At 72.0% G+C, this 57,671-nt stretch carries 52 protein-coding genes and 1 pseudogene; 16 read left to right on the top strand and 37 right to left on the bottom strand.

Features of this window, described 5'->3' with window-relative positions; genetic code table 11:
• Positions 1–299: 299 nt before the first annotated feature.
• On the top strand, positions 300–1,286 hold the full coding sequence (locus ABZS51_RS26300; RefSeq protein ID WP_355446066.1) for a COX15/CtaA family protein: 987 nt from the start codon (positions 300–302) through the stop codon (positions 1,284–1,286).
• Positions 1,287–1,348: 62 nt separating this feature from the next.
• Positions 1,349–2,074: an ElyC/SanA/YdcF family protein gene (locus ABZS51_RS26305; RefSeq protein WP_355446069.1), complete on the top strand. Its 726-nt coding sequence runs from the start codon at positions 1,349–1,351 to the stop codon at positions 2,072–2,074.
• Here ABZS51_RS26305 and ABZS51_RS26310 read toward each other — a convergent pair.
• Both ABZS51_RS26310 and ABZS51_RS26315 read right to left on the bottom strand, forming a co-directional pair.
• Complete coding sequence (locus ABZS51_RS26310) at positions 2,046–3,197, bottom strand: PrsW family intramembrane metalloprotease (RefSeq protein ID WP_310708932.1); 1,152 nt, start codon at positions 3,195–3,197, stop codon at positions 2,046–2,048. The two genes, ABZS51_RS26305 and ABZS51_RS26310, sit on opposite strands and share 29 nt — an antisense overlap.
• A 76-nt stretch (positions 3,198–3,273) precedes the next feature.
• Complete coding sequence (locus ABZS51_RS26315) at positions 3,274–4,230, bottom strand: heme o synthase (RefSeq protein ID WP_355446072.1); 957 nt, start codon at positions 4,228–4,230, stop codon at positions 3,274–3,276.
• Positions 4,231–4,611: 381 nt separating this feature from the next.
• Here ABZS51_RS26315 and tkt point away from each other — a divergent pair, with 381 nt between their 5' ends.
• The 5 genes from tkt to pgl all read left to right on the top strand — a co-directional run bounded on the left by tkt (position 4,612) and on the right by pgl (position 11,383).
• Positions 4,612–6,642, top strand: coding sequence for a transketolase (tkt, locus tag ABZS51_RS26320; protein ID WP_355446172.1), 2,031 nt, complete (start codon positions 4,612–4,614; stop codon positions 6,640–6,642).
• A 2-nt stretch (positions 6,643–6,644) separates the two neighbouring features.
• Entirely contained in the window at positions 6,645–7,736 is a 1,092-nt protein-coding gene (gene tal, locus ABZS51_RS26325; protein ID WP_310708930.1) for a transaldolase, read from the top strand.
• Positions 7,737–7,836: 100 nt separating this feature from the next.
• On the top strand, positions 7,837–9,516 hold the full coding sequence (zwf, locus tag ABZS51_RS26330; RefSeq protein ID WP_355446075.1) for a glucose-6-phosphate dehydrogenase: 1,680 nt from the start codon (positions 7,837–7,839) through the stop codon (positions 9,514–9,516).
• Positions 9,516–10,430, top strand: a complete 915-nt coding sequence (locus tag ABZS51_RS26335; RefSeq protein ID WP_355446077.1) for a glucose-6-phosphate dehydrogenase assembly protein OpcA — start codon at positions 9,516–9,518, stop codon at positions 10,428–10,430. The genes zwf and ABZS51_RS26335 overlap by 1 nt, the downstream gene beginning before the upstream one ends.
• 179 nt (positions 10,431–10,609) lie before the next feature.
• Complete coding sequence (gene pgl, locus ABZS51_RS26340; RefSeq protein ID WP_310708927.1) at positions 10,610–11,383, top strand: 6-phosphogluconolactonase; 774 nt, start codon at positions 10,610–10,612, stop codon at positions 11,381–11,383.
• A 15-nt stretch (positions 11,384–11,398) separates the two neighbouring features.
• Here the strand turns inward: pgl and add are convergent, their stop codons facing one another.
• The 4 genes from add to ABZS51_RS26360 form a co-directional block, all read right to left on the bottom strand.
• Positions 11,399–12,523, bottom strand: coding sequence for an adenosine deaminase (gene add, locus ABZS51_RS26345; protein ID WP_355446080.1), 1,125 nt, complete (start codon positions 12,521–12,523; stop codon positions 11,399–11,401).
• A gap of 66 nt (positions 12,524–12,589) precedes the next feature.
• On the bottom strand, positions 12,590–13,228 hold the full coding sequence (locus tag ABZS51_RS26350; protein ID WP_355446083.1) for a TetR/AcrR family transcriptional regulator: 639 nt from the start codon (positions 13,226–13,228) through the stop codon (positions 12,590–12,592).
• A 65-nt stretch (positions 13,229–13,293) separates the two neighbouring features.
• Complete coding sequence (locus ABZS51_RS26355) at positions 13,294–14,163, bottom strand: oxidoreductase (protein ID WP_355446086.1); 870 nt, start codon at positions 14,161–14,163, stop codon at positions 13,294–13,296.
• 97 nt (positions 14,164–14,260) lie between these two features.
• Positions 14,261–15,133: a hypothetical protein gene (locus tag ABZS51_RS26360; RefSeq protein WP_355446089.1), complete on the bottom strand. Its 873-nt coding sequence runs from the start codon at positions 15,131–15,133 to the stop codon at positions 14,261–14,263.
• A 73-nt stretch (positions 15,134–15,206) separates the two neighbouring features.
• Here ABZS51_RS26360 and ABZS51_RS26365 point away from each other — a divergent pair.
• Positions 15,207–15,632: pseudogene (locus ABZS51_RS26365) on the top strand (Clp protease N-terminal domain-containing protein); the annotation flags it as partial.
• A 213-nt stretch (positions 15,633–15,845) separates the two neighbouring features.
• Here the strand turns inward: ABZS51_RS26365 and ABZS51_RS26370 are convergent.
• Positions 15,846–16,868, bottom strand: a complete 1,023-nt coding sequence (locus tag ABZS51_RS26370; RefSeq protein ID WP_310708922.1) for a GNAT family N-acetyltransferase — start codon at positions 16,866–16,868, stop codon at positions 15,846–15,848.
• A gap of 171 nt (positions 16,869–17,039) precedes the next feature.
• On the opposite strand from ABZS51_RS26370, the gene ABZS51_RS26375 reads away from it, so the two are divergent.
• Entirely contained in the window at positions 17,040–18,653 is a 1,614-nt protein-coding gene (locus ABZS51_RS26375) for an amidohydrolase (RefSeq protein WP_355446092.1), read from the top strand.
• 117 nt (positions 18,654–18,770) lie between these two features.
• On the opposite strand, the gene ABZS51_RS26380 is transcribed toward ABZS51_RS26375, so the two are convergent.
• The 5 genes from ABZS51_RS26380 to gap form a co-directional block, all read right to left on the bottom strand.
• Positions 18,771–19,115 (bottom strand): RNA polymerase-binding protein RbpA, encoded by a 345-nt coding sequence (locus ABZS51_RS26380; protein ID WP_310708920.1) that lies wholly within the window; start codon positions 19,113–19,115, stop codon positions 18,771–18,773.
• 66 nt (positions 19,116–19,181) lie between these two features.
• Positions 19,182–19,412 (bottom strand): preprotein translocase subunit SecG, encoded by a 231-nt coding sequence (secG, locus tag ABZS51_RS26385; protein ID WP_310708919.1) that lies wholly within the window; start codon positions 19,410–19,412, stop codon positions 19,182–19,184.
• A gap of 99 nt (positions 19,413–19,511) precedes the next feature.
• Positions 19,512–20,321, bottom strand: a complete 810-nt coding sequence (gene tpiA, locus ABZS51_RS26390; RefSeq protein WP_310708918.1) for a triose-phosphate isomerase — start codon at positions 20,319–20,321, stop codon at positions 19,512–19,514.
• On the bottom strand, positions 20,318–21,511 hold the full coding sequence (locus ABZS51_RS26395; protein WP_355446096.1) for a phosphoglycerate kinase: 1,194 nt from the start codon (positions 21,509–21,511) through the stop codon (positions 20,318–20,320). Before ABZS51_RS26395 ends, tpiA begins: the two co-directional genes overlap by 4 nt.
• Positions 21,512–21,580: 69 nt before the next feature.
• Positions 21,581–22,585, bottom strand: coding sequence for a type I glyceraldehyde-3-phosphate dehydrogenase (gene gap / locus ABZS51_RS26400; protein WP_310708916.1), 1,005 nt, complete (start codon positions 22,583–22,585; stop codon positions 21,581–21,583).
• Positions 22,586–22,769: 184 nt separating this feature from the next.
• Between gap and ABZS51_RS26405 the strand changes: the two genes are divergently transcribed.
• Positions 22,770–23,420 carry a hypothetical protein gene (locus ABZS51_RS26405; protein WP_355446100.1) on the top strand — a complete coding sequence of 217 codons (651 nt, stop codon included), beginning with the start codon at positions 22,770–22,772 and terminating at the stop codon, positions 23,418–23,420.
• 283 nt (positions 23,421–23,703) lie between these two features.
• On the opposite strand, the gene whiA is transcribed toward ABZS51_RS26405, so the two are convergent.
• From whiA to ABZS51_RS26440, 7 genes are all read right to left on the bottom strand, one after another.
• Complete coding sequence (gene whiA / locus ABZS51_RS26410) at positions 23,704–24,684, bottom strand: DNA-binding protein WhiA (RefSeq protein ID WP_310708914.1); 981 nt, start codon at positions 24,682–24,684, stop codon at positions 23,704–23,706.
• A 71-nt stretch (positions 24,685–24,755) separates the two neighbouring features.
• Positions 24,756–25,670: a uridine diphosphate-N-acetylglucosamine-binding protein YvcK gene (yvcK, locus tag ABZS51_RS26415; protein WP_355446103.1), complete on the bottom strand. Its 915-nt coding sequence runs from the start codon at positions 25,668–25,670 to the stop codon at positions 24,756–24,758.
• A gap of 290 nt (positions 25,671–25,960) precedes the next feature.
• Positions 25,961–26,959 (bottom strand): RNase adapter RapZ, encoded by a 999-nt coding sequence (gene rapZ / locus ABZS51_RS26420; protein ID WP_355446106.1) that lies wholly within the window; start codon positions 26,957–26,959, stop codon positions 25,961–25,963.
• 4 nt (positions 26,960–26,963) lie between these two features.
• Positions 26,964–29,048 (bottom strand): excinuclease ABC subunit UvrC, encoded by a 2,085-nt coding sequence (gene uvrC, locus ABZS51_RS26425; protein ID WP_355446175.1) that lies wholly within the window; start codon positions 29,046–29,048, stop codon positions 26,964–26,966.
• Positions 29,049–29,226: 178 nt separating this feature from the next.
• Positions 29,227–29,691 (bottom strand): Rieske 2Fe-2S domain-containing protein, encoded by a 465-nt coding sequence (locus ABZS51_RS26430; protein ID WP_355446109.1) that lies wholly within the window; start codon positions 29,689–29,691, stop codon positions 29,227–29,229.
• A gap of 46 nt (positions 29,692–29,737) precedes the next feature.
• Entirely contained in the window at positions 29,738–30,226 is a 489-nt protein-coding gene (locus tag ABZS51_RS26435) for a Rieske (2Fe-2S) protein (RefSeq protein WP_355446112.1), read from the bottom strand.
• A 130-nt stretch (positions 30,227–30,356) separates the two neighbouring features.
• Positions 30,357–30,812, bottom strand: a complete 456-nt coding sequence (locus ABZS51_RS26440) for a Rieske (2Fe-2S) protein (RefSeq protein WP_355446115.1) — start codon at positions 30,810–30,812, stop codon at positions 30,357–30,359.
• A gap of 154 nt (positions 30,813–30,966) precedes the next feature.
• Between ABZS51_RS26440 and ABZS51_RS26445 the strand changes: the two genes are divergently transcribed.
• Entirely contained in the window at positions 30,967–31,752 is a 786-nt protein-coding gene (locus tag ABZS51_RS26445; RefSeq protein WP_355446118.1) for a DUF2306 domain-containing protein, read from the top strand.
• A 42-nt stretch (positions 31,753–31,794) separates the two neighbouring features.
• On the opposite strand, the gene uvrA is transcribed toward ABZS51_RS26445, so the two are convergent.
• On the bottom strand, positions 31,795–34,635 hold the full coding sequence (gene uvrA, locus ABZS51_RS26450; RefSeq protein ID WP_355446121.1) for an excinuclease ABC subunit UvrA: 2,841 nt from the start codon (positions 34,633–34,635) through the stop codon (positions 31,795–31,797).
• A 215-nt stretch (positions 34,636–34,850) separates the two neighbouring features.
• Here uvrA and ABZS51_RS26455 point away from each other — a divergent pair, with 215 nt between their 5' ends.
• Entirely contained in the window at positions 34,851–35,666 is an 816-nt protein-coding gene (locus ABZS51_RS26455) for a maleylpyruvate isomerase family mycothiol-dependent enzyme (protein ID WP_355446124.1), read from the top strand.
• Positions 35,663–36,331, top strand: coding sequence for an MBL fold metallo-hydrolase (locus tag ABZS51_RS26460; RefSeq protein ID WP_355446127.1), 669 nt, complete (start codon positions 35,663–35,665; stop codon positions 36,329–36,331). The genes ABZS51_RS26455 and ABZS51_RS26460 overlap by 4 nt, the downstream gene beginning before the upstream one ends.
• 31 nt (positions 36,332–36,362) lie before the next feature.
• On the opposite strand, the gene ABZS51_RS26465 is transcribed toward ABZS51_RS26460, so the two are convergent.
• From ABZS51_RS26465 to ABZS51_RS26525, 13 genes are all read right to left on the bottom strand, one after another.
• Positions 36,363–36,635: a hypothetical protein gene (locus tag ABZS51_RS26465; protein WP_355446130.1), complete on the bottom strand. Its 273-nt coding sequence runs from the start codon at positions 36,633–36,635 to the stop codon at positions 36,363–36,365.
• Positions 36,636–36,678: 43 nt separating this feature from the next.
• The gene (gene pssA / locus ABZS51_RS26470) at positions 36,679–37,497 is read right to left on the bottom strand and encodes a CDP-diacylglycerol--serine O-phosphatidyltransferase (RefSeq protein ID WP_310708903.1); all 819 of its coding nucleotides are present in this window, start codon (positions 37,495–37,497) and stop codon (positions 36,679–36,681) included.
• Entirely contained in the window at positions 37,484–38,125 is a 642-nt protein-coding gene (locus ABZS51_RS26475) for a phosphatidylserine decarboxylase (RefSeq protein ID WP_310708902.1), read from the bottom strand. The genes pssA and ABZS51_RS26475 overlap by 14 nt, the downstream gene beginning before the upstream one ends.
• Before the next feature lie 105 nt (positions 38,126–38,230).
• Positions 38,231–39,217, bottom strand: a complete 987-nt coding sequence (locus ABZS51_RS26480; protein WP_310709216.1) for a TerC family protein — start codon at positions 39,215–39,217, stop codon at positions 38,231–38,233.
• A 181-nt stretch (positions 39,218–39,398) separates the two neighbouring features.
• On the bottom strand, positions 39,399–40,649 hold the full coding sequence (locus tag ABZS51_RS26485) for a glycosyltransferase family 4 protein (RefSeq protein ID WP_355446178.1): 1,251 nt from the start codon (positions 40,647–40,649) through the stop codon (positions 39,399–39,401).
• A gap of 66 nt (positions 40,650–40,715) precedes the next feature.
• Complete coding sequence (locus ABZS51_RS26490) at positions 40,716–42,359, bottom strand: lipid II flippase MurJ (RefSeq protein ID WP_355446134.1); 1,644 nt, start codon at positions 42,357–42,359, stop codon at positions 40,716–40,718.
• Positions 42,360–42,495: 136 nt separating this feature from the next.
• The gene (locus tag ABZS51_RS26495; protein ID WP_355446137.1) at positions 42,496–43,347 is read right to left on the bottom strand and encodes a hypothetical protein; all 852 of its coding nucleotides are present in this window, start codon (positions 43,345–43,347) and stop codon (positions 42,496–42,498) included.
• An 18-nt stretch (positions 43,348–43,365) separates the two neighbouring features.
• Entirely contained in the window at positions 43,366–44,340 is a 975-nt protein-coding gene (locus ABZS51_RS26500; RefSeq protein WP_310708898.1) for a copper transporter, read from the bottom strand.
• Positions 44,337–45,533, bottom strand: coding sequence for a putative cytokinetic ring protein SteA (steA, locus tag ABZS51_RS26505; protein WP_310709214.1), 1,197 nt, complete (start codon positions 45,531–45,533; stop codon positions 44,337–44,339). Before steA ends, ABZS51_RS26500 begins: the two co-directional genes overlap by 4 nt.
• Before the next feature lie 73 nt (positions 45,534–45,606).
• Complete coding sequence (gene recN, locus ABZS51_RS26510) at positions 45,607–47,358, bottom strand: DNA repair protein RecN (RefSeq protein WP_355446140.1); 1,752 nt, start codon at positions 47,356–47,358, stop codon at positions 45,607–45,609.
• 30 nt (positions 47,359–47,388) lie between these two features.
• The gene (locus ABZS51_RS26515) at positions 47,389–48,288 is read right to left on the bottom strand and encodes an NAD kinase (protein WP_310708896.1); all 900 of its coding nucleotides are present in this window, start codon (positions 48,286–48,288) and stop codon (positions 47,389–47,391) included.
• A complete protein-coding gene (locus ABZS51_RS26520; protein WP_355446143.1) occupies positions 48,285–49,097 on the bottom strand; it encodes a TlyA family RNA methyltransferase in 813 nt (270 codons plus the stop codon). Before ABZS51_RS26520 ends, ABZS51_RS26515 begins: the two co-directional genes overlap by 4 nt.
• Complete coding sequence (locus ABZS51_RS26525; protein WP_355446146.1) at positions 49,094–49,252, bottom strand: hypothetical protein; 159 nt, start codon at positions 49,250–49,252, stop codon at positions 49,094–49,096. The genes ABZS51_RS26520 and ABZS51_RS26525 overlap by 4 nt, the downstream gene beginning before the upstream one ends.
• Before the next feature lie 145 nt (positions 49,253–49,397).
• On the opposite strand from ABZS51_RS26525, the gene ABZS51_RS26530 reads away from it, so the two are divergent.
• Positions 49,398–49,745: an SCP2 sterol-binding domain-containing protein gene (locus tag ABZS51_RS26530; RefSeq protein ID WP_355446149.1), complete on the top strand. Its 348-nt coding sequence runs from the start codon at positions 49,398–49,400 to the stop codon at positions 49,743–49,745.
• 33 nt (positions 49,746–49,778) lie between these two features.
• Here the strand turns inward: ABZS51_RS26530 and ABZS51_RS26535 are convergent, their stop codons facing one another.
• Together ABZS51_RS26535 and ABZS51_RS26540 are read right to left on the bottom strand one after the other, a co-directional pair.
• Positions 49,779–50,750 (bottom strand): HAD-IIA family hydrolase, encoded by a 972-nt coding sequence (locus ABZS51_RS26535; protein ID WP_355446152.1) that lies wholly within the window; start codon positions 50,748–50,750, stop codon positions 49,779–49,781.
• Between the two features lie 357 nt (positions 50,751–51,107).
• On the bottom strand, positions 51,108–51,452 hold the full coding sequence (locus tag ABZS51_RS26540; RefSeq protein WP_355446154.1) for a tetratricopeptide repeat protein: 345 nt from the start codon (positions 51,450–51,452) through the stop codon (positions 51,108–51,110).
• Positions 51,453–51,650: 198 nt separating this feature from the next.
• Here ABZS51_RS26540 and ABZS51_RS26545 point away from each other — a divergent pair, with 198 nt between their 5' ends.
• A complete protein-coding gene (locus ABZS51_RS26545; protein WP_355446157.1) occupies positions 51,651–53,393 on the top strand; it encodes a DUF1015 domain-containing protein in 1,743 nt (580 codons plus the stop codon).
• 45 nt (positions 53,394–53,438) lie between these two features.
• Here ABZS51_RS26545 and ABZS51_RS26550 read toward each other — a convergent pair whose 3' ends face one another.
• Positions 53,439–53,984, bottom strand: coding sequence for a single-stranded DNA-binding protein (locus ABZS51_RS26550; RefSeq protein WP_355446160.1), 546 nt, complete (start codon positions 53,982–53,984; stop codon positions 53,439–53,441).
• A gap of 76 nt (positions 53,985–54,060) precedes the next feature.
• Between ABZS51_RS26550 and ABZS51_RS26555 the strand changes: the two genes are divergently transcribed.
• Positions 54,061–55,002 carry an MBL fold metallo-hydrolase gene (locus tag ABZS51_RS26555; protein WP_355446163.1) on the top strand — a complete coding sequence of 314 codons (942 nt, stop codon included), beginning with the start codon at positions 54,061–54,063 and terminating at the stop codon, positions 55,000–55,002.
• A gap of 105 nt (positions 55,003–55,107) precedes the next feature.
• Here ABZS51_RS26555 and ABZS51_RS26560 read toward each other — a convergent pair whose 3' ends face one another.
• Complete coding sequence (locus tag ABZS51_RS26560) at positions 55,108–56,514, bottom strand: hypothetical protein (RefSeq protein ID WP_355446166.1); 1,407 nt, start codon at positions 56,512–56,514, stop codon at positions 55,108–55,110.
• Positions 56,515–57,671 lie beyond the last annotated feature (1,157 nt).

Consider the following 57,671-nt stretch of genomic DNA (forward strand, 5'->3'; position numbering starts at 1 on the left):
TTTTTTTTGGTGTTTTTTTTTTGCTATGGGTCTCGCCACCCCCCGGCGGGGCCCCCCCCCCCCCCCCCGCCGGTGACGACGCGGAACGGCTCGCCGCCGGTGTGGTAGTCGACCGTGGTGACCACGCCGTTCTCGCCCTGCCCTGGCCGGCGATGGGTCATGACCAGTCCTCCAGACCGGGGCTCGGGGCGCTCCTGCGCGGGCTGCTGCGTCGTCAGTAATGTGTCACATACCGCCCGGCTTGAGAAGGGCGTTCCCCGGTGACGGGACCGGCCGGTACGGCCCATACCATCGATGACGTGAAGGTACCCACGGACCACCCGAACCCCCTCGTCCGGAGCCTGCTGTCGCCCTGGGCGCCCACGGCGGCGTCGTTCCGGGCGTGGGCGCTGGCGTCCGTGGCGGCCAACGCCGGCATCACCGTGAGCGGCGCCGCGGTGCGCGTCACCGGCTCCGGCCTCGGCTGCCCGACCTGGCCGAGGTGCACACCGGACAGCTTCGTGCCGGTGCCGCATCCCGAGGTCGCGATGGCCAACATGCTCGTCGAGTTCGGCAACCGGCTGGTCACGTTCCTCGTGCTGGCCGTGGGGGTGGCCTGCGTGCTGTCGGCGCTGCGGCTGGCGCCGCGCCGCCGCTCGCTGCTCGGGCTGGCCCTGCTCCAGCCGCTGGGCGTGCTGGCGCAGGCCCTGTGGGGCGGCCTGGTGGTCAGGTCCATGCTCAACCCGTTCACGGTGGCCGTGCACTTCCTCATCTCGATCGCGCTGGTCGCCGCGTGCTGGATGCTCTACCAGCGCACCCGCGAGGGCGACGGCCCGATACGGCGGGTGGTCCACCGCGACATCCGCCGGCTCGGCCACGTCCTGATCGCCGCGGTGTCCGTCCTCCTGCTGGCCGGGGTGGTCGTGACCGGCACGGGCCCGCACTCGGGCGACGTCCTGGCCTCGCGCTTCGACCTCGACATCGAGAGCGTGGTGCGGCTGCACGCGGACATCGCGTACCTGGTGGTGGGGCTTTCCTTCGCGCTGGCGTTCGCCTTGCACGTCACCGACGCGCCTCGCACGGCCCGCCGGGCGGCGCTGGCCCTGCTCGGCATCGAGCTGCTCCAGGGCGTGATCGGCTACGTCCAGTACTTCCTCGCCGTGCCCGCGTTCCTGGTGGGACTGCACGTCCTCGGCGCGACCCTGGTGTGGATCTTCGCGCTGCGTGCCGTGACCGCCCTGCGCGTGCGCGGCCCGGTCGAGGAGGCGCCCGCCCCCTCCCCCACCGAAGTGGCCGCCGTCCGCTGATCGGTTATGCCAGGGTATGGGGTGAGAAGTCGGCCACTCCCCCACCGATGTGAGGTGCCGTTTTGCGGCAGTTCGTCCGCTCCTTCTGGAAGTCCTCGCGGCTGCGCCGCCCCTCCCGGAAGACGCTGCGGCGGGCCTACCAGGGGTCGGTGCTGGTCAGCGTGCTCGCGCTGGCCCCGATGACCTGGGCCTGGCTCGGCAGCGCCCCGCACCGCGCGGTGGCCGGCGCCCCGGGCTGGGAGGCGCGGGTGCCCGCCGCCGAGACCGCGCTCGTGCTCGGCGCCGGCCTGTACCAGGGCAGGCCCACCGGCATGCTGGCCGGCCGGCTCGACATCGCCGCCCGGCTGTACCGCACGGGCAAGGTCAAGGCCGTGCTGCTGTCGGGCGACAACAGCAGGAAGGACTACGACGAGCCGTCGGCGATGGCCGCCTACCTGCGCGCCCACGGGGTGCCGGACGACGTCATGGTCCTGGACTACGCCGGCTTCGACACCTGGGACTCCTGCGTACGGGCCCGCCGCGTGTTCGGCGCCGCCCGGGTGACCGTGGTGACCCAGGCCTTCCACCTGCCCCGCGCGGTCTCGCTGTGCCGGGCGGCGGGTCTGGAGACGTTCGGCGTGGGCGAGGACTCGACCCGCCAGTGGGCCGCCACCACCTACGTCTACGCCACCCGGGAGCTCGCGGCGACCGCCAAGGGGCTCGCCGACGCCCTGCTGCTCCACTCCGACCCGGTCTTCCCCGGGCCGCGGGAGACGTCGCTCACCACGATCCTGGCGCGCTCCCGCTGACCGACGGGAACCGCGCGCGGGACATGCTCATGATCTCCAGCAGGGCCCGCTGCTCCTCGTGGAAGGCCTGCTCGTCCACGACGTGGCGGGCGGCCCGCTCGTGCAGCAGGCCCAGCTCGGTGGCGGCGAGCTGGTAGTCGCGCATGGCGCGCAGCCCCCGCTTGCCGCCGTAGGCCCTGGCCCACTGCCGGGCCTTGCGCCGGCGGGGCAGCGCGGACAGCATGCGGATGTCGGCCGCGTCGACCAGCCGCGTCGGCTCGTACGGCGGCAGGTAGCGCTGCAGGAGCGCGACGATGCGCCGCCGGTCGCGGAAGACCACCGCGATCAGCACGGCCAGCACCACCAGCAGCGTCGCGTACGCGACGACCAGGCCGGCCAGCCCGCCGTAGGACACCATCCCGTTCCACAGGCCGTGCAGGACCATGGCCCCGGTCCAGCCGGCCAGGATGTAGAACACCCGCTCGGGCCCGTGCCGCTGGGCGGCGTAGGCGACCGCGACCCCGATCATCGAGGTGAACAGGGGATGCGCGAACGGCGACAGCACCCCGCGCAGCACCACGGTGACGGCCAGGCCGACGCCGCCGGCCTCGGAGTTGAGCGCCTGGACGTAGTAGCTGACGTTCTCGCTCATCGCGAAGCCGAGGCCCACCATGCTGGCGTAGATGACGCCGTCGGTGGGCCCGTCGAGCTCGGCCCGCCGGAACCTGAGCAGCCCGAGCAGCACCAGGCCCTTCATGGTCTCCTCGACCACGGGGGCGCCGAAGGTGGCGGTGAGGTTGCGGGCGCTGGCCGCGGACAGGTTGGCCGTGTCGATGATGTAGTGCAGGTTGAGCGAGTTGATCAGGCCGGCGACCAGCACGGCGACGCCGGCGCCCCAGGCGAAGGCGAAGACCAGGTTGCTGCGCGGCTCGGGCTCCATCCGGTCGAGCGCCAGCACGGCGGCCAGCAGCAGCGGCACGGGCGCGAGGGCCAGCACGAGCGCGATGAAGAACTGCACGGGCGCCCCGTTGATCACGTCGAAGGAGAACGAGACGAGGGCGCAGATGCCGGTGACGACCAGCCCGGTGATCAACGCGAACGACGGGCGGTCCTTCAACACCCAGCGTGGATCACGGGACGTCATAGGGTGACTTTAACGGATCACAGGGCAGGTGTCCCGCGCGGGGACCTGCCCCGGGACGGCCCCGCACGACCGCCGCTCAGGACAGCAGCGGGTCGATCGCGACGGCGAGGAAGAGCAGCGCCAGGTAGGCGTTGGACCAGTGGAAGAAGCGCATGGGCCGCAGCGCCACCCCGGTCTTGCCGGCGTTGAGCCGGGCCAGCAGGCGGTGCACCTCCCACAGGCACATGACGCCCAGGACGGCGGCCACGACGGGGTAGAACAGCGTGGTGCCGGCCACCGGCCACAGCGCCAGCGAGCACAGCACGGTCGCCCAGGTGTAGGCGATCGACTCCAGGATCACCCGGCGCTCGGTGGCCACGACGGGCAGCATGGGCACCTCGGCGGCCGCGTAGTCCTCCTTGTAGCGCATGGCCAGCGTCCAGGTGTGCGGCGGCGTCCAGAAGAACACCACGCCGAACAGCACCAGCGGCGCCCAGTCGAGCCGGTCGGTGATGCCGGCCCAGCCGATCAGCACGGGCATGCAGCCGGCGATGCCGCCCCACACGATGTTCTGGGCGGTGCGCCGCTTGAGGATCATCGAGTAGACGAGCACGTAGAACAGGATCGCGCCCGTGTTCAGGGCGGCGGCCAGCAAGTTCGTCGACAGCCCCAGCCCCAGCGTGGACAGGACGCCGAGCACGATGCCGAAGATCAGGGCGCCGCGCGGGGAGACCTGGTGACGGGCCAGCGGGCGGCGCCGGGTGCGGCGCATCTTCTGGTCGATGTCACGGTCGACGTAGCAGTTCAGGGCGTTGGCGCTGCCCGCCGACAGGGTGCCGAACACCATCACCGCGACCGACGTCCACAGCGGCGGCAGCCCTCCGGCGGCCAGGAACATCACCGGCAGCGTGGTGATGAGCAGCAGCTCGATGATCCGCGGCTTGGTCAAGGCGATGTAGGCCTTGACGATCATGCCGATCGAGCGGCCGCTCGGGCGCGGCGCATCCTCCGCCGGAGCGGGGGCCGTCGCCTGCCTGTTCGTCAGCACCGTCAAGGCGCTTCCAGCACGTGCGGAGTCAACGCGTAACCTCTGATTAGAGCGGATCCGTGGACGGGGCGCCGTGGCGGCCCTGCGGACAACAACCAAAACTGTAGTCGCAGGGTCGGCCGGTCCGGCCAATGGGGGGCTCGGGCCACGCGCCGCCGGCGCACGGATCACTGACGGAACATGTACGGAGCATGCATGGGAGGGAGTGGGGAAGCTTCGCCTCCCCCACTCGGTTAGGGTCCGGTGTGGGCGGGATATGCCAGACCGGCACCATCCACCAATGACAACTAGATTCCGGAGATCGAGCACTTGAGCACCGAACTCGTGCCAGCCCTCGAATGGACCGACCTCGACAAGAAGGCGGTCGACGTCGTTCGAGCCCTGGCCATGGACGCAGTGGAGAAGGCGGGCTCGGGACACCCCGGCACCGCCATGAGCCTGGCACCCGCCGCATACCTGCTTTTCCAGCGTACGATGCGCCACGACCCGACGGACCCGACCTGGATCGGTCGTGACCGATTCGTGCTGTCCTGCGGTCATTCGAGCCTGACGCTGTACATCCAGCTCTACCTGTCGGGTTACGGCCTCTCGCTGGGCGACCTGGAGCGGCTGCGCCAGTGGGACAGCCTCACCCCCGGCCACCCGGAGCACGGCCACACGCTCGGCGTGGAGACCACGACGGGCCCGCTGGGCCAGGGCCTCGGCAACGCCGTGGGCATGGCCATGGCCGCCCGCCGCGAGCGCGGCCTGTTCGACCCGGACGCCGCCCCCGGCGCCTCGCCGTTCGACCACCACATCTGGTGCTTCGTCAGCGACGGCGACATCGAGGAGGGCATCAGCCACGAGGTCAGCGCGCTCGCCGGCCACCAGAAGCTGGGCAACCTGACGGTCGTCTACGACGACAACCACATCTCGATCGAGGACGACACCCTCATCGCCAAGTCCGAGGACGTCGTCAAGCGCTACGAGGCGTACGGCTGGCAGACGCTGAGCGTCGACTGGACCGAGACCGGCGACTACGTCGAGGACGTGCAGGCGCTGCACGCGGCGCTGGAGGCCTCCCGCGCCGAGACGGACCGGCCGACGTTCATCCGGCTGCGCACGATCATCGGCTGGCCCGCGCCCAACAAGCAGAACACCGGCAAGATCCACGGCTCCGCGCTCGGCGCCGAGGAGGTCGCCGCCACCAAGCGTGTGCTGGGCATGGACCCCGACAAGAGCTTCGACGTGCCCGCCGAGGTGCTGGAGCACGCCCGCGGGGTGGCCCGGCGCGGTCACGAGGCGCGCGCCGCCTGGCAGAAGTCCTACGACGCCTGGCGCGAGGCCAACCCGGAGCGCGCGGGGGAGCTCGACCGCATCTCCGCCCGCGAGCTGCCCGCCGGCTGGACGCAGGCGCTGCCGCAGTTCGAGAAGGGCGCCTCGATGGCCACCCGCAAGGCGTCCGGCGAGGTGCTGAGCTCGCTGGCGCCGGTGCTGCCGGAGCTGTGGGGCGGCTCGGCCGACCTGGCCGAGTCCAACCTCACCACGATGAAGGGCGAGCCGTCGTTCATCCCGGAGGAGTACCAGACCAAGGACTTCCCCGGTAACCGCTACGGCCGCACGCTGCACTTCGGCATCCGCGAGCACGGCATGGGCGCCATCCTCAACGGCATCGCCCTGCACGGCGGCACCCGCCCCTACGGCGGCACGTTCCTCGTCTTCTCCGACTACATGCGCCCGTCGGTGCGGCTCGCCGCGCTGATGAAGCTGCCGGTCACGTACGTGTGGACGCACGACTCGATCGGTCTCGGCGAGGACGGCCCGACGCACCAGCCGATCGAGCACCTGTGGGCGCTGCGCGCGATCCCCGGCCTCGACGTGGTCCGTCCCGGCGACGCCAACGAGACGGCCTACGCCTGGAAGGCGGTGCTGGAGCACACCGACCGGCCGGCCGCGCTGGCGCTGACCCGGCAGAACCTTCCCGTCTTCGAGGGCACCAGCGCCGACGGCGTCGCCCGCGGCGGCTACGTCCTTCGTGAGGCGTCCGACGGGCAGCCGAGGGTGATCCTCATCGCCACCGGCAGCGAGGTCGAGGTGGCCATGGGCGGCCGCGACCTGCTGGAGTCCCAGGGCATCCCGACGCGGGTCGTGTCGATGCCGTGTGTCGAATGGTTCCACGGGCAGGACTCCGCGTACAGGCAGAGTGTGCTGCCGTCGGACGTCAAGGCCCGCGTCGCGGTCGAGGCGGGGGTCGCCCTGGGCTGGCGCGAGTTCGTCGGCGAGGCGGGGGAAGTGGTGAGCCTCGAACACTTCGGCGCCTCCGCGCCGTACAGGACGCTGTACGAGCAGTTCGGGCTGACGGCCGAGCGTGTGGCGGCGGCGGCCAAGTCCAGCCTGGCCAAGCTGGGCCAGGACAAGGGTGAGACGACGGGAAACTGAAGATGAGCGAGATCCTCAACAAGCTGTCGGGCCAGGGCGTGTCCATCTGGCTCGACGACATCAGCCGCGAGCGGCTGCGCACGGGCAACCTCGAGCAGGTGATCCGCGAGAAGAACGTGGTCGGCGTGACCTCCAACCCCACGATCTTCGCCAGCGCCCTCAGCAAGGGCGACGCCTATGACACGCAGATGCACGACCTGGCCGTGCGCGGCGTCGACGTGGGCGAGGCCGTCCGCGCCATCACCACGTACGACATCCGCTGGGCGGCCGACGTGCTGCGCCCCGTCTACGACGCCACGGGCGGCTCCGACGGGCGCGTCTCGCTGGAGGTGGACCCGCGCCTGGCGCGTGACACCGACAAGACCATCGCCGAGGCGCGCGCGCTGTGGTGGCTGGTGGACCGGCCCAACCTGTTCATCAAGATCCCGGCGACGCTGGAGGGCCTGCCCGCGATCACGCAGGCCATCGGCGAGGGCATCAGCGTCAACGTCACGCTGATCTTCTCGCTGGAGCGCTACCGCGCCGTCATGGATGCCTGGCTGGCCGGCCTGGAGGCCGCGCAGGCCAAGGGCCTCAACCTGGCCACGATCGAGTCGGTGGCGTCGTTCTTCGTCAGCCGCGTCGACACCGAGATCGACAAGCGGCTCGACCAGCTCGGCAAGCCGGAGCTCAAGGGCAAGGCCGGCATCGCCAACGCGCGTCTGGCGTACGCGGCGTTCGAGGACGTCATGGCCTCGGAGCGCTGGCAGCGGCTGCGCGCGGCCGGCGCGCGCCCGCAGCGTCCGCTGTGGGCCTCGACCGGCGTCAAGAACCCCGAGTACTCCGACACCATGTACGTCGACCAGCTCGTCGCGCCGGGCACGGTCAACACGATGCCGGAGAAGACGCTCGACGCGACCGCCGACCACGGCCAGGTCTCCGGCGACACCGTCCGCCCGTACTACGAGCAGTCGTGGAACACCATGGCCGCGCTCAAGGAGGCCGGGGTCGACTACGACGACGTCGTCCGGGTGCTCGAGGAGGAGGGCGTCGAGAAGTTCGAGGCGTCCTGGAACGAGCTGCTCGAGAGCGTCACCAAGAACCTGGTCCCCTGATGCCCGGTCCTTCGATGGACGTCAACGACCGCGAGGAGGCGGCCGCGGTGCGCCGCCTCCTGCGGCGGCGCACCGCCCGCGGTAGCACAGGAGGCTTGAGATGACAGATCCGCAGGCGCCCGCGGAGGAGGCGCAGGCTGTGGAGAGCACGGTCGACGGCGTGATCCAGGGATCCGCCCGGCCGGCGGCCGGCTCGGTCCGGGCCTCGGCCTCGGCCGCGGCGACCTCGGCCGCGGGCACGTCCACCACGATCGAGGCGGCGGCGGCCAACCCGCTGCGCGACCCGCATGACAAGCGGCTGCCGCGGGTGGCGGGGCCGTGCGTCATGGTGCTGTTCGGCGTGACGGGAGACCTGGCCAAGCGCAAGCTGCTGCCGGCGATCTACGACCTGGGCAACCGGGGGCTGCTGCCGCCCGGCTTCTCCCTGGTCGGCTTCGCCCGGCGCGACTGGAAGAACCAGGACTTCGCCCAGCTCACCCACGACGCCGTCAAGGAGCACGCGCGGACTCCGTTCCGCGAGGAGGTCTGGAAGCAGATCCGCGAGGGCATCCACTTCGTGCCCGGCGACTTCTCCGACGACGGCGCCTTCGACGCGCTGGCCATGGCGCTCAAGGAGATCGACGAGACCCGCGGCACGGGCGGCAACTACGCCTTCTACCTGTCGGTGCCGCCGAAGTTCTTCCCCGTGGTGGTGGAGCAGCTCAAGCGGACCGGCCTGTCGGACGCCCCGCCCGGATCGTGGCGGCGCGTGGTCATCGAGAAGCCCTTCGGGCACGACCTGCAGTCGGCCCACGAGCTGAACGAGATCACCACCTCCGCCTTCCCGGAGAGCTCGATCTTCCGGATCGACCACTACCTGGGCAAGGAGACGGTCCAGAACATCATGGCCCTGAGGTTCGCCAACAACCTCTACGAGCCGATCTGGAACCGCAGCTTCGTCGACCACGTGCAGATCACGATGGCCGAGGACATCGGCATCGGCGGCCGGGCCGGCTACTACGACGGCATCGGCGCGGCCCGGGACGTGATCCAGAACCACCTGCTCCAGCTCCTCGCCCTGGTCGCCATGGAGGACCCCACGTCCTTCGAGGCGCAGTCGTTGCGGCGGGAGAAGGAGAAGGTGTTCAAGGCGGTCCGGCTGCCGGCCGACCTGGCGGCCAACACGGCGCGCGGGCAGTACGCCGCCGGCTGGCAGGGCGGCCAGAAGGTCGTCGGCTACCTGGAGGAGGACGGCATCTCGCCCGAGTCCGTCACCGAGACGTACGCCGCCGTCAAGCTGGAGATCGCCAACCGGCGCTGGGCGGGCGTGCCGTTCTACCTGCGGACCGGCAAGCGGCTCGGCCGGCGGGTGACCGAGGTGGCCGTGGTGTTCCAGCGGGCGCCGCACCTGCCCTTCTCCAAGGACGACACCGAGATCCTCGGCCAGAACGCGCTCGTCATCCGGGTACAGCCGGACGAGGGCATCACGGTGCGGTTCGGCTCGAAGGTGCCGGGCACGGCCATGGAGGTGCGCGACGTGTCCATGGACTTCGCCTACGGCGAGTCGTTCATGGAGTCGTCCCCCGAGGCGTACGAGCGGCTGCTGCTGGACGTGATGATCGGCGACCCGCCGCTCTTCCCGCACCAGCGCGAGGTCGAGCTGTCGTGGAAGATCCTCGACCCGATCGAGGAGTTCTGGGCCACGCAGGGCCAGCCGGAGCCGTACCCGTCGGGCTCGTGGGGTCCACCGGCGGCCGACGAGATGATGGCGCGTGACGGCCGCGTGTGGAGGAGGCTCTGATGACGACGTTCATGCTGAGCGACACGACGGCCGGGAAGATCTCCAACCAGCTCACCATGCTGCGTCACCAGATGGGCGCGCCGGCCATCGGCATGGTGCTGACGCTGGTGGTGGTCTGCGAGGAGCGTGACCAGTACGACTCGCTGCGGGCGGCCACGGAGGCGGCCCGCGAGCACCCGTCGCGCATCCTCGTGGTGATCAACCGGGAGACCGACGAGGCCACCCGGCTCGACGCGGAGCTGCGCATCGGCGAGTCCACGCCGGGCGAGGTGGTCGTGCTGCGCCTGTACGGCGAGCTGACCGACCACGCCGACTCGGTCGTGAGCCCGCTGCTGCTGCCGGACACGCCGGTGGTGGTGTGGTGGCCCGGGACGGCGCCGGACGTGCCGTCCAAGGACCCGATCGGGATGCTCGCCCAGCGGCGCATCACCGACGCCCGCGCCATCGCCGACGGCGGCGTCAGGACGCTGGCGACGCGGGCCAAGGGCTACGCGCCGGGCGACACCGACCTGGCCTGGGCCCGGCTGACGCCGTGGCGGAGCCTGCTGGCGGCCGCCTTCGACCAGCCGGTCGGCAAGGTCCGCAAGGGCGTGGTGGAGGCGGCCGCGGGCAACCCGAGCGCGCCGCTGCTGGCGGCCTGGCTGTCGGAGCGGCTGGGCGCCACGGTGAAGGTCGCGGAGTCGGCCGGTCCCGGCCTGACCTCCGTACGGCTGTCGACGCCCGAGGGCGACCTGTCGGTGGCCCGCGCCGACGCCCGGCTGGCGACGCTGTCGCGGCCGGGGCAGCCGGACCGGAACGTGGCGCTGTCGCGCCGGCAGACCCCCGAGCTGCTGGCCGAGGAGCTGCGGCGGCTCGACTCCGACGAGATCTACGAGGCGGCCGTCAAACGGCTGGCCCGCTCGTACAAGTCCTGACGCCCCGGCGTCAGGACGACGGTGCGACGGCCGGGTGCCCTTCACGGGCGCCCGGCCGTTTCGCGCTCCCGGCTCTCGCGCGCCCAGCCGTCGGCTCTCCCGGCGCTGACGCGCCGCCCGGCCGCCGCGCGGGGACGGCCGTGGCGTGGTCGTGGTCGTGGGGGTGGAAGACTGGTCCCGTGAGCGTTCCAACCGTAGTCGTCCATCGCGACGCCGACATCCTGGCCAAGGCCGTGGCCGCGCGGATCATCACCCGCCTCGTCGACGCCCAGTCCGCCAAGGGCACCGCGTCGCTCGTGCTGACCGGAGGCACGGTCGGCATCGCCACGCTGGCGGCCATCGCGGGCACGCCCGCGCGCGACGCCGTCGACTGGCGCCGCCTCGACATCTGGTGGGGTGACGAGCGTTTCCTGCCCGACGGCGACCCCGAGCGCAACGAGACGGGCGCCCGGCGGGCCCTGCTCGACCACGTCGACGTCGATCCGGAGCGGGTCCACGTCATGCTCGGCCCCGACTCGGGGCTGACGGCGGAGGAGTCGGCCGACGCCTACGCCACCGAGCTGGCCAAGGCGGCCCGCCCGGAGGACCACGGGCCGTCGCCGTCGTTCGACGTGACGCTGCTCGGCATGGGGCCCGACGCGCACGTGGCCTCGCTGTTCCCCGGCATGCCCGCGCTGTACGACACGCGCCCGGCGGTGGCGGTGCACGGCTCCCCCAAGCCGCCGCCCACCCGGATCTCGCTGACGCTGCCGGCGATCCAGGCCTCGCGCGAGGTGTGGGTGATCGCGGCCGGGGCGGAGAAGTCCGCCGCGGTGCGGCTGGCGCTGTCCGACTCCGGCCCGGTGCAGGTGCCGGCGGCGGGGGCCCGGGGGCGGTCGCGCACGCTGTTCCTGCTGGACCGCACGGCCGCCGGCAAGATCCCGCCCGGCCTCGGCCGGCTCGCCTCCCCCTGAGGTTCCCTGTTCTCGTCAGGCGGGCCCGGCCGTGACCGGGCCCACCTGACCGGCCTCCAGCGCGCCGATCTCGGCCAGGAGCTCCTGCTTGCGCTCGGGGGCGAGGTAGGAGGCGGTCACGCCGTTGCGGGCCAGCTCGGCCAGCTCCCCACGGCCGAGGCCGAAGACCCGCGCCGCGGTCCGGTACTCCCCGGCCAGCGTGGTGGCGAACATCGGCGGGTCGTCGCTGTTGAGGGTCACGAACAGCCCCTCCTCCAGCAGCCGCGGCAGCGGGTGGTCCTCGATGCGGGCCACCTGCCCGGTGCACACGTTCGAGGTGGGGCAGACGTCGAGCGGCAGCCGCGTCTCGCGCAGGTGGGCCACGAGCCGCTCGTCCCCGAGGCAGGAGATGCCGTGGCCGACGCGCTCGGCGCCGAGCCCCTCGATGACCTCCCAGATGGTCTCCGGTCCGGTCATCTCGCCGCCGTGCGGGACGCTGTGCAGGCCGGCGTTGCGGGCGGCGGTGAACGCGTCGCGGATCGCGTCGCGATAACGGGCGCGCTCCTGCTCGATGCCGCCCAGCCCGAAACCTACCAAAGCAGCGGGAGGTTCTTCCAGGGCGTGGGCGACGGTGATCTCCGCGGCCTCGACGCCGTACTCGCCGGGGATGTCGAAGATGTACGCCATCTCCACGCCGTACTCCTCCGGGGCGCGGCGGGCGGCCAGGTCGAGGGCCTCGGTGACCTCGCGCCGCGGCATGCCGACCATGTGGTGGGCGTACGGGGTGACCTGGAGCTCGGCGTAGCGGGCGCCCTGCGCGGCGAGGTCGCGGGCCAGTCCGAGCACCAGGGTGGCGACGTCCCCCGGCTCGCGCACGAGCGCGTTGACGGCGCGGTAGACGCGCGCGAAGTGCGGGAAGTCGGTGAAGGTGCAGAAGGCGCGCAGCTCCTCCTCGTCCGTCGGCACACCGCTGCCGGGGTGGCGGCGCGCCAGCTCCAGGACCGTGGGGACGGACGCGGAGCCGATGAGGTGGACGTGCAGCTCGACCTTGGGCAGCGCGTCGATGAACGCGTCGAGCGCGGCGTCGCCGGAGGAGCCGGTGACGGGCGCGCCCGTGGTGGAGGCGCCCGTGGTGTCGGTGATGGAGGCGTCGATGGTCATGGCGCCGACCCTAGGACGATCCCTTGCCCGGGAACAGATGTGGCGCTCAAATCTCACATGAAACCGTCAGATTTTCTCGGCCGGTGCGGCGGCCCAGGCCCGGACCAGCGGCAACAGCACCTCGCGGACCGACTCCTCCACGAACGCATCATCCAGCGGCGGCCCGACGAAGATCAGGCGATGCCACACCAGGGCCTCGGCGACGCCGGCGAGCCGGGCGGCCTCCACCGCGCGCGGCGGCCCGCCCGCCGGCCCCTTCATCGGCTCACCCGCCGGCCGCCCGGCCGGCTCGCCGCGCTCCCGGGCCCGCTCCAGCAGGGCCTCCACACCGTGGAAGTCCCTGCTCAGCATGTGCGCGCGCAGCGTCCTCGCCAGCTCCTGATGCGAGACCAGCGTCGAGGACAGGCCCATGATGAGCGTGTGCTTGCGCTCGGCCGTCTCGCACAGTCCCCGCAGGAACCCGGCCAGGTCGCCCCGGAGCGAGCCGGTGTCGCAGGGGCGCGGCGCGTCCGTGTCGAAGCGGCGGCAGATGACGTCCACCACCAGCTCGGGCTTGCCCGCCCAGCGCCGGTAGATCGTGGCCTTGCTGGCCCTGGCGCGCCTGGCGATCTGGTCGACCGACATCCGGTCGTAGCCCATCTCCGACAGCAGCTCCAGCGTGGCGTCGAGGATGGCCCTCTCGCGCCCGGGGTCGAGTGGGGCCACGTACACGTCCTCCGGTCCTGCCCGGCCGGTTCCTGCCCGGCGGCGTTCGTCAGGTGCTCACGGCGTCACCGAGCGGCGAGCCGATCGAATCGTACGCCGGTGAGTTCGGTGGACACGTCCCAGAGGCGCGCGGCGAGCTCCTCGGAAGCGGCGTCGGCGGACGGGGTGAGGAGGCGCAGCTTCGGGCCGACGAACTCGCCGCCGCGGATGTCCGGCGAGGTGGCGGCGTACAGGGACGGCAGCGCGCCGGTCTCGGGGCTCAGCAGGAACAGCCCCAGGAGAGGCTTGAGCGGCCCCACCTTGACGATGTTCGTCGCCGTGGCACCGGGATGCGTGGCCACGCTCTTGAGGTCCGCCTGGGCCCGCTCAGCGCGCCGCTGGAGCTCCAGGGCGAACAGGAGGTTGGCCAGCTTGGAACGGCCGTAGGCGCTCATCCGGCCGTAGCCGCGCTCCAGGGTGAGATCGTCGAAGTCGAGCCGGCCGCGGGTGTGGGCGTCGCTGGAGACGGTCACCACGCGGGTGCCCGGGCGGGCGAGCAGCTTCGGCAGGAGCAGCCCGGTCAGCGCGAAGTGGCCCAGGTGGTTGGTGCCGAACTGCAGCTCGAACCCGTCCTTCGTCAGGCTGCGGGGCGTCATGCCGACGCCGGCGTTGTTGATCAGCAGGTCCACTTCGTCCACGCCCTCGGCGAACGCGCGCACCGAGGCCAGATCGGCGAGGTCGAGCAGGGCCCGCTCGACGCGGGCGCCGGGCACGGCGCGCCGGACGGCGGCCACGGCCTCCTCCCCCTTCGCCTCGGACCGCGCGGTGGCGATCACGCGGGCGCCGTGGCGGGCGAGCTCCAGCACGGTGGGCAGGCCGATGCCGCTGTTGGCGCCGGTGACGATCGCCGTCCGGCCGTCCAGGGCGGGCATGTCGGCGGGGGTCCAGGGTGTCATCGCCACTCCAGAAAGGTGTACGGAACCGTTTCGTACACCTTAGCCCTCCACGTCCGCGCGCGCGATCTTCCCGGGAATCCGGCGCGGCGCCGCGGCCTCAGCTCTCCAGGCGGTGGCGGGCATGGCGCTCCTCGCGGCGGGCGACCTCCAGGCGCTGCTCGCTCTCCCGCAGCCGCTTCTGCGCCTTGGCCAGCTTGCGCTCCAGCCGCGCCGCCTTCTCCGCGCGCTTGTCGTGCTCCCGTACGGCCTCGGCCAGCGCGTCGCGCCACTCCAGGTAGGCCGCCTCCGCCTCGACCCGCTCCTGCGCCTTGCGCGCCTCCCGCGCGGCCCGCGCCTCGGCCTGCTGCCTGGCCCGCTCCTCGGCCGCCGCCTTACGCTCCGCCCGGCTCTCTTCGGGCGCCTCCTGGTCCGCCCGTTCCCCTCCATGCCTCCTGCGGTCGGCGCGGCCCTCGCCGGACGCCTCCAGCCCACCCGCGCCGGCCGCCGGCGCCGGGCGAGCGGCGGGAGCCGGGGCCGGGGCGAAGCCGCTGTACTCCAGGGGCCGGACCAGGCGCCCCCGCCGCACCTCGTCCGCCGCGCCTTCGTCCACCACGGCGGCGTCCAGCGTCCGGTCCACCTCCGCCGCGGCGGCGGCCGACAGCCCGGCGTCCTCCTTGATCAGCCGGGCGACCCGCTCCGAGACCGCGCCGCGCCGCCGGGTGACCTCGGTGAGCGCGCCCGCGTCGTGCGCCTCCCAGGCCCGCCGCAGCTCCTCCCCCACCGCCAGCAGCTCGCGCAGATCGTCCGCGTGCTCGCGGACGGCCCGGTTCACGGCCCAGGCCGAGACCGTGGGCTTGCGCAGGCGCCCGATCGCGCGCGACAGCCGTACGTCGCCCGCGTCCTTGGCCGCCCGGGCCTCGGCGGCGCGCGCGGCGGTGAACTCGGACGGCGGCAGGCCATAGAGCCGGTCGGCCACCTCGTCAAGATCCACACCAGTGAGATACCCCACATGACCGGGTTTGTAGCGCATAGTGGAGGCAAGGCCAGCCGAACGGAGTCTCCTCGTGTTCGAGCGTTTCACCGATCGCGCGCGCAGGGTGGTCGTCCTCGCCCAGGAAGAGGCGCGGATGCTGAACCACCACTACATCGGCACCGAGCACATCCTGCTCGGCATCCTGCACGAGGGCGACGACATCGCGGCGCGGGCGCTCGCGAGCTGCGGGGTGGAGCTGGAGCCGGTGCGCCGGTTCGTGGAGCAGGAGGTGGGGCGCGGCGCCAAGGGGCCCACCGGGCACATCCCGTTCACTCCGCGGGCCAAGAAGGTGCTGGAGCTGTCGTTGCGGGAGGCGCTCCAGCTCCGGCACCACTACATCGGCACGGAGCACATCCTGCTCGGCCTCGTGCGGGAGGGGGAGGGGCTGGCGTCGCAGGCGCTCGTGGCCGCGGGGGCGCCCCTGCAGCAGGTACGGGACCGCGTCATCACGCTCATCACGGCGGGGCCGAGGGACAGGCCGGGCGAGGAGTACTACCCGACGGGCGGCCCGGCGGTGGCCGAGCGGCTGACGCGGATCGAGGAGAGCCTGGAGCGCATCGAGCGCCATCTCGGCATCCCCCGCGCGCCCGGGGACACCGGCGAGCGCCCCGCCGGTGGCCCCGCCGAGGTGCCCGGCGAGGATGCCGGCGAGGAGCCCCGAGCCGAGGGGTCAGGTTGAGACCATCGCGCCCACGGGCAGCCGCGACTCCAGCACGCCCGGGTCCTCGGTGTAGGTGATCGAGGCGCCGAGCGACAGCATGAGCCGCCGCATGCGGACGTTGTCCGAGAGCATGGTCGCCCGCACCTCGGCGTACCCGAGGTCGCGCGCCGCCCGGATCAGCGCCCTGGCCATCGCCGAGCCCAGACCGCGCCCCTGCCAGCGGTCCTCGACCAGGAAGGCCATCTCGGCGATGCCGGGGTCGGAGGTGAACATCAGGTTGGCCATGGCCACGACCTGCCCGTCGTGGCCGCCCACGAGCGAGTGGCCGCGGCTGCGGTCGCACAGCGTGTCGAACATGCGCGGCGGCAGCGCCGGCATCGAGGTGAAGTAGCGGAACCGGCGGGCCTCGGGCGAGCACCTGTCGTGCAGGTCGCGGACGGCCTCGCGGTAGATGGAGGTGAGCGGGCGGATGGCGACCTCGACGCCCTCGGCCAGCTTCACGGAGCGGTCCCCGGAGCCCTGCTCCGCCGGCGGCTGGGCCAGCCGGGCGAAGGAGGCGGCGCGAGCGGCCTCGGTGAGCGTGAACGGCAGCTCGGCGCGGCGCAGCCGTACGGCGCGGCGGGGCGCCACGGGCACGACGAGCTGGGTGGGGTCGGGGAGATCACTCACGGCCTCACCATAGATCCACCGGGCGTCGTCCGCGCGCAGCAGCTCGGCCAGCAGCTCGGGCAGGCGCCACGGCATGGAGCGCAGCCGGGAGGCCAGCAGCAGGGCCCGGGTGGGCTCGTCGGTCAGCTCGTGCGCGGTCGCCGGGACGACCTGGACGCGGCGGCCCCCGGCCGCCTCCAGGGCCTCGCGCACGGTCTCGGGGCCGGCCGGGATGTCGGCGACGAACTCGTCCACCGTGCCGTCGGCGTCGGACTGGACGCTCAGGCCCAGGATGTTGCCGCCCCTGTCGGCCAGGGCGGCGGCCAGTGAGGCGAGTCGTCCCGGCCGCTCGTCCACCGTGGTGCGGATGCGCAAGAATCCCATGGGCATCAGCATGACGGGGCCCTGTTACACAGCCGCTACCGTCGCGTTTCATGTAGCAAGATATGCGCCTATGAACGTACATGTTCTGGTTTCGCCGGTCTTGCCGGTTTTGACGATTGTTGGCGGAGGCCGTCCCGGACGCCTCCGAGGCGGACGGGCCGGGGAGGGCCGATGACGACGCTGTTCCGAGGCGGGCGGGTGTTCACCGCGACCGGCGGGTTCGCTGAGGCCGTGCTGGTGCGTGACGGGGTCGTCGCCGCCGTCGGCGCCGAGCGCGACCTGGCCCGTGAGGCGGGTCCCCACGAGACCGTGGACCTGGAGGGCGGCCTGCTGACGCCCGGGTTCACGGACGCGCACATCCACCCGGTGCAGGCGGGGCTGGAGCGCTCGAAGTGCGACCTGTCCGAGGTGTACGGACTCGACGCGTACCGAGCCAAGATCTCCGACTATGCCGCGAAAAATCAGGACAAGGAGTGGATCGACGGGGGCGGCTGGGACATGTCCGCCTTCCCGGGCGGCCTCCCCCACCGCACCCAGCTCGACTTCGTCGGCCGCCCCGTCTACCTGATCCAGCGCGACCATCACGCGGCCTGGGTCAGCACCCGCGCCCTGGAGCTGGCGGGCGTCACCCGCGACACCCCCGACCCGGCCGACGGCCGCATCGAGCGCGACGCCGACGGCACCCCCAGCGGCGTGCTGCACGAGGGGGCGATGGACCTCGTGGGCCTGCTCACCCCCCGCCCGACCGCCGCCGACCTCGACGCGGCGCTGGCCGACGCCCAGCGGCACCTGTTCTCCCTCGGCGTCACCGGCTGGCAGGACGCGATCGTCGGCTCCTACGCGGGCTCGGACGACCAGCTCCCCACCTACCTGTCGGCGGCCCGCTCCGGCACGCTGCGGGCGCGCGTGGTGGGCGCGCTGTGGTGGGACCGCACGCGCGGCGCCGACCAGATCGCGGAGCTGGTCGAGCGGCGGGCCTCGGCCGAGGGCCTGGAGCGGTTCGCCGCCACCTCCGTCAAGATCATGCAGGACGGCATCACCGAGAACTTCACCGCCGCCACGCTGGAGCCGTACTGCCTGTGCGGCGGCACGGGCCTGTCGTACGTGGACCCCGGCAAGCTCAAGGAGTACGTCGCCGAGCTGGACCGGCTCGGCTTCCAGGTGCACTTCCACGCCATCGGCGAGCGGGCGGTGCGCGAGGCGCTCGACAGCTTCGAGGGCACCGACCCGGCCAACCGACACCACATAGCGCACCTGCAGATCATCGAGCCGTCCGACGTGCCGCGCTTCGCCCGGCTCGGCGTCGCGGCCAACCTGCAGCCGCTGTGGGCCACGCACCACGCCCAGATGGACGAGCTGACGCTGCCGTTCCTGGGCGAGCCGCGCTCGTCGTGGCAGTACCCGTTCGCCGACCTGCTGGCGCACGGGACCCGGTTCTGCGCGGGCAGCGACTGGCCCGTGTCGGACGCCGACCCGCTGCAGGGCATGCACGTCGCGGTCAACCGCACGGAGCCGGGCGGCTCGGTGCACGCCGGCTACCCGACCGCGGGGACGCCGTTCCTGCCGGGACAGCGCCTCGACCTGGCCACGGCGATGACCGCGTACACGGCCGGGTCGGCCTGGATCAACCGCTCCCCCGCCGGGGTGATCGAGCCGGGCCGCCCGGCGGACCTCGTCGTGCTCGACCGCGACCCGTTCGCGCTGCCCGCCGAGGAGATCTGGACGACCCGGGTGGCTCGGACGTTCGTGGACGGTGAGCAGGTCTACCGGCGAGCGGGCTCCTGAACCAGAGGGTTCTCACGCCGAAGGGCCCCGGCGTGCTGCCGGGGCCCTTCGAGGCACGTCATGCCGCGCGGACGTGATGTCCCGTCCTGCCGGCCCCGCAGGCGGAGCCGAGCGGGACTACCAGGGGGACCTGTTGTTGCGCAGGCGCTCGAGCGCCTCCTCGAGGATGGCCTTGCCGTCCTTGTCGCTCCTGCGCTCCTTCACGTAGGCCAGGTGCGTCTTGTACGGCTCGTTCTTGGGCGGGGCAGGCGGGGCCTGCTCGTCCTGTCCTGCCGGGAGGCCGCAGCGCGGGCAGTCCCAGGTCTCGGGGACCGCCGCGTCACTGGCGAAGCTGGGGCGCGTCTCGTGCATGTTCGCGCACCAGAACGAGACCCGCACTCTCGGAGCTGCCTCACCGCGCTCGGCCTCCCCCATCGGGCCGGCGCCGACACGGCTGCCACGGATCGCGTTGCCACTACCCACGGATGAACTCCTCGCTCGATCGCCCCGCGGGACACGGGGGGAGAATCACTGTCACGCGCCGAATCGCTACGGCTTCAGCAGCAGGCCGAGCGCGATGATGCAGACGAACCAGATCACGCCCGTGATGACCGTCAGCCGGTCAAGGTTGCGCTCCACCACGGACGAGCCGCCGAAACTCGACGAGAAACCTCCGCCGAACATGTCCGACAGACCGCCACCCTTGCCCTTGTGGAGCAGCACGAGCAGGACCATGAGACAGCTCGCCAGGATGAGGGCGATGGAGATTCCGATTTCCACGGTATGCCTGTTCCTTCAGTGCTCTGTGACGCGTGACGATTCAAACTTGCCTCTAGAGGGTACGACTTGCTGTCAAGTCGCGCCCCAGGAACGGCTCAGCTAGCCGGGCATATCGGAAAAACGGCAGATCTTGACGAACTCGCCGGCGTCGATGCTGGCACCGCCCACCAGAGCGCCGTCGACGTCGGACTGCGCCATGATGCCGGCGATGTTGCCCGACTTCACCGATCCTCCGTACAGGATACGGACACCTGAGGCCACTTCGTCGTCGTACAGCTCAGCGAGTCGCCCGCGCAGGGCCGAGCAGACCTCCTGCGCGTCCTCCGGCGTCGCGACCTCGCCGGTGCCGATCGCCCACACCGGCTCGTAGGCCACCACGATCGACTTGACCTGCTCGGCGGTGACCTTGCGCAGCGCGCCCTCCAGCTGAGCCAGGGTGTGCGCCACGTGGCCGCCCTCCCTGCGGACCTCCAGCCCCTCGCCCACGCACAGGATCGGCGTCAGCGAGTGGCGGTAGGCGGCGTGCACCTTGGCGTTGACCAGGTCGTCGTCCTCGCGGTGGTGCTCGCGCCGCTCGGAGTGGCCGATCACCGCGAAGGTGCAGCCGAGCTTGGCCAGCATCGCCCCGGAGATCTCCCCGGTGTAGGCGCCCGCGTCGTGCCGGGACAGGTCCTGCGCGCCGTACACGATGCGCAGCTTGTCGCCGTCCACGAGCGTCTGCACGCTGCGCAGGTCCGTGAACGGCGGCAGGACGGCGACCTCGACCTTGTCGAAGTCCTTGTCGCCGAGCGCGAAGGCGAGCTTCTGCACCAGGGCGATGGCCTCGAGGTGGTTGAGGTTCATCTTCCAGTTGCCCGCGATGAGCGGCTTGCGGCCGGCCCCCGAGGGGCGGTCACCCTGTCGCGTCACTCCGCATCCTCCAGGGCGGCGAGTCCGGGAAGGGTCTTGCCCTCCAGGTATTCGAGGCTGGCCCCGCCACCGGTGGAGATGTGGGAGAAGCCGTCCTCGGGGAGGCCGAGCCGGCGCACGGCCGCGGCCGAGTCACCGCCGCCGACCACGGTGAAGGCGTCGGAGCCGATGAGCGCCTCCGCCACCGCGCGCGTGCCGCCCGAGAAGGCGTCGAACTCGAACACGCCCATCGGGCCGTTCCAGAAGACGGTCCGGGCGTCGGCCAGCTTGCCCGCGAACAGCTCGCGGGTCTTCGGGCCGATGTCGAGCCCCTGCCGGTCGGCCGGGATCGCGGTCGCCTCGACGACGTCGTGGGGCGCGTCCTTGCCGAACTCGGTCGCCGCCAGCACGTCCACCGGCAGCACCAGCTCGACGTCGCGCTCGGCCGCCTGGTCGAGGAAGCCGCGCACCTGGTCGAGCTGGTCCTCCTGCAGCAGCGACTGGCCGACCTCGTGGCCCTGGGCCTTGAGGAAGGTGTAGGCCATGCCGCCGCCGATGAGCAGCCGGTCGACCTTGGTGAGCAGGCTGGCGATGACGCCCAGCTTGTCGGACACCTTGGCGCCGCCCAGCACCACCACGTACGGCCGCTCGGCGTGCTCGGTGAGGCGCTTGAGCACCTCGACCTCGGCCACGACGAGCCCGCCCGCCGCGTGCGGCAGCAGCCGGGGCACGTCGTAGACGCTGGCGTGCTTGCGGTGCACCGCGCCGAAGCCGTCACCGACGTACAGCTCCGCCAGGCCGGCCAGCTTCGCGGCGAACTCGCCGCGCGCCTGGTCGTCCTTGGACTCCTCGCCCGGCTCGTACCGGAGGTTCTCCAGCAGGGCCACCTGGCCGTCCTGGAGCCCCGAGACGGTGGCGTGGGCGCTGTCGCCGACCACGTCGGTGGCGAACGCCACGTCCTGGCCGAGCAGCTCGCCCAGCCGCGCGGCGACCGGCTTCAGCGAGTACTTCGGCTCGGCCTTGCCCTTGGGGCGGCCGAGGTGGGCGCAGACGACGACCTTCGCGCCGCGCCCGGCCAGGGCCTGGATCGTCGGAACCGACGCTCTGATGCGGCCGTCGTCGGTGATCGTCTCACCGTCGAGAGGGACGTTGAGGTCGGCGCGCACGAGCACGCGCCGGCCCTTCACGTCGAGATCGTCGATCGTGCGCAACTGTGCTCCTTCCGCCGAGCGCGGCTCGGACGGTCCCGGGTGATGGATGTCTCGCTCAGCGCGGACCCGTCACAGGTCGGCGCCCACCAGCTCGATGAGGTCGGCCAGGCGGTTGGAGTAGCCCCACTCGTTGTCGTACCAGCCGACGACCTTGACCTGGTTGCCGATGACCTTGGTGAGGCCGGCGTCGAAGATGCAGGAGGCCGGGTCGGTCACGATGTCGGAGGAGACGATCTCGTCCTCGGTGTAGGTGAGGATGCCCTTGAGCGGGCCCTCGGCGGCGGCCTTGAGCGCGGCGTTGACCTCCTCGACGGTGACGTCGCGGCTGACGTCCACGGTCAGGTCGGTGGCCGAGCCGGTGGGGATCGGCACGCGCATCGCGAACCCGTCGAGCTTGCCCTTCAGCTCCGGCAGCACCAGGCCGATGGCCTTGGCGGCGCCGGTGGAGGTGGGCACCACGTTGAGCGCGGCGGCGCGGGCGCGGCGCAGGTCCTTGTGCGGGCCGTCCTGCAGGTTCTGGTCCTGCGTGTAGGCGTGGATGGTGGTCATCAGACCCTTCTCGATGGTGAAGGTGTCGTGGAGGACCTTGGCCAGCGGAGCCAGGCAGTTGGTGGTGCAGGACGCGTTGGAGATGATCGTGTGGTTGGCCGGGTCATAGGAGTCGTGGTTGACGCCCATGACGATGGTGACGTCCTCGTTCTTGGCCGGGGCCGAGATGATGACCTTCTTGGCGCCGTTGTCGGCGTGCACCTTGGCCTTGGCGGCGTCGGTGAACAGGCCGGTCGACTCGAGCACGACGTCCACGCCCAGGTCGCCCCAGGGCAGCTTGGCCGGGTCGCGCTCCTCGAAGACCTTGATGGCCTTGCCGTCGACGGTGATCTCGTCGCTGGTCGCCTTCACCTCGTACGGCAGGCGGCCCAGGATGCTGTCGTACTTCAGCAGGTGGGCGAGCGTGGCGTTGTCGGTCAGGTCGTTGACCGCAACGATCTCGATGTCCTTGCCGCCGGCGGCGACCGCACGCCAGAAGTTACGACCGATGCGGCCGAAGCCGTTGACGCCTACGCGGATGCTCACGGGAACCGATCTCCTCGTACGTGATGCGGGCTGAAACCTCAACCCCCAACCCTATCGGACCTAAATTGGTTTAGACCACTGCAACCCCCGGCCTGCGTATCACCATTCAAGAGGCGTGATTTGCAGCGTTCGAGTAAAGTGCCCGACTCGTCGGTGTAAATTCGGGCATTCTCTGGGGGCTGAGATGTCACAACGCAGGTCCGGCCTGCTGTCCGGCCTGATCGTGGGCTTCGTCGCGATGATCATCGGAGCGGCGGGATACGCGGCCATGGCAACGTTCTATTACCGCCTGCCCTACGAGGTGCGCTGGTTCGCAGGGGACCCGACCTTCGCCTTCCCCGTCGCCTGCTGCCTCCTGGCCGGGCTGATCCTCGGTCTCGCCATGTGGACCGTTCGGCCGCGCAGCCTGCTCCTTCCGCTGCTGCTGGTGCTCTACGCCTTCGGGGTCCGCGCGATCGGCGGCGTCGCCGGCTCCATGGGCTTCGTCGTCGAGCGCGGGTTCCCCCTGTCCTCCCTCGACGAGCAGCTCGTCTTCGGCGCGCAGGGCGTGTGGCTGGCCATCCGGTCGTCCTGGCACTTCTGGGCCGCCGTCGCCGCCGCGGCCGTGCCCGCGTTCCTGCTGTCGCTCGTACGGGTCGTGCGGGTGCGCCGGCGGTGGCGGGCCGAGGACGGGGCGGCCTCCCACCGCAGGCGTGGCGGCGGCGAGCCGGTGGCGGACGCGACGGAGCCCGAGCCGGAGTACCGGGCGCCGTTCGAGCCGCTCCAGCCGCCCAAGCCGGCGCCCACCGCCACGACGGCCAACCTCTTCACTCCCCGCGACCCCGCCCAGGACTGACCGCCCCGGCCCGCCTCACGTCGACGCGCCCGCCCCGCGAGGCGGGGCCGCGCACACGGCGCCCACACGCCCGGCCCGCGCCCCGGCGGACACACTCCCAGGTTGTTCAGTGCCTACGGGTCCCGGACGCGCCTCCAGGGCCTTCAGGCGCGGACACGCATGCATGAGGCTGCGGGCGCGGCCCGTGACCGCGCGCGGGCATGCCTTCAGGGGCCTCCCGGGCGCGGGTCGCGGGTGGCCGTGCCTCAAGGGCCTCCCGGGCGCGGGTCGTGGGTGCCGTGCCTCAGGGGGCGAGCATGTCGACCGTGAGGTTGGCCTCGGTGTTGGGGACGCCGAGGTCGGAGGCGCGCTTGTCGGCCATGGCCAGCAGCCGCCGGATCCGGCCGGCGATCGCGTCCTTGGTCAGCGGCGGGTCGGCGATCTGCCCCAGCTCCTCCAGCGACGCCTGCTTGTGCTCCACCCGCAGCCGCCCGGCCACCACCAGGTGCTCCGGCGCCTCGTCACCCAGGATCTCCAGGGCCCGCTGCACCCGGGCGCCCGCCGCCACGGCGGCGCGGGCCGAGCGCCGGAGGTTGGCGTCGTCGAAGTTGGCCAGCCGGTTGGCGGTGGCGCGCACCTCGCGGCGCATGCGGCGCTCCTCCCAGGCCAGCACGCTGTCGTGCGCGCCGAGCCGGGTGAGCAGCGCGCTGATGGCGTCACCGTCGCGCACCACGACCCGGTCCACGCCGCGTACCTCGCGCGCCTTGGCGTGGATCTTCAGCCGCCGGGCGGAGCCGACCAGCGCCAGCGCCGCCTCCGGACCCGGGCAGGTGACCTCCAGCGACATCGACCGGCCCGGCTCGGTGAGCGAGCCATGTGCCAGGAAGGCCCCCCGCCAGGCCGCCTCGGCGTCGCAGGCCGCACCCGCGACGACCTGACGCGGCAGCCCGCGCACGGGCCGCCCGTGGTTGTCGATCAGCCCCGTCTGCCGGGCGAGCGCCTCACCGTCGCGGTAGACGCGCACGACGTACCGTGATCCCTTGCGCAGGCCGGCCGGCGCCAGCACGAGGACCTCCGCCTTGTGGCCGAACACCTCGCCGATGTCCTTGATCAGCCGCCGCGCGGTGGCGTTGGTGTCGAGCTCCGCCTCGATCACGATGCGCCCGCCCACCAGGTGCAGGCCGCTGGCGAACCGCAGCAGCGTGGACACCTCGGCCTTGCGACAGCAAGGCTTCAGCACCGGCAGTCGGCTCAGCTCGTCCTTGACCACACCCGTCATCGCCATAAGCGTTAGTCCTCCCCCATTCAGACCGGCTCCCAGCAGTCTCTCGCACCTTCGCACCCCGCCGACCAGGATCAACGCTTCTGGAGGAAAATCTCGTCCAGGACGGAGGCAAGACGTCGTGGGTCATGCCGGGGCGAGCCGTCGGCGGCGGCCACGTCGGCCAGCACGAGACGACCGCCGAGCGCGGCGGCCGCCTTCTCCAGCGCGTCGAGGTCGTCGACCATGCCCGTGTCGGCCAGGACGACGTCCACCATGAGCTCGGGCGCGTGCTGCCTGAGCACCTCCAGGTGCTGCTGGGGGGAGAAGTCGTCGGTCTCGCCCGCCTGCGGGGCGAGGTTGAGCGTGACGAGCCGCCTGGCCCGGGTCTCGTGCAGGGCCCTGGCCAGCTCGGGCACCTTCAGGTGCGGCAGGACGCTGGTGAACCACGACCCCGGCCCGAACACCACCCAGTCGGCCTCCAGGACCGCCTCGATGGCCTCCGGCCGGGCGGGAGGGTCCTCGGGGACCAGGGAGATCGCCTGCACACGCCCGGGGGTGAGAGCGCACGCCACCTGGCCGCGCACGGTCGAGGTGACGCCGTCGAGCTCCACCTCGGCGACGATGTCGAGCGGCACCGAGGCCATCGGCAGCACGCGTCCGTTGGCTCCCAGCAGCCGCCCCACCCAGTCGAGGCCGGCCACGGGATCGCCGAGCAGCTCCCAGAGCGCCACGATGAGGAGGTTGCCGACGGCGTGGCCGTGCAGGTCCCCCTCGCTGCGGAAGCGGTGCTGGACCACCTCGCTCCAGGTGATGCCCCACTCGTCGTCGCCGCACAGCGCGGCCAGCGCCATGCGCAGGTCGCCGGGCGGCAGGACGCCGAGCTCGCGCCGCAGGCGGCCGCTGGAGCCGCCGTCGTCGGCCACGGTCACGACGGCCGTGAGCGTGTCGGTCACGGCCCGCAGCGCGGACAGGGAGGCGTACAGGCCGTGCCCGCCGCCGAGGGCCACGACACGCGGCCCCCGAGGCCGGCCCTCGCCCGCCGTCACCCCACTCGCGGACGCCCCGCTCCGAGACACCCCACTCGTCGGTGCCCCGCTCGGAGGCGCCCCACTCGCGGACGCCCCGCTCCGAGGCACCGCACTCGCGGGCGCCCCACCTGCGGACGTCCCGCTCCGGGACGACTCACCAGCGGTCGACAGGCTCACGGATGACGCCTGGACCGACGAGGCGGCTGCGGAAGATGCGGCTAGGGACGACGCGTCCGGGGACGGAACACCCTGGTCCTGGTGGTCATCGGTCACTCCCGCCCCACATCCCGATGGCTCACCTGGACCTCCATCCCGCGGTCGCGCAGGCGGCCCGCGACCTGCTCGGCCATGGCGACGCTGCGGTGCTTGCCGCCCGTGCAGCCCACCGCCAGCGTCGCATAGCTCTTGCCCTCGCGGGCATAGCCCGCCGCGACCACCTTCAGGACCTCCTCGTACGCGTCGAGGAACTCCTTGGCGCCGGGCTGGCCCAGCACGTACTCGCGGACCGGCGCGTCCAGCCCGTTCATCGGCCGCAGCTCGGGCACCCAGTGCGGGTTGGGCAGGAACCGGCAGTCGACCACCAGGTCGGCGTCGACCGGCAGGCCGTACTTGAAGCCGAAGGACACCACGTTGACCCGCAGCCCGGGACGGTCCTCGCCGCCGAAGAAGGCGACGATCTTGTTGCGGAGCTCGTGCACGTTGTGGGAGGAGGTGTCGATCACGAGGTCGGCGTTGGCCCGCACCTCGCGCAGGATGCCGCGCTCCCGGGTGATGCCGTCGACGAGCCTGCCCTCGCCCTGCAACGGGTGCGGGCGGCGGACATTCTCGAAGCGGCGGACCAGCTCCTCGTCGCTGGCCTCCAGGAACACCACGCGCACGCGCACGCCGCGGCCTTCGAGCTCCTCGATGGCGGCGTTGAGGTCGGTGGTGAAGGCGAGGCTGCGCACGTCGACCACCGCCGCCACCTTGTCGGCGGCGAGCTTGACCTTGCCGGCCTCCTCGGCCATGGCGAACAGCAGGCCCGGCGGCAGGTTGTCGATGACGAACCAGCCGAGGTCCTCCAGCGCCTTGGCCGCGGTGCTGCGACCCGCCCCGGACATGCCGGTGACGATGACGAACGCGGGCTCCCTGCTCTCGGCCACGCCCCGCTCCACGGCGGCTGCCGCGGCCGCGGCGACCTGGGCCGCCGGGCCCTCCGGAACGCCCTCGGCCGCCCCACCACTCGGGCGTGCCGCGCCCAGCTGCTCGTTGTCTTCGGCGGCGCTCATCGTCTCACTCCGTTCGGCCGCTCGGTCGGTCAGGCCCGCCGGCTTCGCCCGGCGCCGGGACGGCTGCCCCGCCCCCGGTGACGCCGTTCAGGGCGCCGACACTGTCAGCGCCGTCACCGGCACGCGGGCCGAGGGTGCCGTCGGCGTCGCCGGCGGCCCGCTGTGCGGGCGCCGCCTCGCTGGTGGTCACGGGTGACTCCCCCTTCAGCGTCGATGCGATCACCTCCGCGGTCGACCGGCCGATGCCGGGGACCTCGCAGATCTCCGCCACGGTGGCCTCGCGCAGCCGTTTGACGGAGCCGAAGTGCTTGAGCAGCGCCTGCCTCCGTGCCGGGCCGAGACCCGGCACGCTGTCGAGCGCGCTCTCCTTCACGGTCCTGGACCTCTTGGACCGATGGTAGGTGATGGCGAACCGGTGCGCCTCGTCGCGGACACGTTGCAGCAGGTAGAGCCCCTCGCTGGAGCGCGGCAAGATGACCGGCTGGTCGTCGCCGGGCAGCCACACCTCCTCCAGCCGCTTGGCCAGGCCGCACACGGCGACGTCGTCGATGCCGAGCTCGTCGAGCGCCCGCTGCGCGGCGGCGGCCTGGGGGCCGGCGCCGTCGACGACGACGAGGTTGGGCGGGTAGGCGAACTTGCGCGGCTTGCCGGTCTCGGGGTCGATGAGGCCGTGGGCCTCGTCGTCGGCGGCCAGCTCGCCGGTGGCCGAGCGCTCCTCCAGGTAACGGCGGAACCTCCGCATGATCACCTCGTGGATCGAGGCGACGTCGCCCTCCTTGGTCTTGACGGCGAAACGGCGGTACTCGCTCTTGCGGGCCAGGCCGTCCTCGAAGACGACCATCGAGGCCACGACGTTCTCGCCCTGGAGGTGGGAGACGTCGTAGCACTCGACGCGCAGAGGCGCCTGGTCGAGGCCGAGCGCGTCGGCGATCTCCTGGAGCGCCTTGCTGCGCGTGGTCAGGTCACTGGCGCGGCGGATCTTGTGCTGGGCGAGCGACTCCATGGCGTTGCGCCCGACGGTCTCCAGCAGCGACTTCTTGTCGCCGCGCTGCGGCACCCGTACCTCGACCCTGGCCTTGCGCTGCTCGGACAGCAGCTCGGCGACCGCGGCCGCGTCGGGCGGCAGCTCGGGCACGAGCACCTCGCGGGGCATCGAGTCAGGGCTCGCCTCGCCGTACATCTGCAGCAGGAACTGCTCGACCAGCTCGCCCGGCGAGGTCTCCTCGACCTTGTCGACGACCCAGCCGCGCTGGCCGCGGATGCGTCCGCCGCGCACGTAGAAGACCTGGACGGCGGCTTCGAGCGGGTCCTCGGCCAGGGCGATGACGTCGGCGTCGGTGCCCTCGCCGAGCACGACCGCCTGCTTCTCCAGGGCACGCTGGAGCGCCTGGATGTCGTCGCGCAGGCGCGCGGCGCGTTCGTACTCCTGCTCGCCGGCGGCCTCGCGCATCTCCTTCTCCAGCCGCTTGATGAAGCGACCGGTGTTGCCGGCCATGAAGTCGCAGAAGTCCTCGGCGAGCGCCCGGTGCTCCTCGGGGGTGACGCGGCCGACGCACGGCGCGGAGCACTTGTCGATGTAGCCGAGCAGGCAGGGCCGGCCGATCTGCCCGGCCCGCTTGAACACCCCGGCGCTGCACGTGCGCACCGGGAAGACGCGCAGCAGCAGGTCGACGGTCTCGCGGATGGCCCAGGCGTGGGAGTAGGGACCGAAGTAGCGGGTGCCCTTGCGCTTGGCGCCGCGCATCACCTGGACGCGCGGGAAGTCGTCGTCCATGGTGACGGCGAGGTACGGGTAGGACTTGTCGTCGCGGTACTTGACGTTGAAGCGGGGGTCGAACTCCTTGATCCAGGAGTATTCGAGCTGCAGCGCCTCGACCTCGGTGCCGACGACGGTCCAGTCGACGTCGGCCGCCGTGGTCAGCATCGTCTGGGTGCGCGGGTGCAGGGCGGAGAAGTCGGCGAAGTACGAGTTGAGCCGCTGCCGCAGGCTCTTGGCCTTGCCGACGTAGATCACCCGGCCGTGCGCGTCCCTGAACCGGTAGACCCCCGGGGACTCCGGGATGGACCCGGGCCGGGGCCGGAAACTCAAGGGGGTGCCCGCTGATCTCGCCACGTTCAAAGACTAACGGCCCCCACCGACAGACCCCGCCGCCGACCGACCGGTCCCGGGCCGCCGGGGCGAAGGGCAGGGGTGTGGCCCCGCACAGGCGCCTCGCGGGTGTGGCGTGGGCCCGGCGAGGGACCTGTGCGGGGCCGTACGGAACGGGTCAGGCCAGGGTGATCTGGTCGCCCTCCACCTTGATCTGCTTCTCGGGAAGCGGCTCCGTGGCCGGCCCGTCGGCGACCGCGCCGTCCTGCACCTTGAACTTGCTGCCGTGGCACGGGCAGTCGATCAGCCCGTCGGCCACCTTGTTCACCGTGCAGCCCTTGTGGGTGCAGATCGCGCTGAACGCCTTGAACTGGCCCGCCGTGGGCTGCGTCACCACGATCTTCTGCTCCTTGAAGACCGTGCCTCCGCCCACCGGGATGTCGGCCGTCCTGGCCAGGGCGCCGCCCGCGGACGAGCCGGTGCTCCCGGCACTCGGCTGCCCGCTTCCGCTCGTGGACGGCGCGCCGGTCTCGGTGCCGGTGGACGTGCCGCTCTCGCCGCCACAGGCGGTCAGCGCCAGCGCGAGGCCACCGACGCCCACTCCCGCGATCACCGCTCTGCGACTCTGAAGGTCTTCTGCCATGGGTCCCACCCAACCGCACTCAGGTGAGAAAAGCATGAAAGTTGAATCAAGCGAGCATGATCTTATCGCCGTCCACCTTGATCTTCTTCTCGGCGAGCGGCCGGCCCGCGGGGCCGTCCGCCACGGAGCCGTCCTCGATCTTGAACTTGCTGCCGTGGCAGGGGCAGTTGATCGTGCCGTTCGAGACGCTGGCCACCGTGCACCCGGCATGGGTGCAGACCGCCGTGAAGGCCCTGAACTCGCCGTCCTGCGGCTGGGTGACGACGATCTTCTGGCTCTCGAAGACCTTCCCGCCCCCCGAAGGGATGTCGGCGGTGTCAGCGAGCGCCTTGCCGCCGCCCGTCGTCTTCTCCTTCTCCTTCTTCTTCGTCGGCTCCGCGGACGAAGAAGACTCCTCGGCCTGGGGTTCCTCCTCGGCGGGAGGCAGGCTGCCCTGGGTGGCGGGGTCGCCGTAGCTGGCGCAGGCGGTCAGAACCGCGGCCAGCCCGGCGCCGCCGGCTCCCAGTACAACCGCCCGGCGCGTCGTATCGGTCATGGTGCGTTCCTCCAGGTTCGGGTCTCATCCCCAGGTACGGCGTCACCCGCCGGCCGGTTCAGCGTCACGTACGCCGATCGGGAGAACCACGCACAATTACCGGTTCGGACGCATCCGCAGGGGTGAACTCTCAGACGACGACGATGCCGTCGCCCTCGACCTTGACCTGGTACGCCGCGAGGGGCGCGGTGGCGGGCCCCTTGAGGCACTTGCCGGTGTCGGCGGCGAACTCGCTGCCGTGGCAGGGACACGTCATGACGGAGTCCTGCGGCGAGCCGACGGAGCAGCCGCGATGCGGGCAGATCGCGCTGAACGCCTTGAAGACGCCCTCGGCGGGCTGCGTGATCATGATCTTCCACTGCTCCACGAAGGTGCCGCCGCCGACCGGCACGTCGGCCGTCCTGGCGAGGACCTGCCCCTTGATGCTCTGCGCCGGGGCCGTCTCCTCGCCGCCGGCGCCGCAGCCGGCGAGCGCCAGCCCGCACACGGCCGCCCCCGCCACGCCGATCGCCTGACGACGTCCCACCGCATCCCCGCGCGACTCCTCGATCGCGGGCATGGCGAAGCCCCGCTCCGAACCCCACATGTGCTGCCGACCCTTCCGCGTCGCCGCCGACCCCCCGCAGGTCAGGTCCCCTGAAGACCGTGCTCCTGCGCGTTCATCACTGTAGGGGCGGTGGGCGTCGGTCCCGTCAGCGGGTGGTGCGCGATCGGTCAGCGGCACCGGCGAACCTACCGCCATGACCGTTCTCAGCGACTCGCCCGAGCCCTCTTCCCCGCCGCCGGGCCACGTCCCCTCCGCCGGGTCCCCGCCGCCGCGCGCCGGCGCGCGTCCTCGCTGGTGGCGGCGGCCGTGGGTGGCGCCGCTGGCCGTGGTCGCGCTGGCGTTCGTGGCGTTCTCACTGCCGCCGTACGTCTCGTTCGACCCGTCGCTGTCGCGGGTGCCCGCGCCGGCGTTCTTCCCGCCCCACTACGTGGTGCTGTCGCTGCACGTGGTGTTCGGCTCGGTGGCGATGCTGACGTGCTGCCTGCAGATCTGGCCGTGGTTCAGGGAGCGCCATCCGCGGGCGCACCGGCTGGTCGGCAGGGTGTACGTGTTCGGCGGCTGCCTGCCGGCGGGGCTGATGGGCCTGGTGGCGGGCCTGGCCACGCCGTTCGGGCACGTGATCCGGGTCAGCAACGTGCTGCTCGCGCTGCTGTGGCTGGGCTGCACGATCGCCGGATGGCGGATGGCCCGGCGGCGCCGGTTCGTGGAGCACCGCAGGTGGATGGTGCGCAGCTTCGCCCTCACCATGTCGATCATCACGAACCGCATCTACGGCGTGGTGCTGGTCATGCTCCTGCAGCCGGAGCTGGAGACCACCTTCCACGGCGACCAGGCGTTGCTGACTCAGACGGCGGCGGGCCTGGGGGGATGGCTCGGCTGGGTGCTGCCGCTGCTGGTGGCCGAGTGGTGGCTGGAGCGCGGCGACGCCAGGCGCCGCGCCCGCCGCCGCGCCGCCGCGCGCCCGTCCTCCGCGGCCTGACCGGCCGGTACCGCCTGACCGGCCGGGATCGCCCTCCGCGGGCTAGAGCTGGAGGATCTTGCGGAGGAAGCGGCCCGTGTGACTCTCCTCGACCACGGCGATCTCCTCGGGCGTGCCCGTGGCGACCAGCGTGCCGCCCCGGGAGCCGCCCTCCGGCCCCATGTCGATGATCCAGTCGGCGGTCTTGATGACGTCGAGGTTGTGCTCGATGACGATCACGGTGTTGCCGCCGTCGACCAGCCGGCCGAGGACGCCGAGCAGCCTGCGGATGTCCTCGAAGTGCAGGCCCGTGGTCGGCTCGTCGAGGACGTAGATCGTCCGCCCGGTCTGCCGCCGCTGGAGCTCCGAGGCGAGCTTGACCCGCTGCGCCTCACCGCCGGACAGCGTGGTGGCGGGCTGGCCGAGCCGAACGTAGCCGAGGCCGACGTCGTGCAGCGTCTGCAGGTGCCGCTTGATCGCCGGGATCGCGTCGAAGAAGGCGAGCGCCTCCTCGATCGGCATGTCCAGGACCTCGGAGATGGTCTTGCCCTTGTAGTGGACCTCCAGCGTCTCCCGGTTGTAGCGGGCGCCGTGGCAGACCTCGCAGGGGACGTAGACGTCCGGCAGGAAGTTCATCTCGATCTTGATGGTGCCGTCGCCCGCGCACGCCTCGCACCGGCCGCCCTTGACGTTGAAGCTGAAGCGGCCGGGCTGGTAGCCGCGGACCTTCGCCTCGGTGGTGGCCGCGAACAGCTTGCGTACGTGGTCGAACACGCCGGTGTAGGTGGCGGGGTTGGAGCGCGGGGTGCGGCCGATCGGCGACTGGTCGACGTGGACGACCTTGTCGACGTGGTCCATGCCGTTGATCCGGGAGTGGCGGCCGGGCACCGTGCGGGCGCCGTGCAGCTCCTTGGCCAGGGCGGCGTACAGGATGTCGTTGACCAGCGTCGACTTGCCCGACCCGGACACGCCGGTGACGGCGGTGAACAGGCCCAGCGGGAAGTCGATGTCGACGCCCTTGAGGTTGTGCTCGCGGGCGCCCTTGACCGTGATCTGCCGCTTGCGGTCGCGCTTGCGGCGCTGGTCCGGGATGGCGATGCTGCGGCGGCCGGACAGGTACTGGCCGGTCAGCGACTCCTCGCTGGTCAGCAGGTCCTGGACGGTGCCGGAGACGACGACCTGACCGCCGTGCTCGCCGGCGCCCGGCCCGATGTCGACCACCCAGTCGGCGGCGGCGATGGTGTCCTCGTCGTGCTCGACGACGATCAGGGTGTTGCCCATGTCCCGCAGCCGGACCAGCGTGTCGAGCAGGCGCATGTTGTCGCGCTGGTGCAGGCCGATCGAGGGCTCGTCCAGGACGTACAGGACGCCCACGAGACCGGAGCCGATCTGCGTGGCCAGCCGGATGCGCTGCGCCTCGCCGCCCGCCAGGGTGGCGGCGGCGCGGTCCATGGTGAGGTAGTCGAGGCCGACGTCGAGCAGGAAGCCCAGGCGGGCGTTGATCTCCTTGACGACCCGCTCGGCGATCTGCATGTCACGGTCGGACAGCTTGAGCTCGGACAGGAAGGCCGCGCACTCGCCGATCGACATGGCCGACACCGCGGCGATCGACTGACCGGAGACGGTCACGGCCATCGAGACCGGCTTGAGCCTGGCTCCCTTGCAGGCGGGGCAGGGGATCTCCCGCATGTAGCCCTCGAACCGCTCGCGGGTCGCGTCGCTCTCGGCCTCGGCGTGCCGGCGCTGCACCCACGGGATGACGCCCTCGTAGGCGGTGTAGTAGGAGCGCTGGCGGCCGTAGCGGTTGCTGTAGCGGACATGGACCTGCTCGTCGTGGCCGAACAACAGCGCCTTCTGGGCCTTCTTCGGCAGCTTCTCCCAGGCGGTGTCGAGCGTGAAGCCCATGGTGTGGCCGAGCGCCTCGACCAGCCGGACGAAGTACTCGCTGGTGTGGCCGCCCGACCAGGGGTGCAGGGCGCCCTCGCGCAGCGTGCGCTCGGGGTCGGGGACGACCAGCTCCGGGTCGACCTCCATCTTGGTGCCGAGGCCGGTGCACTCGGGGCAGGCGCCGAACGGGGAGTTGAACGAGAACGAGCGGGGCTCCAGCTCCTCGAACGACAGGTCGTCGTACGGGCAGTAGAGGTGCTCGGAGTAGAACCGCTCGCGGCCGAGGTCGTCGTCGGGCAGGTCGACGAAGTCGAGGGTGATCGTGCCGCCGGACAGCTGCAGCGCGGTCTCGACCGAGTCGGTGAGCCGCCGCCGCGACGACTCCTTGACCGACAGGCGGTCGACGATCACCTCGATGTCGTGCTTCTCGTACTTCTTCAGCGTGGGCGGCTCCTCCAGGCGCACGACGGTGCCGTCGACCCGCGCCCGGGCGAAGCCCTTGGTCTGCAGCTCGCGGAACAGCTCGGTGTACTCGCCCTTGCGGCCGCGGATGACCGGGGCGAGCACCTGGAAGCGGGTGCCCTCCTCCAGGTCCATCACCCGGTCGACGATCTGCTGCGGCATCTGCCGCGCGATCGGGCGGGAGCAGACCGGGCAGTGCGGCTTGCCGATGCGCGCCCACAGCAGCCGCAGGTAGTCGTAGACCTCCGTGATCGTGCCGACCGTGGAGCGGGGGTTCTTGCTGGTGGCCTTCTGGTCGATCGACACCGCGGGCGACAGGCCCTCGATGAAGTCGACGTCGGGCTTGTCCATCTGGCCGAGGAACTGGCGGGCGTAGGCCGAGAGCGACTCGACGTAGCGTCGCTGGCCCTCGGCGAAGATCGTGTCGAAGGCCAGGCTCGACTTGCCCGAACCGGACAGGCCGGTGAAAACGATCAGAGCGTCTCGCGGCAGGTCAAGCGAGACGTCCTTGAGGTTGTGTTCGCGCGCACCACGCACGATGAGGCGGTCTGCCACGGCGATCCCGATGTCAAGAAGGCGGATAGGTCCACGGGGATGGTAGACGGGGGCACCGACAATTTCGGGCGGCCCGTTTGCCGCCCCCGAAAATCCGTCCCTCTCAGATTACGGCCTGCTCCCACCTCAGCAGGTGGCCTTCCGATGTCAACGTCATGACCTGCCCTTTTATGCCTGCCGCCCGGCCCCCCTCAGCAGCTGCTGAAATATGTGGCATGACGGTAGTTGTGACCTTACGGAGTGAGCTGGCCTCGGCGACCTCCGCGCTCCTGGACACCGTGGCGGCGCTCGGCGACCCTGACGTGGCCGCGCCGTCCCGTCTGCCCGGGTGGACGCGCGGCCACGTCCTCGCCCATCTGGCCAGGAACGCCGACGGGCTCGTCAACCTGCTGACCTGGGCCAGGACGGGCGTGCGCGTCCCGCAGTACGGCAGCGCCGCCGCCCGGGACGCCGGGATCGAGGCCGGCGCCGACCGGACGGCCGCCGAGCACCTGGCCGACCTCCAGGAGAGCGCGGCCCGCATGGACGCCGTGATCGAGAACCTGCCGGAGGAGGCGTGGCGGGCCCCGGTGGAGGGGATGCGCCCGCCGCCGCACCCGGCCTGGTACGTGCTGGTCCGGCGGATCCGCGAGCTGGGCATGCACCACATGGACCTCGGGGCGGGGTACGGCCCCGCGGACTGGAGCGAGCGGTTCGTCCGGCGGGAGCTGCGCGACTGCCTGCGGACATGGCCGCACGACAGCAGCACGGTCGGCGAGATCCGTCTGCTGGACGTGCCGGACGGCGGGGCGCGGGACCTCCCGGCCGTCTGGCGCGACCTCGGCGAGGGCCCTGTCGTGGAGGGCCGGCCGGCGGACATGCTGGCCTGGCTGACAGGCAGATCAACGGGCGAGGGGGTTAGGGTGGTGTTGCCGGAGGGGCGGTCGTCCGCGCCCGGCACGGCGGACCCGCAGGTTCCCGCGGCACCGCCGTGGCTGACGATGCCCGCCCCGGCTGACCTGCCCGCGACGCCCCCGGAGGACTACCCATGACGTACACAGGCGACGTCCAGGTCGGCGGTCCGGCCGATGTGCGCGAGCTGCCCAAGCTGACGATCAGCAAGCTCGCCGTCGGACCGTACGACAACAACGCCTACCTGCTGCGCTGCGCCGAGACCGGCGACGGGCTCCTCATCGACGCGGCGGCGGAGGCGGACCGGCTGCTCGCGCTGGTGTCCGACCAGCCGCTGAGCTCCATCGTGACGACGCACCAGCACGGCGACCACTGGCAGGCCCTCGAGCAGATGGTCAAGGTGACGGGCGCCCAGGTGATCGCGCATCCGCTGGACGCGCCGGCCCTGCCGGTGCCGGTGGACCGCGAGGTCGAGCACGGCGACCGGATCACGGTCGGCGTCGTGACGGTGGAGGTGATCCACCTGCGCGGCCACACGCCGGGCTCGATCGCGCTGCTGTACGACGGCGGGGGCACGGAGAAGCACTCGGAGAAGCACCTGTTCACGGGCGACTCGCTGTTCCCCGGCGGCGTGGGCAACACGTGGAAGGACCCCGAGCGCTTCGCGCAGCTCTACGCCGACGTGGTCGAGCGGATCTTCGATCGGCTGCCGGACGAGACGTGGGTCTACCCGGGCCACGGCAAGGACACGACGCTGGGGGCCGAGCGGCCCTCACTGCCGGAGTGGAAGGCCCGCGGCTGGTGAACCGCGGGCAGGCGGGTGCTCCGGCGTCCGTTCAGCGGCCGGAGAGCACCTGGGCGATGCGGTTCGCCGCCAGCTCCGGGTCGTCGGCCAGCCCGACGATCTCGCCCCACGACCAGCGGTAGAACCATCCGTCCGACAGCGGCACGCAGTCGACGGTCTCGGCCAGCATCGCGGTGTCGGGATCGCTGATCCGCAGCGCCGGCGGGTAGGCGCGCAGCGTGGCGGTCAGGCCGCGCGCCTCCAGCTCCTGTGCCAGCTTGCCCAGGAAGTACGTCCGGGTGTGCTCGCGGGGTGTGGCCGACATGGCGGCTCCATCCATCCGGGGCCGGGACGGCGGCCGACCGCCGTCAGCTGACGCGCTCGGCTTCCTTCCGCTGCTCCCGCTTGTAGAACAGCACCCTCAGCGGGATCGCCGCGACGAGCGCGATCTGCATCGAGGCGCCGATCTTGATGGGCAGGTCGCCGCCTTCCGGCCAGGCCACCCAGAAGGTGAGGAAGGCCACGTTGACCATGATCCAGCCCAGGACGACAGCGGCGAGCTGGCCCTTCGGCTTCGGGTACTCGATACGGCTGACCATCAGCCAGGCCACGCCGAGCACGGCCAGCAGGGCCAGGATGTTCGGCTCGAACAGCAGCACGATCGAGATCACGGTCATGGCGCCCATGGGGATGGGCAGGCCCATGAAGTCGCCGCTCTTGGTCTTCACGCAGGCGAACCTCGCCAGCCGTACGACGCCCGCGATGAGCACCGCCGCGGCGGCCGCCAGCACGGCGGGGAACGGAACCCTGTCGGTGAAGCCGCCCCAGATCACGATCATGAACGCGGGCGCGAACCCGAAGCTGATCACGTCGGCCAGGTTGTCCAGCTCGGCGCCCATCGCCGAGGCGCGGAAGCGCCGAGCGACCAGGCCGTCGAACAGGTCACAGGTGGCGCCGATGAGGAGCAGCACCACCGCGGTCGCGAAGTAGCTCGGCGCGGGCCGGAACCCGTCGCCCTCCTGCAGCGAGCGGATCGCGGAGGAGGCGAGAACGCAGACCGCGAGGAACCCGCAGAGCGCGTTGCCGAGAGACAGCGAGTCGGCCGCCGAGAGACGGAACGCCTTGCCGACGGGGCCCTGAGGCTCCTCCTCCTCGGCCTGCCAGCTGCCTGCGTCAGCCGTGGTCAATTCTGGTCACCCCCGCAACCGTCTTCTGGCCCACCGAGACGGCGGGCGAGATGCCTTCCGGAAGGTAGATGTCCACCCGGGAGCCGAACCTGATGAGACCGATGCGATCGGTCTGCTCGACCTTGGCGCCCGCGGTCAGGTACGGCACGATCCTGCGCGCCACCGCGCCCGCGATCTGCACCATCTCGATGTCGCCGAGCGCGGTTTCGAAATGCCACACCACGCGTTCGTTCTGGTCGCTGTCCTTGTTGAATGCCGGCAGGAACCCACCCGCCACATGCTGCACGGAGGTGACATTTCCCGCAAGAGGCGCCCGGTTGACGTGCACGTTCAGCGGGCTCATGAAGATGGCCACCCGGGTGCGGCCGTCAGGCCACGGGTCGATGCTCTGCACGACACCGTCGGCGGGCGACAGGATCCGGCCGAACCCGGGGATGCGGTCGGGGTCGCGGAAGAACCAGAGCATGCCCCCGGTCAGCGCGCTCAACGGCACCGCCGCGAGCGCCCATCGCCGGTCCCGGCGCGCCAGCAGCGCGGTCGCGGCCGCGGTGGCCGCAGTCGGGAGGAGCCACGGGGACACCCCGCGTGCGAGCCGGAACCGGCTCGTCTTAGCAGAATCGTCTGACACGGACAACCTTTGGTGAATGACTGGAGTGGGCGCTTTGCCGTGATGTTACAGAGTCAGCAACTATTACACGGCGCGACTACACAAGCAAAGCGCCTCGAAAGCCATTTAGCTAGCCCTGGTAGGACTGCTTTCCTCGCTCCGGCGCGTGTCGACGCGGGCCTTGATCAGGCTGGCCACGGTCGTGATGACCATGGTGCCGCCGATGACCGTGAGTGAGAGCCAGATGGGGATCTCGGGCGCCCAGGAGGCCCCACTGGCGTGCAAGGCCTCCGATATCAGCTTAACCCCGATGAACCCAAGGATGAACGCCAAACCGTAGCTGATGTAAACAAGCCGCTGCAGCAGGCCACCCAGCAGGAAGTAGAGCTGACGCAGTCCCATCAGGGCGAACGCGTTGGCGGTGAAGACGATGAACGGGTCGGTGGTGAGCCCGAAAATCGCCGGAATCGAGTCGAGCGCGAACAGCAGGTCGGTGGAGCCGATCGCGATCATCACGATGAGCATCGGGGTGACCATGCGGCGGCCGTCGATCTTGGCGGTGATCTTCGAGCCGACGTACCCCTCGGTGGTCGGGAACGCCTTGCGCACCCAGCGGAGCAGGATGTTCTCGTTGAACTCCTCCTCGTCGCCCTTCAGGTGCTGGCGGACGAGGTTGACCGCGGTGTACACGAGGAACGCGCCGAACACGTAGAACAACCAGCTGAACCGCTCCAGCGCGGCGGCGCCCAGCGCGATGAAGATGCCGCGCATCACCAGCGCCAGCACGATGCCGACGAGCAGCACCTTGTGCTGGTAGGCCCTGGGCACGGCGAACCTGCTCATGATGATGAAGAAGATGAACAGGTTGTCGACGCTGAGGCTGTATTCGGTGATGTAGCCGGCGAAGAACTCGCCCGCCTTGTCGGGGCCCGTCGTGGCCCACAGCAGGACGCCGAAGGCGACGGCCAGGGCGACGTAGAACGTGACCCAGAAACCGGCCTGGCGCATGGAGAACTCACGCGCCTCACCACGGTCGACGATCCACAGGTCCACTGCCAGAACCACCAGTAGACCGCCGATGACGGCGAAATAGGCCCAAGCGGGTGCGGTCACGTCACTTCCTCCGGCATGCATGAACTGACTGCCGGAGGTCTCTCCCGCCCGCCATGATCGGCGAACCGGCAGCCCCGGGGGCCCCGTGGAGCGGGGCTGCACCGTGATGACGAGGCTGCCGCGAAGGGATACTCCCCTCCCTAACGAACGCAGTATACGAGAACGCTTTAGGTGCGCCTAATCATCCCCTGCCTTGGCGGTCTCCGTACACGGACAGCACACTGTCCACCGCGTCCTCGTCGCCGGGCAGCTCGGCGCCGCGCCGGGCGGAGGCCGCCGCCATGCGGGCCGCCGCCGCGGGGTCCGCCACGAGCTCGCGTACGGCCGCGCGCATGGCGCCGGCGTCGCCGTACGGCACCAGCCGCCCCGCGCCGGCGAGCAGGCCGGGGATGCCGCCGACGGCGGTCGCGACGACGGGGCGACCGGCCATGAGCGCCTCGCTGAGGCTCAGCGGCAGGCCCTCCCAGCGGCTCGGCCAGACGACGACAGTGGCGGCGGCCAGCAGGTCGGGCACGTCGTCACGGTTGCCCAGCAGCGTCACGGGCAGCCGCTCGGCGTCGATCCTGGCCTGCAGCGCCCCTCTCAACGGCCCCTCCCCCGCCACCACGAACAACGGCCGCGCATCCTCGCCGGCCTCGGACTCCAGCGACCCCGGCCCCGCCTCCTGCGCCGCCCCGGTCCCCGCGCCCTGCTCGACAGAATCCGGACCCCGGCCCTCCGAACCCCGGCCCTCCGTGGCGTGGCCCCCCGGCTTCGCGCCCTGCCAGGGGCCGCGGGCGACGTCGAGCAGGGTCTCCAGGCCCTTCTGCTGGGCCAGCCGCGCGAGAGTCAGCACGATCGGCCGCCGCCCGGCCCCCAGCTCGGACCGGACCTCCTCGGGTGTCTTCTTCGCGGGCCTGAGCGCCCGGCCGGGCACCACGGCGGCCCGCACGTCACCGGCCCCCAGCGCGACCATCCGCTCCCCCAGGTCCGGGGAGACGACCAGCACGTGGTCGGCGCGCCGGGCCACGACGCGTTCGAGCACCCCGTAGACGACCCCGACGAGCCCCCCGGCGGTGAGCGCGTTGTGCAGCGTCACGACCAGCGCACCACCCGACGAAGGGCCGCCCGCCCCCCGCGACGGCCGACGGGTCAGCAGGGCACCACGGCCCGGCAGGGCGAGGGCGGCGAGGGCGCCGGCGCGCAGCCCGTGGGCGTGGACCACGTCGGCGTCCCTCGTGAGCCGCCGGATGGCCAGCACCGAGCGGGCGTCGTCGAGCGGGTGCGGCCGGTCGGAGACGCGGACCGGCACGAACCGGGCGCCCGCCTCCGTGAACGCGAACTGCTCCTCGACGCTCGCGGGCCCCGCCACCAGCACCCGGTGCCCGCGCCGCGCCAGCCCTCCGGCCAGCATGCGCACATGCCGGCCGGTGCCCCCGGACGTGGTCCCCATGACGAATGCCACCCGCACCTGCTCGTTCCCTTCCTCGCCCGCCACCGGACAACACCTGTGAACAGCTCAGGACCGTCTGCCGCGGACGAGCGTGCCCGCGAGGGCCCTGGCGTCGTCGCGGTCCACCAGCGCCACCACGAGCCCGCCCGCGGCCAGCGCCGCGACCGCGGCCGCCGGCAGCGCGCCGATCTGCCCCCAGAAGCCCTGCGGATCGAGCGCCGCCACGACGCCGGCCCCCGCGAGGTAACCGGCCACGCCGCCCGCGACGGCGGCAAGCGCGGCACGTCCCAGGCCGGCCGCCGCTTCACGTCCCCGCGCGCGTACGACGGACACCATCAGCAGCGCTCCGCCCACGGTCATGCCCACGCTCATGCCGAGCGCCATCCCGGCGATCCGCCACCCCTCGGGGAAGGTGAGAGCGAACACCGCCTGCGCCACCATCGTCACGACCCATCCGGTCACCGTGCCGGTGGCGGCGGCCCTGCCGTGCCCCGCCGCGTACAGGACGCGGCTCAGGTGCGCCATGAGCCCGTAGCCGAGCAGGCCGGGCGCGAACAGCGCGATCGTCCGCGCCAGGTCGTCCGGCGGCACATCGCTCTTGGTCCAGAGGAACACCGCCGCGCCCGGCTCCGAGGTGGCGGCGAGCGCGCCGGCGGCCAGCCCGGACACGACCACGACCGCCCGGCTCGCCCCGGCCGCCAGGGCGGAGAACGCCGCCGTCTCCCCCGCCTCGGCCTGCGCCGACAGTCTGGGGAAGGCGCTGGTGGCGATGGGCACGGCCAGGACGGCGTACGGGACCAGGTAGATGGCCCAGGCGTAGTTGTAGACCGCGAGCGCCCCGCCGCCCACGGCCTTGTTGGACAGCAGCACGACCACGACCATGGCGGCCTGCTGGGCGAGGAGCGCGGCCACGCCGGCCATGGCCAGCCGCCGCACCTGGACGGCCACGCCGGGCGGGAAGCGGAGCGCGGGCCGCCATCGCAGCCCGAGCCCGGCGACGGGTCCCACCACGGTGAGGACGAGCGCGAGCACGCCGAGGCTGGTGCCCACGGACAGGGCCAGCTCGGCCGGGCGGGGCAGGGCGGTCAGGCCGTCCCGGCTCGCCCAGTCGCCGCTGAGCGGGACGAACAGCAGGTAGCCGACGATGACCACGATGCTGGACACCAGCGGGGCGAGCGCGGGCCCGGCGAACCGCTTGTGCGCCTGCAGGACGCCGTAGAGGACGACCGCGACCCCGTACAGGGGGATCTGGGGGGCGAAGACGACGAGCATGCGCGTGGCGACGGCCTGGACGCCCGCGATGTCGGAGACGTCGCAGCCTTTCACCTCGCCGCCGAGGAACAGCCCGACGATCGGCCCGGCGAGCAGCGCGGTGAGCGCGCCGAGGGGGACGAGCACCACCAGCACCCAGCTCAGCAGGGCGGAGCTGATCGCCTCCACCCGTGCCCGCCCGGCGCCGCCGTCCTGGCCGGTGGCGGCCGCCCCGGCGAGGACCGGGACGACCATCCCGGCCAACGCCCCGCCCACCACGACCTCGAAGATGATGTTGGGGATCTGGTTGGCGGTGAAGTAGGCGGTGCTCAGGCAGTTGGTGCCGACGGTCCTGGCGAAGGCGTACTGCTTGGCGAAGCCGGCCACGCGGGCGAGGATCGTGATGGCGCCGATGAGCATGGCGCCCCCGGCGACGCCGCGCGCCAGCCGGGCCGTCACGACGTCCTCCCCGCGGCGGGCCGGCCGGCCGGCCGCCGGGCCGCGTGCGCCACCAGTGCCCCGATCACGCTGACATCCTGGCAGGCGGCACCGACAGCCCCGTCACCTGGGACCCCGGCCGCCGGGTGCGCGTCGGTCACACCGGGTCGACGGGGCGGCGGCCCAGCATGTCGAGGCGGTTGAGCACCCGGTTGCCGGCGATCACCTTGGTGAAGCTGACCTTCTCCGAGGCGGCCGTCAGCGCCGCGACCGTGCCGAGCACCGCGAGCCTGCCGGGCCGTCCCAGCGTGGTGACCGCCGCCAGGCCGATGAGCGCGCCCAGCGCGTTGGCGCCCGCGTCACCGAGCATGGCCCGCTCCCCCAGGTCGTCGGGCAGCAGCGCGGCGGCCGCGCCCAGGGGCACGGCGGCCAGCGCGGCGCTCACCGGCCGGTCGCGGAGCAGGGCGGCGGCCAGCAGCGGCCCGCCGGTGAGCAGGCCGACCTTGACGGCGCGGCCCGGCCGCAGGTCGAACAGGTTGGCGAGGTTGGCGGCGCCGGCGATGGCCGCGCCGTTGACCAGCGTGTCGGCGGGGCCGCCGGAGACGAGCGCGGCGGCGCCGAGCCCGGTCGCGCCGATGCCGAGGATCTTGACGGCTCCGCTGGTGACCTCGCCGCGCGCGAGCGCGCTCAGGTGTCCCTTGAAGCCCTTGGAGGAGGTGGTGCCGTACAGGTCGTCGTAGGCGCCCAGCGCCCCGCTGCCGCCGCCGGCGAGCAGCGCCGCGAGCCGTACGCGCGGCGGCAGGCCCGGGACGAGCGCGGCGGCGGCTCCCGCGCCGGCGACGAAGGCGGGGCCTTCCAGCAGGGTGATCGGCTCGCCGCGGTGGTTCTTACGGGTCCAGCGGTCATCCGGGTCCTGGGGCCTGGCCCGGGTCAGGAGGGTGTAGGCGGCGCGGGCGGCGACGGCGCCCAGGGCGGCGCCGGCCAGCGCGTGGAGCAGGCCACGGGCCATGTCAGCTCCCAGAGGGGGTCAGCCCCCGGAAGAGGGGGTCGCGGTCGGGGTGGCGTTGGGCACGGCGGGCATGGGCGCGGTCACGTTGGCGCCGATGCCGTACTGGCCGGCCCGTCCGTCGAGTTGCTCCCGCAGAGCGTAGACGATCGCGGTGCGGCCCGCGGGCATGTCGACGTTGTCGACGGTGGAGACGCGCTTGAGCAGGTCGCTGTCGTCGCGGGCGGCGGTGATGAGGCCGCCGGCCGAGGCGGCGGTGACGCTGCCGGCGATGACGGTGCCCTTGCCGGCGGCGTCGAGCCCGCGCGCGAGGGACAGCAGTGCGGCGGCCTGCGGCTCGGCCTTGTCCCCCTCGAAGGCCCGCTCCGGCGCGAACATGACGACCAGCGTGGACCGCTTGGCCGGCTCGTCGTCGATGCTCAGCAGGCCGCCCGCCTCGAACCCGCCGAGCACGGCCGCGGTGGCGGGGTTGGCGGTGCCTGCCTGGGCCTGGTCGGTGGTCACGAGCGTGGCCGCCAGCAGAGCCGCGGCCTTGTCGTAGGCGCCGGCGGACGGAGCCAGGGCCATGTCGCGCGGCTTGAGCTGGGTGACGAGCCCGTCGATCACGCCCTGATTCTTGGCGTCGAGGAACTTGTCGGTCAGCGTGACGCGGCCGGTGATGGCGGCTCCCGCCTGGAGAAGCACCTGCTGCTGCGCCTCGCGGTAGGTGCTGCTGGCGCCGGGCGCCTCCACGAGCAGGACACGCTCGCCGTTCAGCGCGCCGGCGACGAGCTGCGGGGTGAACGCGGTGACGAACGCGTCGTCGGCCGCCTCCCGGCCGCGCCGGACGTCGAGCTCGGACCTCAGGTCGTTGTTGGTCTTGGCCATCAGGTCGCTGGTTCTCTTGGCGGTCTCGATCGCGGGCGTCTGGAGCAGGGTGGTGCCCATGACGATGCCCACGGCCAGCGCAAGGAAGATCGCGACGATGGAGACGAGGTGGTAGCGAAAATCGATCACGAGAAAAGTCCGACCAGCCAGAAGATGAACGCGTTCCAGGCGTCTTGGAGACCGTTCAGCCAGGTCTGGCCGATCGGTGAGATGACGAGGGCGACCCCCATCGTGATCAGCGCGGTGATCACGAGCAGGAGCAGCTGCGGGGTGGAGATGCGGCTGCGGTAGAGCCTGCTCACGCCCTTGGCGTCGATGAGCTTGCTGCCGATGCGCAGGCGGGTGAGGAAGGTGCTGGCCATGCCGGAGCGCCCCTTGTCGAGGAACTCCTCCAGGGTGCCGTGGGTGCCGACGGCGACGATGAGCTCGGCGCCCTTGTCGTCGGCCAGCAGCATCGCGATGTCCTCGCTGGTGCCGGTGGCGGGGAAGATGACGGCCTCGCGGCCGAGCTGGTGGACGCGTTCGAGGCCGGGGGCCCGGCCGTCGCGGTAGGCGTGCACGACGAGCTCGGCGCCGCAGCTCAGCGCCTTGGTGGAGACCGAGTCGAAGTCGCCGACGATCACGTCGGGCAGGTAGCCGGCCTCCAGCAGCGCGTCGGCCCCGCCGTCCACGCCGATGAGGATGGGGCGGTACTCGCGGATGTAGGGGCGAAGGGTGGCGATGTCGTCCTTGTAGTGGTAGCCGCGGACCACGATGAGGACGTGCCGGCCCTCCATCGTGGTCCGGATCTCCGGCACCCCCACGCCGTCGATGAGCAGCTTGCCCTCGCCGCGGACGTACTCCATCGTGTTGACGGCGAACGCCTCGATCTGCACCGCGAGCCCGGCGCGGGCCTCGGCCATGGCGGCCTCGACGGCCTCGGCCGTCTGCTCGTCGCCCTTGCCGACCACCATGTCGTCGAGGTGGACGACGCCCTCGTGCAGTCGTACGACGTCGCCGTCCTTGACCCGCTCGAACAGCTCCGGGGTGGCGTTGTCGACGAAGGGCACTCCCGCTTCCAGCAAAATCTGGGGTCCCAGGTTCGGATAGCGGCCGCTGATACCGGCCGCGGTGTTCACCACGCCCGCCACACCGCATGCCACGAGCGCCTCCGCGCTGACCCGGTCGACGTCGACGTGATCGATGATCGCGATCTCACCGGGCTGGAGGCGCTTGGTGAGCCTCTTCGTCCGTCGATCGATTCTCGCCACTGCCGTGACACCGGGAAGGTCGTCGACCTTCCTGCCGCGGAGGCCCGGCATCCTGCTTCCCGGAACCTTCATCATGAACATCCTGCCAGAGCGAAACAGCTCAACGGCCCATCATCGCGGCGCGTGTCCAGTTTGTCACAGACAGTCATCGCTCCGCGGCGGCCAGTCCCAGCAGTTCCTCGGCGTGCGCCCGGCCCAGCTCGGAGTCCTCCAGCCCGGCCAGCATGCGCGAGAGCTCCCGCACCCGCCCTTCGTGGTCGAGCGTGACGACGCCGCTGCGCACGACCCTGCCGTCGCCGGCCTTCTCGACCACCAGATGCTGGTCGGCGAAGGCCGCCACCTGCGGCAGGTGAGTGACGACTATCACCTGCGCGGTGCGCGCCAGCCTGGCCAGCCGCCGGCCGATCTCGACCGCGGCCTTGCCGCCCACGCCCGCGTCGACCTCGTCGAACACGAACGTCGGCACCGGGTCGGCGCCCGCGAACACCACCTCGATGGCCAGCATGACGCGACTCAGCTCGCCGCCGGAGGCGCCCTTGGTCAGCGGCAGCGGCGGCGCGGCGGGATGGGCGGCCATGCGCAGCTCGACCTCGTCGACGCCCTCCGGCCCGAAATCGGCGGCCCGCGAGAGCTGGACCACCACCCGGGCGTGCGGCATCGCGAGCGCGGTCAGCTCCTCGGTGACGGCCTGGCCGAAGCGCTCGGCCGCCGCCTCCCGCACGCGCGTCAGCTCGGCGGCCAGCTCGGTCAGCCGGGCCGTGAGCTCCTCGTGCTCGCGCGCGAGCTCCTCGATGCGCTCGTCGTCGCCCTCCAGCTCCGTGAGCCGGGCGGCCGAGCTCCGCGCCCACTCCAGGACACTCGCGACGTCCACGCCGTACTTGCGGATCAACCCCGACAGCAGCGACCTGCGCTCCTGTACGACCGCCAGCCGGCCGGGGTCGGCCTCGATCGACTCGGCGTAGGAGGCCAGGTCGGTGGCCACGTCGGAGACGAGGTAGCCGGCCTCGGCCAGCCGGTCGGCCATCCCGGCCAGCTCGGTGTCGAAGTCACGGACGGCCTCGATGGCCGCGCGCGCCTCGCCGAGCAGGGAGATCACGTCGTGCGCGCCGTCGACGGCCTCCATCGGGTCGCCGAGCAGCGCCGTGTGAGCGCTGGTGGCGGCGCCGCGCAGCGCGTCGGCGTGCGACAGCCGCTCCTCCTCGCCGCGCAGCTCCACGTCCTCACCGGGCTTCGGGTCGACCTTCTCGATCTCCTCCAGGCCGAACCTCAGCAGGTCGGCCTCCTGCGCCCGCTCGCGGGCGCGGGTGGTCAGCTCGTCGAGCAGCGCCGCGACCTGCTTGTGCCGTTTGTACGCCTGGGTGTAGGCCCGCAGCGGCTTGACCAGGTCGTTTCCGGCATAGCGGTCGAGCGCGGCGCGCTGGCGGGCGGGCTGCAGGAGGCGCTGCTGGTCCATCTGGCCGTGCACGGCGACGAGGTCGTCGGCCAGGTACGTCAGGGTGCCGACGGGCACGCCGCGCCCGCCCAGCCAGGCACGCGAGCGGCCCTCGGCCGAGACGGTGCGGGAGATGATGAGCTCGCCGTCGTCGACGGTGCCGCCGATGTCCTCCACCTGCTGGCCGACCCGGCCGCCCGCCTCGATGACGAGCGTGCCCTCGACGCTGGCCCGGTCTGCGCCCGGCCGGATGCGCGACGGGTCGGCCCGGCCGCCGAACAGCAGCCCGAGCCCGGTGACGACCATCGTCTTGCCGGCCCCGGTCTCGCCGGTGACCACGTTGAACCCCGGCGAAAGCTCGAGCACGGCCTCATCGATGACGCCGAGTCCCTGGATGCGGACCTCCTCGACCCTAGGTCGCACTGCCCACTCCCGTCGCTCCTGACCCCGAACACCTGTGCGCATGTGATCCTACGCGCCTCACAGTCCATTCACTCAGGGACGCACCCTTCCGCGCCAGCCCTGGACGGGTAGTTCGAACTTGGCGACCAGCCTGTCGGTGAAGGGCGCGCCGCTGCTCTCGACGCCGTGCAGCCGCGCCAGGCGCACCGGGCGGGCGCCCTTGCGTACCTCCACGCGGGTCCCGGAGGGCAGGTCGAAGCGGCGCCGCCCGTCGCACCACAGCACGCCCCCCGGCGTGTCGGGCAGGGTCTCGACCGCGAGCGTGGAGCGGGGCGAGACCACGAGGGGCCGGGCGAACAGCGCGTGGGCGCTGATCGGCACCATGAGCAGGGCCTCCACCTCCGGCCACACCACGGGACCGCCCGCGGAGAAGGCGTAGGCGGTCGAGCCGGTCGGGGTGGCGCAGATGACGCCGTCGCAGCCCCAGCGCGACAGGGGGCGGCCGTCGATCTCGGCCACGACCTCCAGCATGCGGTCGCGCTTCTCGACCGACACCTCGTTCAGAGCCCACGTGTCGGCGATGGTCTGGCCGTTCTGGCGGGCGAGGACGTCGATCGTCATGCGCTCCTCGACGTCGTAGCGGCCCGCCACGACGCTGTCGACCGCCGCGGCGAGGTCGGCCACCTCCGCCTCCGCCAGGAACCCGACGTGGCCGAGGTTGACGCCCAGCAGCGGCGTGCCGGTGGGCCGGGCCAGCTCGGCCGAGCGCAGCAGCGAGCCGTCGCCGCCCAGCACGATCATGACCTCGGCGTCCTTGGCGGCGCCCGGCTCGCCGGGCACCACCTCCGCCCCGGAGCAGCGGATCTCGTCGGCCTCCGTGTCGAGCACCCGGACCGTCAGCCCGGCGCCGACCAGGCGCTTGATGACGAGGCGTGCGGTGTCGACGGCGGCCTCCCGCCCCGTGTGCACGGTGACCAGCACGGTACGGTTCATCGCGGCCCTTCCTCGACGGCGCGCTCGATCGCGGCCTCCAGGTCCTCCACCGGAGGCTCGCCCTCCCCCTTGCCCATCCAGAGGAGGTACTCCACGTTGCCCGAGGGGCCCGGCAACGGACTGGCCGTCACCCCGCGTACCGACAGGCCGAGCTCCAGCGCGCGGCCCGCCACGTCGCGCACGGCGCGCGCCCGCAGCTCCGGGTCGCGCACCACGCCGCCCGCCCCGACGAGCTCCTTGCCCACCTCGAACTGCGGCTTGACCAGCATCACCAGGTCGGCCGCCTGGGCGGCCACCTCCGCCAGCGCCGGGAGCACCAGCCGCAGCGAGATGAACGACAGGTCGCCCACCACCAGCGTCGGCGGCTCGCCGACCATGTCAGGCGTGAGGTCGCGCACGTTGACGCGCTCCATCACCGTGACCCGCTCGTCGGTGCGCAGCGACCAGGCGAGCTGGCCGTAGCCGACGTCGACGGCGAGCACGCGGGCGGCGCCGTGGCGCAGCAGCACGTCGGTGAAGCCGCCGGTGGACGCGCCGGCGTCGAGGCAGCGCCGCCCCTCGACGGTCAGTGCGCCGAACGCCTTCAGCGCGCCGAGCAGCTTGTGCGCGCCGCGCGAGACGTAGTCGGGCCCGTCGGCCGACTCGGCGACGACGATCGGCGAGGCGGTGTCGACCTGCGTGGCCGGCTTGCCCGCCCGCTGCCCGGAGACCGTGACGCGGCCCGCCTCGATGAGCTGGACGGCCTGCTCCCGCGACCTGGCCAGGCCGCGGCGCACCATCTCGCTGTCCAGGCGTATCCTGCGGCTCACTGGTCGTCCACGGCCGTGAGCGTGGCCTCCAGCCCGGCGAACGCCTCGTCGAACACCGCCACGTGCTCGCTCACCGGCAGGCCGGCCAGGCGGCCGAGCCCCGTGACGACCGCGTCGACCCGTTCGTCTCCGGTCTCCTCCGGCAGCGCACTCATGACACGAAGGTAACGCCTCTCGCGAGCGCGCAGGCACCTTGGCGGGTGTGTCACACGTTGACGGGGCATACGCCACCCCAGCGATGTGGAACGCTACGTCGGTGAAGGTCAGGCGTCCGTAAAGATGAGCGAAAGGGTGGACACCATGGCAAGCGTCGAGGAGTGCCGGGCCGCACTGGCCAAGCTCGTCGCGCAGTTCGACGAGATCGACGCGGAGGACCGCGCACGCCACGTGGTGGAACGCACGGTGAGCTGCCGCGTCTCCGATCTCGGTCTCATGTTCTACGGCCGTCTGCACCACGACGGGCTCGACCCCTTCGCGGAGGAGCCGCCGGCGGACGGCAGACCGGCGGACGTGCGGCTGACGATCGGCAGCGACGACCTGGTGGCGCTGGTGGACGGGGAGCTCGACATGGCGCGGGCGCTGCTGGGCGGGCGGGTGAAGGTCGACGCCAGCTTCGGCGACCTGCTCCGCCTGCGCCGCCTGCTCTGACTCCTGCCGCTTCCTGAGCGGCTTCACGAGGTCTCAGCCCACGCGGTCCAGCGCCTGCTTGACCGCGTCCTCCTCGGCACGTCCCTCTCCCACGGCCGCCCAGACGGCGTCACAGGCGGCCCGCAGGCCGTCGATCCGGCTGCCGTCGCCCTCCAGCCACAGCGCGCCGTCCTCCCAGCGGGCCCGCCAGCCTCCGCAGGCGCCCTCCCGGACCTCCGGATACGGCTGCGACAGCGCGCCCAGCCCCTCGCCGACGTACGTCGGCCGGTGCCTCGGTCCGGCCGTGAGCAGGTCCAGCGGGGTCGCCACGCCGGTCAGCACGAGCAGGCTGTCGACCCCGGCGTTGGTGGCGCCCTCGATGTCGGTGTCGAGCCGATCGCCCACGACCAGGGGCCGCCGGGCCCCGGTGCGGATCATCGACTCGCGGTGCAGCGGCGGGTCCGGCTTGCCCGCGTACACGGGCTCCACTCCGGTGGCGGCGGCGATCACCCGCACCATCGCCCCGTTGCCGGGCAGCTCCCCCCGGCCGGTCGGCATGGTGCTGTCGCCGTTGGACGCCACGAACAGCGCGCCATGCCGCACGGCCAGCGCCCCCTCGGACAGCAGCCCGTACGACAGGCCGGGCGCGATGCCCTGCACCACCGCGACGGGCGCGTCCATCGCGGTGGTCACCGGCCTGAGCCCCCGGTCCCGTACCGCCAGCCGGAGCCCGGAACCGCCGACGACCAGCACGTTCGAGCCCGCCGGCACCCGCTCGGAGACCAGCCGGGCGGCGGCCTGCGCCGAGGTCACCACGTCGCCGGCGACGGCGGACACGCCCAGCTCGCGCAGGTGCGCGGCGATGGCGGCGGGGGTGCGGGAGGCGTTGTTGGTCACGTACGCCAGCCGCACGCCCAGTCCCCGCGCCTCCTCCAGCGCCTCGGGAGCGCGGGGGACGGCGTGGCTGCCCAGGTAGACCACGCCGTCGAGGTCGAGCAGCAGGGTGTCGTAACCGTCGATCAGCACGGGTCGCCTTTCGCTTCTCTGGTCCTTGATCCGCTCCCCGCCACGGTCCGGGCCCGCGACGGGAAGTGCGCCACGTGACGCTCTGCTTCAGAGGCGGCCGCGCCACCTCGGGTCATGTGCCGATCCCGTCACGACGCGACGTGTACGCGGCACGCCACCAATCGCACGGCCCTTCTCGTGGTGCGCTGCGCTCGACGCACGTCGAGGCACGTGCCGTCGCCTCGCCACATCGGACACACCTCGCCACGTCCGGCCCGCGCCACCTCGCACGGCGGCACCACCACGGAGACTCTAACGCCGCCCGTCCGCACACCCCCGGCCACCCACCCGGCCCGGAGGGCCTGCCCGGGCCGCCTGTCACATCTCCCGCCGTGCGCGCAACGTCGCCCGCACGCTCTTCAACGCCGACACATAGTGCCGCTCGTCAGGACGCATCGCCACCGCGATGGCCAGCGGCTCCTGAGCGCCCTCCACGTCCCCGGTGCGCCACAGCGACAACCCGAGACCGAAATGGGCGTAATCCTCAGCGGGGTTGGCGTCCACGATCTGCCGGAAGCTCTCCGCCGCTTCCGCGTACTGCCGCGAATTGAACTGCGCCCGCGCCAGTGCCTCCAGAATGCTGCGCGAATCGGGCTCGGCGAGCGCCGCCCGCTCCAGCAGCGCGGCCGCCGCGGCCGGACTACCCTCCTTGAGAAGCTTCACCCCACGCTGGTACCAGTCGTAAACGTCACCTTCGGGGGTGCCGGGGGAATCATCGTGGACGTTTCTACCTTGGACCATGCGTGAGGCCTCCTTCATCGGCAGACGACGGCTCCGCTCGGCTCGCCACGGGGAGTCGGGCGCGACGGGGTGCTGGGGCGGCTTCTGGAAGATTCGGACCTTTAAGGGAGCATGCCCGATATGGGGAGTCCTGAACTGCCGGTTCCCGACGGCCTGGTGCTGCGCCCCTTCCGCGGTGTCCGTTTCGCCGTGGACGACCCCGCCAAGGTCACCTCCCCGCCCTATGACCTGATCGCGGACGACGACGTCCGGGCGTTGCTGAACTCCCATCCCAACAACGTGGTCCGCCTCATCCTTCCCCGGCCCACCACGCCGGCCGAGCCGACGAACGCCAGGCGGAACGCCGACGCCGTACCTCTGGCCGGCGGCGGCGGCCTGGGCAGCTCAGAGAGCACTGAAGTCGGTGGCCCCGCCGACCTGAACGACGCCGGTGACGGCCAGCCCGCGCCGGCGTCCGACATCGACGAGACCCGCTACGCGGAGGCTCGTGACACCCTGCGCGCGTGGCTGGAGGCGGGCATCCTCACGACGGACGCCCTCCCGGCCCTGTACGTGTACGAGCAGCGCGGCCCCGGGATCCTGCAGCGCGGCCTCATCGGCGACGTGGGCATCGCCGACCCGACACAGGGCATCATCCTCCCCCACGAGCACGTCTTCCCCGGCCCGGTGGCGGACCGGCTCGCGCTCATGAGCACCACCCAGGCCAATCTGGAGCCCATCTTCCTCTTGTACGACGGCGACGACGGCCACGCGACGCGGCTCGTGGACGAGGTGGCCACCACGCGAGAGCCCTTGGTCGCGGCCCACACCGAGGACGGCCTCACGCACCGCCTGTGGGCGATCACCGACGCGACCGAGATCGCCGCCGTCAACGCCGACCTCCGCCCCCGCCAAGCCCTCATCGCGGACGGCCACCACAGGTACGCCACGTACCGGGTCCTCCAGCGCCAGGAACACACGGCCCGCACCCAGACCCCGCCCGCCCACCCCGCCAACCTCTCGGCCACCGACACCGGCGCCTCCCCCTTGAACGACACGATCGCCTCCGCTCTCCAGGCGGACACGACCTCCTCCGCCGACCAAGCCGATATGACGTCCCCCCGGACCGACTCGGCGTCCTCTCCCCGAACCGACACGACTACCTTCGGCCGAACCGACCCGGCTTCCTTCAGCCGAACCGACCCGGCTTCCTTCAGCCGAACCGACCCGGCTTCCTTCGGCCGCGGAACCAGCACGAGCAGCGCGACCGCGGACGCCCCTGAGGCACGTGAGACGTCGACGGCCAGGCCGGAGTCGGGCCCATGGGACTTCGGCTTGGCGCTGCTGGTCGACGTCTCCGCCTATCCACCCGACCTCAAGGCCATCCATCGAGTCATCCCAGCCCTGCCCCTCACAGAGGCGGCGGCCAGGGCGAAGGGCGCATGGCGGGTCCACGACTACCCCAGCCTCACCGAAGGGCTGGCGGCACTCGACGCGACCTCGGGGCCGGCCTTTCTGCTCGCCGGTGAAGGGGGAACCCACCTGCTGACCGACCCCGACCCCATGCAACTGGCCCATGCCATGCCCGCCGACCGCTCGGACCGCTGGAACGCCCTGAACACCTCCATCCTCACAGAGTTCCTGATGCCCAAGGTCTGGGACATGCAGGACGACGAGCAGACCGTCCGGATCGTCCATCACGACGCGCGCGCCGCGGCGGAGCAGGCCGCCCGCGCGGGAGGAACGGCGGTGATCCTCAAGCCACTCGCAGTCGCCGACGTCCTGGCGGTCGCCGCGGCCGGCGAACGTGTACCCCGCAAATCCACCTCCTTCGGCCCCAAGCCCCGAACCGGCCTGATCCTCCGCACCTTCGCCACCGACTGAGGCCAAGGACGTACGTGGCCTGCCCGCCTTCGCACCGGCCGGGATCTACAAAGGCCTGGTCTCGGCACCATCCTCACAGGACTGAGGCCAACCCCGCGCTGGAGAGCGATTCTTCAGTGCACCGGAACCGGTTGCGGCGGGTGAAGGCATGGAGGCGCGCGGTCGCCTGGACGGGCGGCGGCTCTCACCGTCCGGAGACAGATCCAAAACCGCCGTAGCCGGCTCTGCGGTGAGCGACGCGGTGATGGCCGGCTCCGCGGCGAAGACCTCCACCTCGTAGCGCCAGATCTTGCCGGACGACGGACCGAAGATGCGGCAGCGGAACGCGCCCCGCACTTCCAGCGGATCGTCCGGTTTCAGCTCGCGCACCACGGCTGCGGTCGCGGCGTCGAAGGTGACGCACGGGATGCTGTCCGTCATCACGCCCCCTTTCGGGTGCGGGCGGTCCCTGCGTACGGCCACGCGCCACCTGGTCAAGGTGTCACCGCTGGGCAGCCTCTTGATCTCGGCTGCCGCGGACAGCCTCCCTACCAGCACGACCTCGTTGCGGTCCACTGTCGTCCTCCCATCCGATGCTCCGGTGGGGATCACTCTCTACGATGTGGGCAAGGCCGGAGCGGCTCGAACGTCGTTCTGGGGATAGCGGACCGCTGGCTCGGGAGCTCCTGTGGACAACATCACCGCCCTCGGCGGCGACGTCTATGAGATCGACACGAAAATGGCTGGATACTCAGGCATAACCGCCGGGTACCTGATCCTGTCTGACCGGCCCTGCCTGGTCGAGACCGGGACGTCGACTTCCGCACCGGTGGTGCGCGACGCCATGGCCTCGCTGGGAGTGGGTCCCGACGACCTGTCGACCGTGGTCGTCACCCACATCCATCTGGACCACGCCGGAGGGGTCGGCGACATCGCGAAGTTCTTCCCCTCCGCGCAGATCGTCGTACACGAGAAGGGTGCCCGGCATCTGGCCGACCCGTCACGGCTGATGGCCAGCGCCCGGATGGTCTGGGGCGACCAGCTCGACACGCTGTTCGGCGAGCTCACACCGACCGAGGCCGAACGCATCGTCGCGCTCGGCGACACCGGCGCCATCGACCTCGGCAACGGACGTACGCTCAGCAGCCACTACTCGCCCGGCCACGCCAAGCACCACATCGGCCTCGTCGACTCGGGCACCGGCGACCTCTACGTCGGCGACGCGGCCGGCGTCTACCTCCCCGAGACCGGCGACCTGCGTCCCGCCACGCCGCCGCCGGACTTCGACCTGGACACGGCGCTCAACTCGATCGCCCTGTTCAGAGCGCTCGGGCCGCAACGGCTGCTGTTCAGCCATTACGGGCCGGTGGATGCTGTTCAGGAGACTCTCGAGCGTTCCGCGGAAGAACTGCGCGTCTGGGTGGATCTGACCCGCCAGGCACACGCGGAAGGCATGGACCTCGACCACGCCGTCGCCATGGTGTGGGACCAGACCAAGGAGCGCTACGCGGCGGTGGACCTGGAGAACGAGGCGGCCGAGCAGCTGGAGCTGCTGAGCGGGGCCCCCTCCAACGTCGCGGGCATCCTCCACTGGCTCAACCGGGTCTCCCCGAGAGAATCGCAGTCCTGAAACACGCGAACGGTACGGCCCGCACACCGTGGGGTGTGCCGGCCGTACCGTCTGCTTGTCCTCGCGGTACGTCTCACATGCCTTCAGCGAGCGACCACGACGGCGTCAGCTGTCGCGCTTGGGCCTGTCCTCGGAAGGCTCGTCAGGCTGGTCCAGGATGTCGCCGAAGTTCGGCTCGATGAACGCCAGGTTGATGTCCGGGGCGGAGTCGGCCACGGGCTTCGTCTTGGCCGGCCGCTTCGAGCCGGCAGCCTCGCCGGGGTCCGACTTGCCGTCCTCGGCGGCAGCCGGGCTGTCCCCCGCCTGCTGAACGCCCTCCGCTACCGGGTCGGCCGCCGGGCTGTCGCTCGGCTCGCCCGCCGTGGAGGCGGCGGTCTCGGTCTCGGTGACCGCAGCAGCGGAAGCGTCGTCAGCGGGAGCGGCCTTGGTGGGAGCGTCGTGTGTGGCATCGCCACCTGCCACGCCCTCCTCGGAGCCCTCATCGTCGGCGACGTCGTGCTTGGACACGTCCTCGGCGGACACGTCCTGGGCATCGGCGGTCACCGCGGACTCGCTGGACGCCTGCTGCCCGGCGGATCCACCGCCCTCGACACGAACATCTTCGCCGAGGTCGTCCCCGTCGGAGTCCTCCCCATCGGCGTCTTCCTCGTCGGAGTCCTCTTCATCGGAGTCCTCTTCATCGGAGTCCTCTTCATCGGAGTCGTCCTCGTCCGAGTCCTCCTCGCCGAGGTCGTTCTCAGCGTCCGCTTCCGAGTGCCCGGCCTGGTCCGAGTGCTGAGGCTGCTCGGATTGCTCGGCGTCCTGAGACGACGTGGCGCCGAAGGCGGCGTCATCGTCCAGGGGTACGTCGAGGTCGTCGTCGTCCTCGTAGTCCTCTTCGAGGTCGTCGATGACGGCACCGGTCAGCGTGGCGTAACGCTCGGCTGCGTCGGTCTCCCCTTCGCCGTCGAAGGCCATCGCCCTGGCGAACCAGTCGATCGCCGCGTCCTGGTGGCCGGCGTCGAGCAGCGCGTCGGCGTACGCGAACGCGAGCCGCGCCGACCACGGCTTCGGCTCCGGGTCGCGCAGCTCCGGGAGCCGCTGGAGCGTGATGACCGCGGCGTCGTTCTGACCGAGGTCACGGCGGGCGCCGGATTCGACCATGGCCAGCTCGATGCGCTCGGGCCGGTCGAGGCGCTCGGCCTCCGGAGAGCGGACGAGGTCCAGGGCACGCTCGGGACGACCGAGACCACGCTCGCAGTCGGCCATCACCGGCAGGTAGGCGTCGGAGCCCGTCATCCTCCTGGCCGCGCGCAGGTCGCTCAGCGCCTCGGAGTAGTGCCCCGCGTGGTAGGCGACGATGCCCGCCGCCTCCCGGACGACGCCGATACGGGCAGCGAACCGGCGAGCCACCTTGGTGTGCTCGTGCGCCCGGTCGGGATCGTCCTCCTCCAGGGCCCGCTCGGCGGCGACGAGGTGCCGGCCCACGAGCTCGGCGAGGTCACCGGGGAGGGAACGCAGCTCCTCGCGCACCTCCTTGTCAAGCTCCTCGGCGGTGATGTCAGGGGCGACCTCGGGGAGCCGCTCGCGCGGCGGAGCGTCGTCCCGGTCCGCCCTGCCGTACCTGGCACGGGTGCCGCTTGACTCGCGGTCGTCGCGGTCACGGGAGAAGGGACGCGAGCCACCGTCACGGGAGCCACCGTCGCGGTAGCCGCCTTCACGGCGCGGACCCCGGTCGTCGCGGTAGCCGCCTTCACGACGCGGACCCCGGTCACCGTAGCCACCCTCGCGGCGCGGGCCACGGTCGCCGTAGCCGCCCTCACGACGAGGACCACGGTCATCGCGGTCGCGGAACGGGGGACGACCGTCGCCCTGCCCACCCTCACGGCGCGGACCACGATCGCCGAAGCCACCCTCACGACGAGGACCACGATCGTCACGCTCCCGGAACGGGGGACGACCGTCGCCCTGCCCACCCTCACGACGCGGACCCCGATCACCGAAACCGCCCTCGCGGCGCGGGCCACGGTCACCGTAGCCGCCCTCGCGGCGCGGGCCACGGTCACCGTAGCCGCCCTCGCGGCGCGGGCCACGGTCACCGTAGCCGCCCTCGCGACGGGGACCGCGATCGTCGCGGTCGCGGAACGGGGGACGACCGTCGCCCTGCCCACCCTCACGACGCGGACCCCGATCACCGAAACCGCCCTCACGGCGCGGGCCACGATCGCCGAAACCGCCCTCACGACGGGGACCACGGTCATCGCGGTCGCGGAACGGGGGACGACCGTCGCCCTGCCCACCCTCACGACGCGGACCCCGATCACCGAAACCGCCCTCACGGCGCGGACCACGGTCACCGTAGCCACCCTCACGACGGGGACCGCGATCGTCGCGGTCGCGGAACGGGGGACGACCGTCGCCCTGCCCACCCTCACGACGCGGACCCCGATCACCGAAACCGCCCTCACGGCGCGGACCACGATCGCCGTAGCCACCCTCACGACGGGGACCGCGATCGTCGCGGTCGCGGAACGGGGGACGACCGTCGCCCTGCCCACCCTCACGACGCGGACCCCGATCACCGTAGCCACCCTCACGACGCGGACCCCGATCACCGAAGCCGCCCTCACGACGGGGACCGCGATCGTCGCGGTCGCGGAACGGGGGACGACCGTCGCCCTGCCCACCCT

This window comes from Nonomuraea sp. NPDC005501 (genome assembly GCF_040605905.1).
Classification (GTDB): Bacteria; Actinomycetota; Actinomycetes; order Streptosporangiales; family Streptosporangiaceae; genus Nonomuraea.

Coding starts and splice junctions, on each gene's coding strand:
- ABZS51_RS26310 (WP_310708932.1), bottom strand. CDS start 3,197: ATGACGTCCCGTGATCCACGCTGGGTGTTGAAGGACCGCCCGTCGTTC.
- tkt (WP_355446172.1), top strand. CDS start 4,612: ATGGACGCAGTGGAGAAGGCGGGCTCGGGACACCCCGGCACCGCCATG.
- tal (WP_310708930.1), top strand. CDS start 6,645: ATGAGCGAGATCCTCAACAAGCTGTCGGGCCAGGGCGTGTCCATCTGG.
- zwf (WP_355446075.1), top strand. CDS start 7,837: ATGACAGATCCGCAGGCGCCCGCGGAGGAGGCGCAGGCTGTGGAGAGC.
- ABZS51_RS26335 (WP_355446077.1), top strand. CDS start 9,516: ATGACGACGTTCATGCTGAGCGACACGACGGCCGGGAAGATCTCCAAC.
- add (WP_355446080.1), bottom strand. CDS start 12,523: ATGACCATCGACGCCTCCATCACCGACACCACGGGCGCCTCCACCACG.
- ABZS51_RS26355 (WP_355446086.1), bottom strand. CDS start 14,163: ATGACACCCTGGACCCCCGCCGACATGCCCGCCCTGGACGGCCGGACG.
- ABZS51_RS26370 (WP_310708922.1), bottom strand. CDS start 16,868: ATGGGATTCTTGCGCATCCGCACCACGGTGGACGAGCGGCCGGGACGA.
- ABZS51_RS26375 (WP_355446092.1), top strand. CDS start 17,040: ATGACGACGCTGTTCCGAGGCGGGCGGGTGTTCACCGCGACCGGCGGG.
- ABZS51_RS26405 (WP_355446100.1), top strand. CDS start 22,770: ATGTCACAACGCAGGTCCGGCCTGCTGTCCGGCCTGATCGTGGGCTTC.
- whiA (WP_310708914.1), bottom strand. CDS start 24,684: ATGGCGATGACGGGTGTGGTCAAGGACGAGCTGAGCCGACTGCCGGTG.
- rapZ (WP_355446106.1), bottom strand. CDS start 26,959: ATGAGCGCCGCCGAAGACAACGAGCAGCTGGGCGCGGCACGCCCGAGT.
- ABZS51_RS26430 (WP_355446109.1), bottom strand. CDS start 29,691: ATGGCAGAAGACCTTCAGAGTCGCAGAGCGGTGATCGCGGGAGTGGGC.
- ABZS51_RS26435 (WP_355446112.1), bottom strand. CDS start 30,226: ATGACCGATACGACGCGCCGGGCGGTTGTACTGGGAGCCGGCGGCGCC.
- ABZS51_RS26440 (WP_355446115.1), bottom strand. CDS start 30,812: ATGTGGGGTTCGGAGCGGGGCTTCGCCATGCCCGCGATCGAGGAGTCG.
- ABZS51_RS26445 (WP_355446118.1), top strand. CDS start 30,967: ATGACCGTTCTCAGCGACTCGCCCGAGCCCTCTTCCCCGCCGCCGGGC.
- ABZS51_RS26455 (WP_355446124.1), top strand. CDS start 34,851: ATGACGGTAGTTGTGACCTTACGGAGTGAGCTGGCCTCGGCGACCTCC.
- ABZS51_RS26460 (WP_355446127.1), top strand. CDS start 35,663: ATGACGTACACAGGCGACGTCCAGGTCGGCGGTCCGGCCGATGTGCGC.
- ABZS51_RS26465 (WP_355446130.1), bottom strand. CDS start 36,635: ATGTCGGCCACACCCCGCGAGCACACCCGGACGTACTTCCTGGGCAAG.
- ABZS51_RS26485 (WP_355446178.1), bottom strand. CDS start 40,649: ATGGGGACCACGTCCGGGGGCACCGGCCGGCATGTGCGCATGCTGGCC.
- ABZS51_RS26495 (WP_355446137.1), bottom strand. CDS start 43,347: ATGGCCCGTGGCCTGCTCCACGCGCTGGCCGGCGCCGCCCTGGGCGCC.
- steA (WP_310709214.1), bottom strand. CDS start 45,533: ATGAAGGTTCCGGGAAGCAGGATGCCGGGCCTCCGCGGCAGGAAGGTC.
- recN (WP_355446140.1), bottom strand. CDS start 47,358: ATGCGCACAGGTGTTCGGGGTCAGGAGCGACGGGAGTGGGCAGTGCGA.
- ABZS51_RS26515 (WP_310708896.1), bottom strand. CDS start 48,288: ATGAACCGTACCGTGCTGGTCACCGTGCACACGGGGCGGGAGGCCGCC.
- ABZS51_RS26525 (WP_355446146.1), bottom strand. CDS start 49,252: ATGAGTGCGCTGCCGGAGGAGACCGGAGACGAACGGGTCGACGCGGTC.
- ABZS51_RS26530 (WP_355446149.1), top strand. CDS start 49,398: ATGGCAAGCGTCGAGGAGTGCCGGGCCGCACTGGCCAAGCTCGTCGCG.
- ABZS51_RS26545 (WP_355446157.1), top strand. CDS start 51,651: ATGGGGAGTCCTGAACTGCCGGTTCCCGACGGCCTGGTGCTGCGCCCC.